Raw genomic sequence first — 55999 nt, forward strand, 5'->3', positions numbered from 1 at the left:
TCTCCGGGAATTCGATGTCGTAGCAGATCAGCAGGCCGACCCTCCAGCCATCCAGTTCGACCACCGGGAAGTGGTCGGGCCCTGGGCTGAACATCGAGCGGTCCAGCTCGCCGAACAGGTGGGTCTTGCGATAGTTGCACAGGTTGCGGCCATGGGCGTCGATCAGTTGCACGCTGTTGTAGATCGCACCATCGTCGGCTCGCTCCGGGTAGCCATAGACGATGGCGATCTGCTGCGCCTGGGCAATCTCCACCACGCGCATCGCCGAAGGGCCGTCAGCGGCCTCGGCCAGGCGTTCCACCTGGTCCAGACCGATGTTGTAGCCGCTGAGGAACATCTCCGGGCACACCAGCAGCTTGGCGCCATGAGCGGCGGCCTGCTGGGCCTGGTGCTGCAGGCGTTCGAGATTGCCGGGCACGTCCAGTGGGCCGGGCGTCCCCTGGAACAGGGCGATGCGCATGGGCTACTCCTTCGCTCAGTCGGCCAGGGCGATCGGTCCGATCTCGTGGAACACATCGCCCGGGCCGGGGTTGTCCGAGTGGGTCTTGCCACCGAAGTGGTTGATGATACCCCACACGGCGTTGAGCGAAGTCTGCACCGCGCCTTCGACCCAGGCCGGGGTCCACGACACGTCGTCGCCGGCGATGAAGATGCCGCGCTGCTCGGCCGGCATGTCGGCCTGCATGAAGTGCGCGTACATGCGCTGGTTGTAGCGGTAGTGGCCCGGCAGCGCGCCCTTGAAGGCGCCGAGGAAGTGCGGGTCGGCCTCCCAGGAAATGGTGATCGGGTCGCCGATGATATGCCCGGCGATATCGGTTTTCGGGTAGATCTTCTTCAGCGCGTCGAGGGCCAGTTGCACACGCTTTTCGGTCGGGTGCGGCAGCATCTTCAGGGCGTCGCTCATCCAGGCGTAGGACAGGCAGATCACCCCGGGCTTGTCGTCGCCGTTGTCGAACAGGTAGGTGCCACGGGTCAGGCGATCGGTGAGGGTCATGCTCATCAGGTCGCGACCGGTTTCCGGGTCCTTGTCCTTCCAGAACGGCCGGTCGACCATGACGAAGGTCTTCGACGACTGCATGTAGCGGGTTCGGTCCAGGGCCATCCACATCTTCTGCGAGAACAACGATTCCTCGCAGTCGATCTGGGTAGTCAGCAACCAGCTCTGGCAGGTGGTGAGCACTGCCGCGTAGTGGCGCACGTCACCGTAGTTGTCGGTGACCGCCAGGCGACCGTCGGCGGCCCGGGCGATACGCTTGACCCCGGCGCGCGGCGCGCCGCCGTGCAAGGTCTTGAGGCTGGTGCCGGCCGGCCAATGGGCGCAACGCTCCGGCACATGGCGCCAGATCCCTTGCGGTACCTGCTCGACGCCACCGACCACCAGGTGCTGGTGATCGTCGCAGTTGGTCATCACCACGCGGAAGATTTCCAGCATCGAGTTGGGGAAGTCCGAGTCCCAGCCACCGGTGCCGAAGCCGACCTGGCCGAATACTTCGCGGTGCTGGAAGCTGAGCTTGGCGAACGAGCGCGAGGTGGCGACGAAATCGTAGAAGGTGCGGTCGTCCCACAGTGGCACCAGCTTGTTCCACAGGTCTTTCAGGCGCGGTACATCGCGGTCGCGGATGGCTTGCTGGATATCGCCGAACTGCGCACCACTTTCCAGGGCGTCGGCCCAGGCGTCGGCCACTTCATGGAACAGTTGCGGCAGGTCGGCGGATTTCTCGGCGTAGTAGGTCTGGCCTTCGAGGTCGATCACCGTGCTGCCCGAGGCGGGTGTCAGCGGGTTGGGGAAGGGCTTGGTCTCCAGGCCGAGCTTGTCGACGTAGTGATAGAACGCCGTGGACGACACCGGGAAACGCATGCCGCCCAGCTCGGCGACGATGCCGTCGGTACCGTTGAATGCTTGCGAGCGCAGCCGACCGCCGAGTTTGGAGGCCTCGTAGACGACGGGCTTGAGGCCTAGCTTCATCAATTCGTAGGCCGCTACCAGCCCGGCGATGCCGCCACCGACAATCGCCACTTCCTCGCCATGCCGCGCCTGGGGAATGCTGCCCAGGCCGGCTGGGTGTTCCAGCCAGTCATCGAAGGCGAAAGGGAAGTCCGGGCCGAAGATGGTGATGGGTTTCTTGCCGTCGGCGGGGTGGCGGTTGTTCTTGTTCATGTAATGACCTTGCCAGGGAGGCTGCGCAGGGGGCGGAGCCTGAGTATAGAAAATGCCTGGTGGCCATTTTATGAAGTGCGCTGTTCGTAATTAAGAGACAGAGTGGCGTCGTTATGTAATTTATTTCGTCGTAATGACTGTCATTGGTTGAGAAATGACGACTCAGTCCAGGGCTGCGAGGTGCTCGACGGTTTCCGGGAATTTCTGCACCAGGCGAATCAGTGCGACGGCCTGGGCGTTGGGCTTGGAGCGCCCTTGCTCCCAATTTTCGAGGGTGCGTGCATTGGTGCGCAGGTAGCTGGCGAAGACGGCGCGCGACATGTTGAGGCGCTGGCGCAACTCGATGAGTTCGTCAGGTGCGAGGGGAGGCAGGGCCTCGAACGCGACCTTGTGCGAGCGCAGGGTCAGTTTGCCGGTACGCGCCTCGGCCAGGGCTTCGAAGCCTTCGGTGAGTTCAGTGAAGATGTTGCGTGGCATTGGTCGTCCTCATCAGGTATTCGCGATCCAGCAATTGTTTCAGTACCTGGCATTGGTGTGGTGTCAGGTCGTCCTGGACGGTCTTTGCGTACAACGTGAAGAGCCAGAACTGCCGCCCGGCGGACCACCAGTGGTGATGATCCGTATGCCGCCGCGCTTGCCTGCGTGGCGCAAGGCATTGGCAAAACGCATCTTCCTGAGGCCGCCGGTTCCCCTGATGACATCGCCGACATGGGGATACAGGAGCAGCAGTTGTTGCAAGGAACGGAAGTCTGCGTCGTCGAGGTACTGGCTGCGGTAGCGCTCGAACGCGGGCAGCTCCACGAATAGTGCGTCCATAGTTTTGTACGTCGTTCGCGTATAGTTTGTGAGGGGGGCTGCGTGTCAAGCAGAGGTGCTGGTATCAGCCTAATCGCCGATGAGAGGTCGGTGCCGGGAGGAGGGTTGCTGGATATGTCTCGGGTTGGCGGGGGTAAGGGAGGACTGGTCGGGTAACGCCCCTGAATACGCAGGATTCGCTAATCATTTCCTACAGTCGAGGGTTTGATCGAGACCTATCCTACGGGGCTTGTCGTTCAGGTCCGACCTTTCCAGGTGGTTCGTCCCGGCTAACCAAGTTGGCCGGTTTCGTACCCTGTGTAAGGCCCACCCTGATCCCGGCGCCAACGGTGCAGGCACTGATGGATGGGTTGCTTGACGCAATGGCGGCCTGAAGCCTGGCGCGGCGGTCAGCCGGGCTGGCCGCGATCGACCTTGCTGCTGAGGATGATCGAAGTGGTGGTTTTCTCCACGCCTTCGAGGCTGCCGATCTGGTCGAGCAACTGGTCCAGTTGTTCCGGCGAGTCGCTGCTCAGCCACGCCACGTAGTCGAACTCGCCACTCACTGCGCACAACTGTTGCACCTGGCCCATCGCGCCCAGGCGGCGGACGATGTCCTTGCCCGAGCGCGGCTGTGCCTTGATTCCGACATAGGCCTGCAAGCCACCGCCGAGCAGGCGTTGGCCCAGGCGTACGCCGTAGCCAGTGATCACCTTGCTCTTTTCCAACCGTGCCAGGCGCGAGTTGACTGTGGTGCGGGCGATACCCAGGTGGCGGGCGAGGGTGGCGACGCTTTCACGGGCGTTGATCTGCAGCAGGGCGATCAGCTTGCGGTCGATTTCGTCGAGGGCGATGGCGCGGGAGTCTGGCATGGTAGGTCTCGGCAGTCGGGCCGCTAGCCTAGCCAGCTCCTGCGGTCCAGGGCAAGACGCGGCGTGGCGGCGCCGGCGCTTGCGTCAGGCTGGAGGTAGCGGATGCGTGCTGATCGGTACGTCCAGCGTTTGGCTGGCTGCCAGGCACCACGCCTGCAGGGCCGAATCGATCGCGAGCTTGTCGCCCAGCTGTTCCAAGGGGATGGCCTTGGCGAAGCAGCGATAACCTGGCTTGTCCTGGTCGTTGATAGCCCCGTCCAGCGGGTAGCTGATGCTCGACCAGACGTCTCGATGCCAGTTGCCGTCTTTTTCGGGGACATCGCAGATGACCACCGACAAAACCAGGATGGTTTGGGTGGCCTCGGCTGGCGCGCCGCTGAACTGGCCAGTGAATTTGTCATATCCCGTGTCGCTGCGGACCCAGGCGCCGAACATCAGGTCGCCCTGACGGTGGTTGTGCCAGGGCTCCGGCTGGTTTTGCGGCGTGCGCAGCCAGAGCACCGAGATGTCGTGGAACGGCAGGTAGCGCAGTCCGCTGGACTTCAGGTTCTCCAGGCCTGCCACCCGTTGTGGCAGCGAGTGGGCGTAGGTCTGGTAATAGTCCTGCGCGCCCAGGCTGTCTCGCAGGTAGGCCAGCAGTTCGAACATGCGTTGCTGGTAATCGGCCAGCAGGCGATAGGCACGACGTACGTCGAGCAGGGCGTTGCCGAGGGGCTCGGTCATTTCAGGCTCCATGCCGCGAAAGCGCCTGGTGGCGTTTCGATGTGAAGGCTGGGCAGGGCATTGAGCCACTGCACCGGATGGGTTTTCAGGTGATGCCAGGCATAGCACCTGGCAAGATCTTCGAGCAGCCGCTGGGCGCCGCTGAATGTGCCTTCAAGGCCATCTTCCAGGGCCTGGAACAGCTCTTGCCAGCTACGACAGATGAGGGTGAACGGTTTGCCTGTGTGGCCCTGGAGTTCGCGGTGAACCTGGTCGAGCAGCCGCCCTTGGCCGCTCTGCGAGGTGTCCTTGAGGCCGCCAAGGGTCAGCAACAGGCTACCGGTCTCCAGCACCCCGGCATGCCAGCCGGCCCTCAGTTCGCGGGCCAGTTGCGCAGGGTCTTGTTGATCGTAGTGGTCGCGGCGCTTGGCTTCGATGAGCAGTGTGCGATTGCCGTCGCTCAACAGCACATCGGGCTCGACCCGGGTGTTGCCTTCGGGCAGGTACCACGAGGGCCAGAAGGTGATGCTCTGCAAGGGGCCAAACGGCTCGCCCAGCAAGGCCTCGAAGACTTTGCAGAAGGGCTCGTCGGGTAGATAGGCCAGGCGTTCGAACAGCGTGGCGGTCAGCACATCTTCGGCGCCTTCGCTGCGCTCGATATCGAGTGCCTGGTTGTGCAGGCCGGTGCCTTTCTTCTTGCCGGCCAAGACCGCATTGAGCATGACGGTTCCTTCGTCTGGAGTCGGTATGCGGGGGATCGTAGCAAAGGCATGGCCAAGTGTCCGCTGCGAGACACTGGAAACGACAAGGCCGCGCAAGCGCGCGGCCTTGTCGGGCTGCAGCAACCTCAGCGAGAGGCGCTGGTTTGCGCAGTGGCGCAGGGTGATTTCAGCCCGGCGGTCATGCTCTCGACGTTGTCGAGCATCTGGTTGCCCTTGTCGACCTTCTGGGCGTTCTCCGCCAACTGCATGCGTTGCTCGTAGGTGGCCGAGGTGCCGTTCATGCTGTTCTTGGTCTCGAGTACCGAGTTGGCGATGCTCAGCAGGCTGCGACCGGTGGAGATCAGGTTGTCGGTGGCGCTGGGTGTGCAGGGCGAGTTGCCGCTGGCCATCGGGCTGGGCTGCCCGCCCTGGTTGTAGCCTCCCGGCGCCACGCAGCCGGCGAGAGTCAGCAATACGGGTGCGATAAGCAGGGCACCAATGCGTCCTTGGATGTTCATGTGACGTTCCCTCGATCACTGGGCTCCGACCCGGTGCCGAAGCGATGGAGGGATTCTAGAAACGGCGCCGTGATGGCGAAATAGAACGGGTGTCCTAAAGGCATTTTGCCGGTGCGCGATGGCGGCGCAGGCGTTGCCGCTAGTCGGTCATTGAGACTGGCTGGCAGGGCAAAAGGTCCATGGGGCGGGACATGTTCTGAAGGAACGCCCGGGCACACTATGACGTTGGTCGCAGTGCCTGGCACGGCAGAGGGCGGTTATCCTAGAAGAATAGGTAGCTAAGCAACATAGAGAGAGCGCCGCCATGCCTTATGTTCTGAGTGTTGCAATGGTCGAGCACGAGGACCGGCACTTCCCCGCGATCAGCGATGCCCTGGCCTTCTACGAGCGCGCAAGGCTCGAGAATGCCCGGTTACGATTTACCGAAAAGCAGACCTTCGTCGACCTGTTCCCGGGCATCACCACGGAAGTGGTCGAGCGGGAACTGGCGAGTGTGTGGGAATGGGCGGCGGATGACCCTTTGCAGGTTCGGCCCAGGCTCAAGCGGCGCTATCTCGTCAAAACCTGATACCTGGCACGCACAAAAAAACCGCGCAATGCGCGGTTTTCAAGTTGGTGGGCCCACACGGACTCGAACCGTGGACCAAAGGATTATGAGTCCTCTGCTCTAACCAACTGAGCTATAGGCCCCCAGTAGGTGCGCCGGATTATAACGAGGGTTTCGATACCGTGCCATCCGAAAGATCCGTTTGTGCTATGCGAAGAAACGTAGCGGCGAACTCCGCTGGCGGCAGCGGCAGGCTGACGATGTAGCCCTGGATCTGCTCACAGCCTTCGGCGGCGAGGAAGCGTTGCTGCGCCTGGTTTTCCACGCCTTCGGCGATGATCGTCAGCTGCATGCTGCGGCCCAGGGCGATGATGGCGCGGGCGATGGCGGCATCGTGGGGATCGTCCGGCAGGCCGCGGATGAACGACTGGTCGATCTTGAGGATATCCAGCGGCAGGCGCTTGAGATAACTGAGCGAGGAGTAGCCGGTGCCGAAGTCGTCAATGGCCAGTTGCACCCCCAGCTGCTTGAGCTGGTGGAGAATGGCCAGGGCTTCTTCGGCCTGGCTCATGATGAAGTTTTCGGTGATCTCCAGCTGCAGGTCGCCAGCCTTGAGCTGGTAGGTGCGCAGCAGTTGTTCGATGCGTTTGGCCAGGTTGGGCTGGCGCAACTGGGCGCCGGCCAGGTTGACCGAGAGCGGGCCGAAGGCGTGGTAGGCCTTCTTCCAGTTGTGCATCTGCCGGCAGGCTTGTTCCAGCACCCAGTCGCCCAGCTGGAGGATGCTGCCGTTCTCTTCGGCGAGGTGGATGAACTGTTCCGGCGGCACTTCGCCGAAGCTGGGATGGGTCCAGCGGATCAGGGCTTCGGCGCCGACCAGGCTTTGGGTCTTGAGGCTGAACTTGGGCTGGTAGCACAGGCTCAGTTCGTTGCGCTCAATGGCCCGGCGCAGCTCGTGCTCCAGGGCGATGCGCTCGCTGGCCTGGGCGGTGAGGTCGCGGGTGTAGGCCTCGACGCGGTTGCGGCCTTTGGCCTTGGAGCGGTACATGGCAGCGTCGGCGTTGCGGATCAGGCTGGCGACATCGGTGCCGTCCTGGGGATAGAGGCTGATGCCGATGCTGGCGCTGGTGAAGAACTCGTGGTCACCGGCCTGGAACGGCGCGTGGAAGCCGGCCAGCAGCTTGTTGGCGATGGCGCTGGCGTCACTGGGCTTGTGCAGGCCCGGCAGCAGGATGATGAACTCGTCGCCGCCCAGGCGGGCCACGGTGTCGACGTCGCGCACCTGCTCCTTGAGACGCTGGGCGATGCCCTTGAGCAGCAGGTCGCCGACCGGGTGGCCGAGGCTGTCGTTGATGTGCTTGAAGCGGTCGAGGTCGAGGAACAGCACCGCGCCCTGGCGGTTGGAGGCTTGGGTGCAGGCGAGGGTGGCCTGCAGGCGATTTTCGAACAGGGCGCGGTTGGGCAGCCCGGTCAGCGGGTCGTGGTGGGCCTGGTAGTCGAGCTTGGCCTGGGCATGCTTGAGGCTGGAGATATCGGCGAAAACGGCGACGAAATGGGTGATTTCGCGGTCGTGGTTGCGTACCGCGCTGATGGTCAGCCAGCCTGGGTAAAGCTCGCCGTTCTTGCGCTTGTTGTAGATCTCGCCCTGCCAGTGCCCTTCGGCGGTGAGCTGGTGCCACATGGCGGCATAGAAGGCGCTGTCGTGCTGGCCGGAGGCGAGCAGGCGTGGTGTCTGGCCGAGCGCTTCGCTTTCGCTGTAGCCGGTGATTTCGCTGAAGGCGCGGTTGACCGCGCTGATGCGTTGCTCGGTATCGGTGATCAGCACGCCCTCGGCGGTGTTCTCGAACACCGTGGCGGCCAGTTGCAGTTTTTCCTGCATCAGGTGGCGTTCGGTGATGTCGCGGGCGATGGTCAGCATGCAGTCGACACCGCCGATCGGCAATGGCCGGGCCGATAGTTCGCAAAGGCGGATCTGGCCGTCGCTGCGGCGAATATGGCAGCTGAAGTCGCGCACGAAACCTTCGCGCTGGAGCTGCTCGACCAGGCGCTGGCGCTCGCCGGGGTCGACCCAGATGCCCAGGTCCAGGGAGGTCTGGTCGACATTCTGGCTGATGTCATAGCCGGTCAGGCGGTAGAAGCCCTCGTTGACCTCCAGCAGCAGGCCATCGCTCTGGCGCGACAGCAGCAGGCCGTCGGGCGAGGCGTGGAAGGCCTTGGCGAACTTCTCTTCGGAGGTCTGCAGCTGCTGCTGGGTTTCCTTGAGCTGGCTGATATCGCGGATCGCCACCACCAGCGCTGGCGTGCTGTCGAGCTCGAAGGTCTCGGCCGACGTCAGGCCGGTGAACAGTTGGCCATTGCTGCGGCGGAAGGTCATTTCCAGGTTGCGGATGCCGCCGCGGTGCAGGCGTTCGAGCAGGGCCGGGCCGGTGCCGGCGACGCCCCAGAGCCCGAGCTCGGTGGCGGTGCGGCCGATGACCTGGGCTGGGCCCAGGCCGATGAGCTCTTCGAAAGCCTCGTTGACTTCGAGCAGGCAACCATCGCTGTGGCGGGCGATGATCAGGATGTCCGGGCATTGCTGGAATACCGAGGCGAACTTCTGTTCCGACAGGCGCAAGGCGGCTTCGGTGTGCTTGGTTTCGCTGATATCGATCATCAGCCCGCGCATCAGTGGCTTGTGGCCGTGCTTGATCATGCTGACGATGTTGCGGACCCACAAGGTATGCCCGTCGGCGCGGATCACCCGGTAGTCCAGGCTGTAGTCGCGCCCGGCGGAGGTCTCGCTGTCGCAGTAGGCCTGGGCCCAGAGTGCGTCCTCGGGGTGCAGGATGCTGCGCCAGAAGCCGGGCCGGAGCCATTCGCCGGTGGGGTAGCCGAGCAGGTCCTCGGCATGGGGCGAGACGTAGCTGTAGCAGAAGTCGTTGGCATCCGCTTCCCAGGCGACCGCCGACAGGCTTTCGATCAGGCCGCGGTAGTGGTACTCACTGCTGCGCAGTTCCTGCTCCAGGGCGATGCGCCGGGAAATCTCCGAGCTCAGCCGACGGTTGATGCGGATCACCACGGCGAGGATGGCCACCAGCAGCAGGACCCCCGGCAGGCCGTACAGCAGCATGTCGCGCCAGAAGGTGCGCTGGTCGACGACGTTGCCCACCCAGCGTTGCTGGATATGGCTGACTTCGCCGCTGCTCATGTCGGCCATGACTTTGTCGAGAATGCCCACCAGTACCTTCTGTTGACGCGGCACGGCCATGGCCAGTTGGTAGCGATAGGGCGTCTCGCCACTGACGTACAAACCGTCGAGCTTGAGCTGGCGCAGGCTCCAGATGCTCGAGGCGAGGTCGCCGACCACGGCGTCCACCTCATCGGTGGCCAATGCCTGAAGGGTCGAGCTGACGTTGGGCATGGCCACCAGGTTGAGGTCGGGGTGGTGGGTGCGCAGCAACTCGTGGGGGGCGTAGTTTTTCACCACCGCGACCTTCAGGCCGTACAGGTCCTGGAGGTTGCGCGGCTGCGCGCCGCCGGAGTGGGCGAGGATGACGATGGGGAAGTCCAGGTAAGGCCGGGTGAAGGCCAGGTAGTTCTGGCGCTCCGGAGTGGACATGATGCCGGGCAGCAGGTCGATGCGATTGTTGCGTGCTTGCTCGAGCACTTCGGTCCAACTGCTGGGCTCGACCGGCGTGAGGGTGATGCCCAGGCGCTCCTGGATCAGGGCGATATAGTCGGCGGCCAGTCCCTGGTAACGGCCCTCCTGGTCGCGGAATTCGAACGGCGGCCATGAAGCGTCGACGCCCAGGCGCAGCTGGGGGTGGGCGCTGAGCCAGGCTTGCTCCTCGTCGGTCAGGGTCAGGGCGCCGGCCGTTGTGTTCCAGGCGAGCAGGATCAGCAACAGGAGGGCCGGCATAAAGGGCATAGCGGCCTCTCGATCAGGTGGACTGATTCGAGTGTAGACGGGCATCCGGGCCGCGGGCCAGGCGCTGGCAGCGACCTTCCGTCACAAAAGAAAAACCCCGGCCAGGGCCGGGGTTGGTCTTTACTCGTCGAGGAACGAGCGCAGGTGCTCGCTTCGCGTCGGGTGGCGCAGCTTGCGCAGCGCCTTGGCTTCGATCTGACGGATCCGCTCGCGGGTCACGTCGAACTGCTTGCCGACTTCCTCGAGGGTGTGGTCGGTGTTCATGTCGATGCCGAAACGCATGCGCAGCACCTTGGCTTCGCGTGCGGTCAGGCCCGAGAGCACGTCACGGGTCGCTTCCTTGAGGCTTTCGACCGTGGCCACGTCGATCGGGGACTGCATGGTGGAGTCCTCGATGAAGTCGCCCAGGTGGGAGTCTTCATCGTCGCCGATCGGCGTTTCCATGGAGATCGGCTCCTTGGCGATCTTCAATACCTTGCGGATCTTGTCCTCAGGCATCTCCATGCGTTCGCCGAGCTCTTCCGGGGTCGGTTCACGGCCCATTTCCTGGAGCATTTGCCGGGAAATACGGTTGAGCTTGTTGATCGTCTCGATCATGTGCACCGGGATACGGATGGTGCGCGCCTGGTCGGCGATCGAGCGGGTGATCGCCTGGCGAATCCACCAGGTGGCGTAGGTCGAGAACTTGTAGCCGCGACGGTATTCGAACTTGTCCACCGCTTTCATCAGACCGATGTTGCCTTCCTGGATCAGATCGAGGAACTGCAGGCCACGGTTGGTGTACTTCTTGGCGATGGAGATCACCAGACGCAGGTTCGCCTCGACCATTTCTTTCTTGGCGCGACGGGCCTTGGCCTCGCCGATGGACATGCGACGGTTGATTTCCTTGATTTCGAGGACGGTCAGGCCGGTCTCGGTCTCGAGGTCGATCAGTTTCTGCTGGCAGGCGACGATCGCGGCGTCTTTCTCACCCAGGGCGGCAGCCCACTTGGTGTTGCGCTTGGCCAGGTCGCCGGACCAGGTCTGGTCGGTCTCGTTGCTCGGGAACAGGCGCAGGAAGTCGGCGCGCGGCATACGCGCATCACGCACGCACAGCTGCATGATGGCGCGTTCTTGCTGGCGCAGACGGTCCAGGGCACCGCGCACGCGCTCGACCAGGGCGTCGAACTGCTTCGGCACCAGCTTGATCGGCATGAACAGGTCGGCCAGGGCTTGCATGGCGCCGATGCTGTCCTTGTGGCTGCGACCGTGCTTCTTCAGCACCTTGAGGGTGTCGACCAGCTGATCCTTGACTGCGCCGAAGCGCTGCGCGGCGACGACCGGGTCCGGACCGCTTTCGGCCTCTTCCTCGTCATCGCTGCTTTCGGCGTTTTCGTCGTCTTCGTCTTCTTCTTCCTTCGCGGCAGCGGCCTTGGCGCCAGGGATCGGCACTTCTTCGGTCGGTGCGGCGATGTTGTCGTCAGGGTCGATGTAACCGCTGAGGACATCGGACAGACGGCCACCTTCGCTGGTGACGCGGTCGTATTCGCCGAGGATGTAGTCGACAGTGCCCGGGAAGTGGGCGATGGCGCCCATGACTTCACGGATGCCTTCCTCGATACGCTTGGCGATTTCGATCTCGCCTTCGCGGGTCAGCAGCTCGACGGTACCCATTTCGCGCATGTACATGCGCACCGGGTCGGTCGTGCGGCCGATATCGGTCTCTACTGCCGCCAACGCTGCGGCGGCTTCTTCGGCTGCGGCTTCGTCGGTGTCGGCTTCCGCCAACAACAGGGCATCCGCATCCGGAGCACTCTCGAATACGTTGATCCCCATGTCGTTGATCATGCGGATGATGTCTTCCACCTGTTCCGGATCTGAAATATCCTCAGGCAGGTGGTCGTTGACCTCCGCGTAAGTCAGGTAGCCCTGCTCACGACCGCGGGTGATCAACTCTTTGATACGAGATTGCTGTTGCGCTTTTCCGGACATAACACCCTATCCACTGAAGGTCTTGGCGGGCAAAAAACAAGCCGAGGATTATACCCGAGCATGGACCTCACGCGCCAGATGAGGTCGGGGTTTGTGCGGGAACATTCCTGCTGAGCAGGGCGAGCAGCTGAGATTTTTCCTCTGCGCTCAACTCGCTTTGACGTGCTTTCCTGAGCAGATGTTCCAGGCTGCGCTCGCGTTGGCGGGCGGACAAGCTAGTTATAGTGTCGAAAAACTGTTGTTCAAGGTTGTCGGCATCGATCAACCATTCCTTTTCGGCCAGGGCGCGCAGCAGGCGGCCCTGTTCGGTCCCGTGCCAGCGTGCGATCAGTTGCATTGAGCTTAGCTTAGGATTCTTCTGCGCGGCTTCGATCAGCGCCACCAGCAACTGGCTGTACAGTTGTTCTTCGTCGGCGAAGTGGCTGGCGTCCTCGACCTTGCCGGCCAGCAACGGGTGATGCAGCAGGGTGCGCAGCGCCGACAGGGTCGGCGGCTCAACCGGCGCCGGTACCCGGGGCGGTGCTTCGCCGCGTTGGCCGTCACGCTGCCAGGGCTTGCCGCCTTTCTTGTCCCAGGGCTTGCCGTCCCACTGCTTCTTGCCGCCGCCCTTGTTCGGTGTCCAGGGGCGTTGCTCTGGTTGATGCGCGGCGTAGTCGGGCTGGTACGCCTGCTCGGCATAGTCCGGCGTGTAGCTGGCCATGGCGTCGTAGTCGTAGCCGGGGTCGTAGTCGGGCACCTGGCTGGGAGCTGGCGCCTGTTGCGCCAGTTGCTCCATCTGCTGCGGGTCGAGGCCGGTGATGTCCTTCAGGCGGTTGCGCATCAACTGGCGCAGGTTGGCGCCCGGCACCTGCTCGATCAGCGGCGCGGCCAGGGTCACCATGTGTGCCTTGCCTTCCAGCGAGCGCGGGTCGGCTTCGTTGCTCAGTTGCTCGAAGAAGTAATCGGCCAACGGCTGGGCGTGCTGGTTGATGCGGGCCTGGAAGGCGTCGGTGCCTTCGGCGCGGACCAGGCTGTCCGGATCCTCGCCCTCGGGCAGGAACAGGAACCGTGCGCGCCGGCCGTCCTGCAGGCTCGACAGGGTCGATTCCAGGGCACGCCAGGCCGCCTTGCGCCCGGCCTGGTCGCCGTCGAAACAGAACAATACGCTGGGTACCACGCGGAACAGGCGCTTGAGGTGCTCCTCGCTGGTGGCCGTGCCGAGGGTCGCCACGGCGTTGCGCAGGCCTTGCTGGGCCAGGGCGATGACGTCCATGTAGCCTTCGACCACGATGACTTCGTCGAGGTTGCGGTTGTGCTTGCGTGCCTCGTACAGGCCGTACAGCTCCTGGCCTTTGTGGAACACCGGGGTTTCCGGCGAGTTCAGGTACTTGGGCTTGTCGTCGCCCAGCACCCGGCCACCGAAAGCGATCACCCGGCCGCGGCTGTCGCGGATGGGGAACATCACCCGGTCGCGGAAGCGGTCGTAACGCTTGCCGCTCTCGGCGTTCTCGATCAGCAGGCCGGCGTCGATCATCACTTTTTGTTGCAGCGTGTCGGCGCCCAGGTGCTTGAGCAGGTTATCCCAGCCCGGCGGGGCGAAGCCCAGGCCGAAGTCGCGGGCGATCTCGCCGGACAGGCCGCGACCCTTGAGGTAGTCCACCGCCGCCTTGCGGGTGGGGTGGCCGCGCAGGGCCTGGCGATAGAACTCGCTGGCCGCTTCGAGCAGCGGGTACAGCGGCGAATCGGTTGGCTGGCGCGGCTTCTGCCCGCGACGGCCTTCCTCGCGCGGCACCTCCATGCCCGCGGCGCGGGCCAGTTCCTCGACGGCCTGGGGGAAATCCAGGTTGTCGTGGTCCATGATGAAACCCAGCGCGTTGCCGCCGGCGCCGCAGCCGAAGCAGTAGTAGAACTGCTTGTCGGGGCTGACGGTGAAGGAGGGGGATTTCTCCTTGTGGAACGGACAGCAGGCGGACAGGTTCTTGCCGGTCTTCTTCAGCTGGACACGCGAACTCACCACGTCGACGATGTCGGTGCGGTTCAGGAGGTCATCGATGAAGCTCTGGGGAATCAGCCCGGCCATGGCAGTCTCGTCATCTGGCAACTGGCAAGTCTAAACGCTTGTGCGCGGGTTTTGGCGTGAGGTGTCGCTAGGAAGAGGTGTTGTGCTCGTCACCAGCCCGCAAGGGGCTCGTCAGAAAGGACGTGCACGCCTGGTCAAAGACCAGTTCTGACGTGTTGTGGCAGGTTGCCCATGGCTTTTGCCGGGGCACCCAAGGCGCATGGCCAAGGGCTTGAAGCGACCACTGCCATCAGCCCGGCACGAAGCCGGGCGGGGCAGAAGCTTTGCGTAGAACGGCTGTATTAGTACAGACGAACGGCGCGGCGCTGTTCGCGCTGAACCTTCTTGGCGTGACGCTTTACAGCGGCAGCGGCTTTGCGCTTGCGCTCGGCGGTCGGCTTCTCGTAAAACTCGCGGCTACGAACTTCAGCCAGTACACCGGCTTTTTCGCAGGAGCGCTTGAAACGACGCAGAGCTACGTCGAAGGGTTCGTTCTCTTTAACTTTGACGGCTGGCATCCAGGGCTACCTTAATTCATTACCGGGGTAGACGTGCTCCTGGCAAAACATAAGGTGTGCTGGAGAACGTCGGTTTTCAAGGGTTGCGGATGTTAACCCTTAGCTGGCCGGAATGCAAAGCCTCTGATCGAAAACCGCTGGTCGGCACAGGGTACGGGGACTATCATGCGCGCCTTCGAATTCAGCCTCGACAAGGCACGGACCCATGCTAGTACTGGGATTGGAAACATCCTGCGACGAAACTGGCGTCGCATTATACGACAGTGAACGCGGTCTGCTGGCCGACGCGCTGTTCAGCCAGATCGACCTGCACCGCGCCTATGGCGGCGTGGTGCCCGAGCTCGCCTCGCGTGATCACGTCAAGCGCATGCTGCCGTTGATCCGCCAGGTGCTGCAGGAGGCCGACTGCGTCGCCACCGAGATCGACGCCATCGCCTACACCGCGGGCCCCGGCCTGGTCGGCGCCTTGCTGGTGGGGGCTTCCTGCGCCCAGGCGCTGGCCTTTGCCTGGGATATCCCGGCGCTCGGCGTGCACCATATGGAAGGCCACTTGCTGGCGCCGATGCTCGAGGAGCAACCACCGCAATTCCCGTTCGTCGCTTTGTTGGTGTCGGGCGGCCACACCCAGTTGGTGCGGGTCGATGGCATCGGTCAATACGAGCTGCTGGGCGAAAGCCTGGACGACGCCGCTGGCGAGGCCTTCGACAAGACCGCCAAGCTGATCGGCCTCAATTACCCCGGTGGCCCCGAGATCGCTCGCCTGGCCGAGCAGGGCACGCCCGGACGCTTCGTCTTCCCGCGGCCGATGTGCGACCGGCCGGGGCTGCAGTTCAGCTTTAGCGGCCTCAAGACCTTTGCCCTGAATACCTGGCAGCAATGCCGCGACGCCGGGGACGACAACGAGCAAACCCGTTGCGACGTGTCGCTGGCGTTCCAGCAGGCGGTGGTGGAGACTCTGACCTTCAAGTGCAAGCGTGCGCTCAAGCAGACCGGCCTCAAGCGCCTAGTCATCGCCGGTGGCGTGAGTGCCAACAAGGCGCTGCGCCTGTCGCTGGAAGAAATGCTGGCGAGCATCAAGGGCAACGTCTATTACGCTCGGCCACGTTTTTGCACCGACAACGGCGCGATGATCGCCTATGCCGGTTGCCAGCGTCTGCTGGCGGGGCAGCGGCAAGACCTGGCGATCAGCGTGCAGCCGCGCTGGCCAATGGAGCAGTTGCCGGCCGTCTGAAACCAGGCCGGGCCCAGGCGGGCGTCATTAGAAATGGCGTTCGCGCCCGGCGAACAGGTCGCGCAGGTTGTTGCGGTGGCGCCAGACGATCAGCAGGGTCAGCACGGTCATCGGCAACAGCGCCTCGGGCTCGCGCCAGGCCAGTAGCGGCAGGGTCAGTGGCGTGGCGATCAGTGCCGCCAGCGAGCTGGTGCGGGTGAGGTAGAACGTCAGCAGCCAGGCACCGATGGCCAGCAGCGCGGCCGGGAAGTACAGGGCCATGAGCATGCCGGCGGCCGTGGCCACGCCCTTGCCGCCCTGGAAGCGGAAGTAGATCGGGAACAGGTGGCCGAGCACCGCGCAGACGCCAACCCAGGCCTGCTCTTGCTGGTCAAGGCCGGCCAGGCGTGCCAGCAGCACGGGCAACATGCCCTTGCACAGGTCGCCGAGCAGCGTCAGGATCGCCAGTTTGCGGCCGGCCAGGCGTAGCATGTTGGTCGCGCCGGCATTGCCGGAACCGCTGGAGCGCGGGTCGGGGCTGCCGCTGAGGCGGCTCAGGACGATGGCGAAGGACAGAGAGCCGAGCAGGTAGGCAAGCAGCGCCAGTGACCAAAACATGCTAACTATTCCGGGCGAGGACGCCCTGATTCTAACGGCGCCCGTCGCCCTTGTCGTGCTGTGGAGAGAAGTGCTTGGACAGAGTGTTCATCGAAGGCCTGGAAGTCGATACCGTCATCGGTGCCTATGACTGGGAGCGGGATATTCGCCAGTGCCTGCGCCTGGACCTGAGTTTCGCCTGGGACAACCGTCCTGCCGCCGCCGGTGACGACCTGTCGCTGGCGCTGGACTATGCCAGTGTGTCGGCACGGGTCCAGGCATTCGCCGAGCAGGCGCGCTTCGAGCTGGTCGAGACCTTCGCCGAGCGCCTGGTCGCGGTGCTGATGGCCGAGTTCAACATCCCCTGGGTACGCCTGAAATTGACCAAGCCGGGCGCGGTACCGGCCGCCCGCGGTGGTGTCGGCGTGGAGATCGAGCGCGGATGTCTCTGAGCACGGTTTACCTCGGGCTGGGCAGCAACATTGATCGCCAGCGGCACCTGTGCGCCGGCCTCGATGCGCTGGCTGGAATCCTGACGGGCATGCAGTGTTCGGCGGTGTTCGAGAGCCAGGCGGTGGGGATCAAGAGCGGTCCCTTCTACAATCTGGTGGTGCGCGGCCAGACCGAGCTGCCGCTGCTGGAGTTCGACCGCAAGCTCAAGTTCATCGAGGCCGACAATGGCCGCTACGCGCCGGATCGCAAGGGTTTGCCCTTGGATATCGACGTGCTGATGTACGACGACCTGCTGGGCACTTTCAATGGTTTGGTGCTGCCCCGCGCGGAGATCCTGAAGAACGCCTTCGTGCTCTGGCCATTGTCGCTGCTGGCACCGGAGCTGGTGCATCCGGGGGCGGGCAAGGCCATGGCGCAGCTGTGGAAAGAGGCCAGCATCGACCAGGTGCTGGCACCGGTGCCGTTCGAATGGCAAGGGCGACAGCTGACCCCAATCTGATCGGGCATATCTTCGGTACTGATGGCCCTTTTGCGGGCAAGCCCGCTCCCACAGGGGCATGCATGGCTGTGGGAGCGGGCTTGCCCGCGAATGGACCTGCCGTCATCGATTCCTGTAGGCCATCAGTGCTTTCAAGCGTTCGGCCTTGAGCGCTTCGCCCAGCGCCTGGCCACTCAACCCACTATCCATCAATGGCTTGACGTCTACCGCCCGGGCTGTGGTTGCCGCGCCTCGCAGATATTCTGCCTGTGGATAACCCTGGTCCTCCGGCAAGGCGCCCATCCTGCATGTTTCGATGAATTCCTCGAAGCGTTGCGGGCGTCGATACACATCGAACTTCTGCAGCATTTCCAGCAGCTCGGCAGGCGCCAGTTCCAGTGCCTGGTCGGCTCGGTCGGCCCATTCACCGATCAGCACGGCCAGTTCCTGGCATTCACGCGGGGCCTTGAAGCGCTGATTGATTGCCTTGATCGCAGCCGACGCCAGGCCGCGTAGCAAGCACGCCCAGCGCACCGCCAGGGATTGCTGGTGTTGCGCAGCTTGATGCAGCGTGATCAGCGAGTCGCTGTTGTGCATCAGCTCCGGCATTAGTTCTTGCAGTGCGCCGCAACTGTGCAGCACCTGGATGAACACCTGTGGCTCGCTCTCCAGCAATGCCCGTTCGATTTCCTTCCAGCTGCGCTCGGCTGTCAGCGCCTGCAATTCGCCTGACTCAGCGATCTGCCGCATCAGCTTCAGGGTGTCGTCAGCGACGCGAAAGCCCAGGGGCGCGTAGCGGGCCGCAAAGCGGGCAACACGCAGCACGCGCAGGGGATCTTCGGCGAACGCCGGGGAAACATGACGCAGGATGCGTGCATCCAGGTCCTGCTTGCCGTGGTAGGGGTCATACAGTGTGCCCTGTTCGTCCTCGGCCATGGCGTTGATGGTCAGGTCGCGGCGGATCAGGTCTTCCTCGAGGGTGACCTCAGGGCTGGCATGGAAGGTGAACCCGCCGTAACCGCGCCCGCTCTTGCGCTCGGTACGGGCCAGGGCATATTCCTCGCCGGTTTTCGGGTGGATGAACACCGGGAAGTCGGCGCCCACCGGGCGAAAGCCCTGGGCCTGCATCTGTTCGACCGTGGCGCCGACCACCAGCCAATCGATATCGCTGACCGGACGACCGAGCAAGCGGTCGCGCACGGCGCCGCCAACTTTGTAGATCTGCATGTGAAACCTCCATTACTGGCCACAGGATACCCTGTCGCCGGTAATGGAGGTGGCTGGCTAGAGGTGGTGTACCACGGCCAGGTCCATGCGCCCGTAGTCGCCGGCCTCGCCATGTTCGCCGCGGGGCGGCATGTGGTGGGTCTTCATCACCTGGTCGCCTTGTACGGTTTCCAGGTGGATGTCGAAGCCCCACAGGCGGTGCAGGTGCTTGAGCACCTCTTCGGTGGAGTCGCCCAGGGGCTTGCGGTTGTGTTGCTGGTGGCGCAGGGTCAGTGAGCGATCGCCGCGGCGGTCGATGCTCCAGATCTGCACATTGGGTTCGCGGTTGCCAAGGTTGTACTGCGCGGCCAGTTGCTCGCGGATGGTGCGGTAGCCGTCTTCGTCATGGATCGCCGGTACCAGCAGGTCGTCGCGCTGGTCGTCGTCGAGGATGCTGAACAGCTTGAGGTCGCGCATCACCTTGGGTGACAGGTACTGCAGGATGAAGCTTTCGTCCTTGAAGCTGCTCATGGCGAACTTGATGGTCGACAGCCAGTCGCTGCCGGCGATGTCGGGGAACCAGCGGCGGTCTTCTTCGGTGGGGTTCTCGCACATGCGCCGGATGTCGGTGTACATGGCGAAGCCCAGGGCATAGGGGTTGATGCCGCTGTAGTAGGGGCTGTCGAAACCTGGCTGGAACACCACGCTGGTGTGCGACTGCAGGAACTCCATCATGAAGCCTTCGGTGATCAGGCCTTCGTCGTACAGGTCGTTCATCAGGGTGTAGTGCCAGAACGTCGCCCAGCCTTCGTTCATCACCTGGGTCTGGCGCTGTGGATAGAAATACTGGGCGATCTTGCGCACGATGCGCACCACCTCGCGTTGCCAGGGCTCCAGCAACGGCGCGTGTTTTTCGATGAAGTAGAGGATGTTTTCCTGGGGTTCGGCGGGGAAACGCGCATCGTCCCGCTCGCCGGCTTTTTCCGAGCCCTTGGGGATGGTGCGCCACAGGTCGTTGATCTGCTTTTGCAGGTGCTCTTCGCGTTCTTTCTGCCGGCGCCGCTCTTCCTCGGCGGAAATCGGGTAGGGGCGTTTGTAGCGGTCCACGCCATAGTTCATCAGGGCGTGGCAGGAGTCGATCAGGTCCTCGACCGCATCGATGCCGTGGCGCTCCTCGCATTGGGCGATGTACTGCTTGGCGAACACCAGGTAGTCGATGATCGAACTGGCGTCGGTCCAGGTGCGGAACAGGTAGTTGCCCTTGAAGAAACTGTTATGGCCGTAGCAGGCGTGGGCAATCACCAGTGCCTGCATGCACATGGTGTTCTCTTCCATCAGGTAGGCGATGCACGGATCGGAGTTGATCACGATCTCGTAGGCCAGGCCCATCTGCCCGCGGCTGTAGGATTTTTCGGTGCTGAGGAACTGCTTGCCATAGGACCAGTGGTGATAGCCCAGCGGCATGCCCACCGAGGCGTAGGCGTCCATCATCTGCTCGGCGGTGATCACTTCGATCTGGTTGGGGTAGGTGTCCAGGGCGTAGCGCGCGGCCAGGCGGCTGATCTCGCGGTCGTAGGTCTGGATCAGCTCGAAGGTCCACTCGGAGCCCGTGGAAATGGGTTGGCGTCGCTGTTCTCTGGCGGTCATGTGGCTAACCTGCGCTGGAAGAGTTCACGGAAGACCGGGTAGATATCGCCGGCCGATACCAACTGTTGCTGGGCGAAAGTGTCGGGGTAGGCTTCGCCGATACGTTCGTATTCGTACCAGAGCGCCTGGTGTTCGCGTGGGGTGATCTCGACATAAGTGTAGTACTGCACGTGCGGCATGATCTGGTTGGCCAGGATGTCGCGGCAGATCGGCGAGTCGTCGTTCCAGTTGTCGCCGTCGGAGGCCTGGGCGGCATAGATGTTCCAGTCGCTGGCCGGATAGCGCTCGGCCATGACCTCCTGCATCAGCTTGAGGGCACTGGAGACGATGGTGCCGCCGGTCTCGCGGGAGTAGAAGAATTCTTCCTCGTCGACTTCGCGCGCGCTGGTGTGGTGGCGGATGAATACCACCTCGATGCGGTCGTAGTTCCGCTTGAGGAACAGGTACAGCAGGATGAAGAAGCGCTTGGCGATGTCCTTGGTAGCCTGGGTCATCGAGCCGGACACGTCCATCAGGCAGAACATCACCGCCTTGGAGCTGGGGTTGGGCTGCTTGACCAGCAGGTTGTACTTGAGGTCGAAGGTGTCGAGGAACGGCAGGCGGTTGATTCGCGCCTTGAGGCGTTCGATCTCGGCCTCGGTGTCCTGGATATCGGTGAAGTTGTCGGGTTCTTCGACCTTCAGCCGGGCCAGTTCCTTCTGCGCCTCGCGCAGCAGCGCGCGGCTGCTGCCGGTCAGGGCGATGCGCCGGGCGTGGGCCGAGCGCAAGGTGCGGACGATGTTGATGCGCGAGGGGTTGCCTTCGTTGGCGATACCGGCCCGCACGGTCTTGAAGGTGTCGGCGCCGGTCAGGTGGCGCTTGACCAGGTTGGGCAGCTCCAGGTCCTCGAACATGAATTCGAGGAACTCCTCCTGGGTGATCTGGAACACGAAATCGTCCATGCCCTCGCCGGAATTGCCGGCCTTGCCACGACCTCCGCCTCCGCCACCACCTTGGGGGCGGGCGATGTGTTCGCCGGCGGTGAACTCCTTGTTGCCGGGGTGGACGATGGTCTGCTTGCCGCCGCGACCGTGGTGCAGCACCGGTTCGTCGATGTCGCGTCCCGGGATGCTGATCTGCTCGCCATGTTCCATGTCCATGATGGAGCGGCGGCTCACGGCCTCTTCGACGGCCTTCTTGATGTGTTCACGGTAACGCCGCAGGAAGCGCTGGCGATTGACCGTGCTCTTGTTCTTGCCGTTCAGGCGTCGGTCGATTACGTAGCTCATGGTTCCTCCGGTGACTGGATGCAGCTGCAAGCCTCAAGCTGCAAGAAAGAGCAGCCACCGCTGCTGCAAGCCGCAGCGCCGACCTTGACGACGGCGCTGGACAGCTTGCAGCTTGCGGCTTGACGCTTGCCGCTTTATTGCGATTTCCTGACCCGCAGGTACCATTCCGACAACAGGCGCACCTGCTTGTCGGTGTAGCCACGCTCCACCATCCGGGTAACGAAGTCGTTGTGCTTCTGCTGATCCTCCTTGCTGGCCTTGGCGTTGAAGCTGATGACTGGCAGCAGGTCCTCGGTGTTGGAGAACATTTTCTTCTCGATCACCACCCGCAGCTTCTCGTAGCTGAGCCAGCTGGGGTTCTTGCCATTGTTGTTGGCCCGGGCGCGCAGCACGAAGTTGACGATCTCGTTGCGGAAGTCCTTCGGATTGCTGATGCCGGCCGGCTTCTCGATCTTCTCCAGCTCTTCGTTGAGGGCGATGCGGTTGAGGATTTCGCCGGTTTCCGGGTCGCGATATTCCTGGTCCTGGATCCAGAAGTCGGCGTACAGCACATAGCGGTCGAAGATGTTCTGCCCGTATTCGCTGTAGGACTCCAGGTAGGCGGTCTGGATTTCCTTGCCGATGAACTCGATGTAGCGCGGGGCCAGGTATTCCTTCAGGTAGCGCAGGTAGCGTTCGCGTACTTCGGCCGGGAATTGCTCCTGCTCGATCTGCTGTTCCAGCACATACAGCAGGTGTACCGGGTTGGCCGCCACCTCATGCGGGTCGAAGTTGAACACCTTGGAGAGGATCTTGAAGGCGAAGCGGGTCGACAGGCCGTTCATGCCTTCGTCGACGCCGGCGGAATCGCGGTATTCCTGGATCGACTTGGCCTTGGGGTCGGTGTCCTTGAGGTTTTCGCCGTCATAGACGCGCATCTTCGAGTAGATATTGGAGTTTTCCGGCTCCTTGAGGCGCGAGAGCACGGTGAACTGGGCCAGCATCTTCAAGGTGTCGGGCGCGCAGTGCGCCTTGGCCAGCGAACTGTTGATCAGCAGCTTGTCGTAGATCTTGATCTCGTCGCTGACGCGCAGGCAGTACGGCACCTTGACGATGTAGATCCGGTCGATGAACGCCTCGTTGTTCTTGTTGTTGCGGAAGGTGTGCCACTCCGATTCGTTGGAGTGGGCCAGCAGGATCCCGGAGTAGGGGATCGCGCCAAGGCCTTCGGTACTGTTGTAGTTGCCTTCCTGGGTGGCGGTGAGCAACGGGTGCAGGACCTTGATCGGCGCCTTGAACATCTCGACGAATTCCATCAGGCCCTGGTTGGCCCGGCACAGCGCGCCCGAATAGCTGTAGGCGTCGGCGTCGTTCTGCGGGAATTCCTCGAGCTTGCGGATATCCACCTTGCCCACCAGGGCCGAGATATCCTGGTTGTTCTCGTCGCCCGGCTCGGTCTTGGCGATGGCGATCTGGTTGAGGATCGAGGGGTAGAGCTTGACCACCTTGAACTTGCTGATGTCGCCGCCGAACTCCTGCAGGCGCTTGGTGGCCCAGGGCGACATGATGGTGTTGAGGTAGCGGCGGGAGATGCCGTATTCCTCTTCAAGGATCGCGCCGTCCTCGGTGGCGTTGAACAGCCCCAGGGGCGACTCGAAGACCGGCGAGCCCTTGATGGCGTAGAACGGCACCTTCTCCATCAGCTGCTTGAGCTTTTCGGCCAGCGACGACTTGCCGCCGCCCACCGGGCCCAGCAGGTAGAGGATCTGTTTCTTCTCTTCCAGGCCTTGGGCGGCATGGCGGAAGTACGAGACGATCTGGTCGATGCACTCTTCCATCCCGTGGAAGTCGGCAAAGGCCGGGTAGCGGCGAATCACCTTGTTGGAGAAGATCCGCGACAGCCGGGAGTTGGTGGAGGTGTCGATCAGCTCTGGTTCACCGATGGCCAGCAACAGCCGCTCGGCCGCCGAGGCGTAGGCGCTGCGATCCTCTTTGCACAGCTCGAGGTACTCCTGCAGCGAAAGTTCTTCCTGGCGGGTGGACTCGAAACGTTGTTGGAAGTGGCTAAAAATGCTCATGACGTCACCTCGCTCGATACGTGGAGACGACGCCGGATCAGTCAGCTGATGCTGGCATGCAACCGGGTTCGCCGATTGCTGTATACCCCCCAGAACACCCTTGAACGCTACCGATGACCCGCACGCCGGTGTACCGGCTCTCCCCTTTTTTGGATGGCCTGGGCTTAAGGATAGTTGGTTCTGGGCAAGGTCAAGGGCGGGGAGCGGAGAACAGGCCTACGACCGTTCGTCAGGTCGGGCGCAAGCCCGCACGGAGCGCGGGCTGCAGGAAAAATGAAAAAAATTATTCAGCGCTGCCCTGGGCGGTTTCCGCCGGGTAGGTGTTGCGCCACAGTTCGAAGCCACCATCGATGCTGTAGACGTTGGAGAAGCCCTGGCCGACCAGGTAGGCCGCGGCGCTCTGGCTGGAATTGCCGTGGTAGCAAACCACCAGTGTAGGCGCGTCGAGGTCGGCGTTGCGGATGAAATCGGCCACCGAGTGGTTATCCAGATGAGTGGCACCGGTGATGTGTCCGGCGGCATAGGCTTGCGGGTCGCGGATGTCGACCACGACCGCGCCTTCGGCGCGCAGGGCCAAGGCCTGCTCGGGGGAGATGCGCTTGAATTCGCTCATGGGGCGGTTCCTTCAGGGCTGATCGTTGGGTGCGGCCGGGGGCGCCGGCAGGCGAGGGGTGCCCTCGCGGGTGCAGTCGCAGCGGTGGTACTCGCCACTGTCGACGTTGTAGAGGGTCATGGCTCCGCCCCAGACGCAACCGGTGTCCAGGGCGATCACGCCCGGCGCGTCGACGCGGCCTTCGAGGGCGGCCCAGTGGCCGAAAATGATCTTCACGTGCCGTGAGCGGCGATCCGGGTGGTCGAACCAGGGCTTGTAGCCCTTGGGCGCGGTGTCCAGCCCTTCCTTGCTCTTGAGGTCGAGCTTGCCGGCGGCGGTGCAGAAGCGCATGCGGGTGAAGTAGTTGGTGATCACCCGCAGGCGGTCGACGCCGGCCAGGTCCTTGCTCCACTTGTTCGGCTCGTTGCCGTACATGCCGTCCAGGTACAGCTTGAGGCGACCGTCGTCGCGCAGCACCTGCTCGACTTCGGCGGCCAGCTCCAGCGCCCTGCCCAGGGTCCATTGCGGTGGAATGCCGGCATGGACCATGGCGATCCCGCGTTGCTCGTCGTAGTGCAGCAGCTTCTGCTGGCGTAGCCAGTCGAACAACGGGTCGGCGTCCGGGGCTTCGATGATCTCGCGCAGGGTGTCGCTTTTCTTCAGGCGTTCGACGTTATGCCAGGCCGCCAGCAGGTGCAGGTCGTGGTTGCCCAGCACGCAGACCAGCGACTCGCGCATCGCGTAGAGGTAGCGCAGGGTTTCGAGGGACTCGGGGCCGCGGTTGACCAGGTCGCCCACCAGCCACAAGCGATCGACCGCAGGGTTGAAGCGCACTCGCTCGAGCAGGCACTTGAGCGGTTGCAGGCAACCTTGCAGGTCACCGACGGCATAAGTGGCCATCAGTGCAGGGCCCCAGGCACGGCCAGGCGGAACGGCGCGATCTGCGCATCGAAACGTTGGCCGTCTTCGGCGAACATCTGGTAACTGCCCTGCATGGTGCCGACACGGGTGCTGATCACCGCGCCGCTGCTGTAGGTGTGGCTCTGGCCGGGATCGATCGACGGCTGCTGGCCGATGACCCCGGCGCCGCGCACTTCCTCGACTTCGCCGTCACCGTTGGTGATCAGCCAGTGACGGGACATCAGCTTGGCCTTGAGCGTGCCGTTGTTCTGCACGGTAATGGTGTAGGCGAAGGCGAAACGGCTGCTTTCGGGGTCGGATTGTTCTTTGAGGTAGCGGGTCACGACGCTGACGTCGATCTGATAGCGGGGGTCGGACATGCAAGGGCCTTGGGCGAACTGACGCAATAACGCAGTCTAGGCCATTGAGAGGGGGGAGGGCCAGCGGGGTGGGGCTTGAGATCTTGGTTATCAGTACCGACCTCTTCGCGGGTAAACCCGCCCCCACAGGAATCGCACGCGGTCACTGTGGGAGCGGGCTTGCCCGCGAAGAGGCCGATGCAGGAGGAATCAGGCTTGCTGATCAGCCAACTGGTCAGCCAGGCGCACGAAGGCGGCCAGGTCCAACTGCTCGGGGCGCAGGCTGCCGTCGACGCCGGCGGCTTCGATGGCGGCGCTGTCGAGCAGGCCTTTGAGGGTATTGCGCAGGGTCTTGCGGCGCTGGTTGAAGGCTTCGCGCACCACGTGCTCCAGGAGCTTGGGATTCTTCGCTGGATGCGGCAGCACTTCGTGCGGCACCAGGCGCACGATCGCCGAGTCGACTTTCGGCGGCGGGTTGAACGCGCCTGGGCCGACATTGAACAGGTGTTCCACGCGGCAGTGGTACTGGACCATGATCGACAGGCGGCCCCAGTCGCCGCCGCCTGGGCCGGCCGCCATGCGCTCGACCACTTCCTTTTGCAGCATGAAGTGCATGTCGCGGATCAGCCCGGCGTGATCGAGCAGGTGGAAGATCAGCGGGGTGGAGATGTTGTAGGGCAGGTTGCCCACGACTTTCAGGCTGCGCGGCGGAACGCCCAGCTGGTTGAAGTCGAACTTCAGGGCATCGCCCTGGTGCAGGCGGAAGTTGTCACGCCCGGCGAACTTGTGCTGCAGGATCGGCACCAGGTCCTTGTCCAGCTCGACCACGTCCAGTTGCGCGCCGCTGCCCAGCAAGCCCTCGGTGAGGGCGCCCTGGCCAGGGCCGATTTCCAGCAGGTGTTCGCCGGCCTTGGCGTTGATCGCCCGCAGGATGCGGTCGATGATTCCGGCGTCGTGCAGGAAGTTCTGGCCGAAGCGCTTGCGCGCCCGGTGTTGGTAGTGCTCGGTCATGGTCGGTTCTCGGCCATCTGGTAGGCGGTTTCCAGGGCGACGCGCAGGCTGCCGGTATCGACCTTGCCGCTGCCGGCCAGGTCCAGGGCGGTGCCATGGTCGACCGAGGTGCGGATGATCGGCAGGCCCAGCGTCACGTTGACCGCGGCGCCGAAGCCCTTGTACTTGAGCACGGGCAGGCCTTGGTCGTGGTACATCGCCAGCACCGCGTCGCAGTGCTCCAGATATTTGGGGGTAAACAGGGTATCGGCTGGCAACGGACCGCGCAGGTCCATGCCTTCGGCGCGCAGGCGCGCCAGAGTGGGCTCGATGATGTCGATTTCTTCGCGGCCCAGGTGGCCGCCTTCTCCGGCATGCGGGTTGAGGCCGCAGACCAGGATGCGTGGGGCGCTGATGCCGAACTTGTCGCGCATGTCCGCATGCAGGATGCGGGTCACGCGCTCCAGGCGTTCGCCAGTGATGGCATCGGCAATGTCGCGCAGGGGCAGGTGGGTAGTCACCAGGGCCACGCGCAGGCCTCGGGTCGCCAGCATCATGACCACTTGCGTGGTGTGTGTCAGCTCGGCGAGGAATTCGGTGTGGCCGGAGAAGGCGATACCGCTTTCGTTGATCACGCCCTTGTGCACCGGGGCGGTGATCATGCCGGCGAAATCACCGGCAAGGCAGCCTTGGCCTGCGCGGGTGAGCGTTTCCAGGACGAATGCGGCGTTGGCCTTGTCCAACTGCCCGGCTGCCACCGGCGCGGCCAGGGGCGTGTCCCAGACATACAGGCTGCCGGCGGCGGCGGGCTGGTCGGGGAAGTGGCCTGGGCTGACCGGCAGCAGGGTAACGGCCAGCCCCAGCTGCGCGGCCCGCTCGGCGAGCAGGTCACGGCTGGTGATGGCGATCAGGGGGTGGGGCTGGGTCTCGGCGGCGAGCAGCAGGCACAGGTCGGGGCCTATGCCGGCCGGCTCGCCGGGCGTGACGGCGAAACGCAGGGGTTTCACTGGGCGGCCTGGTCGGCGCCAGGCAGCTTGATCTCGACGTAGGCTTCGTCACGGATCTGGCGCAGCCAGGTCTGCAGCTCTTCGTCGTACTTGCGGTTGCGCAGCACGTTCATTGCCTGCTGTTCGCGGGCCTTGTCGGTGCTGTCGGTGGCGCGGCGGCCCAGCACTTCCAGCACGTGCCAGCCGTACTGGGTACGGAACGGACGGGTCACTTCGCCTTGCTGGGCGTTGGCCATCTGCTCGCGGAACTCAGGCACCAGGCTGTTCGGGTCGACCCAGTTGAGGTCGCCGCCGTTGAGCGCCGAACCTGGATCTTCCGAGAAGCTCTTCGCCAGTTCGCCGAAGTCTTCGCCGCTCTTGATGCGGTCGTAGAGGCGCTCGGCCAGTTGCTCGGTGGCGGCGTCGCTGCGGATTTCGCTTGGTTTGATCAGGATATGGCGTACATGCACCTCGTCGCGCAGCACGCTCTCGCTGCCACCGCGCTTCTCCTCGAGCTTGAGGATGATGAAGCCGTTGGGGATGCGGATTGGCTGGGTGATATCGCCCACGGCCATGCTGCCGAGCATCTTGGCGAAATCAGGTGGCAGTTGACCGGCATTACGCCAGCCCATCTCGCCGCCTTCCAGGGCGTTCTCGCTGCGCGAGCGGGCGATGGCCATCTGGCCGAAGTCCGCGCCTTGCTTGAGCTGCTGGTAGACATCGCCGACCTGGCGCGCGGCGGCCTGGATAGCCTCCGAGTTGGCGCCTTCCGGGGTGGGGATGAGGATGTTGGCCAGACGGTACTCTTCCGACATCTGCATCTTGCCCATGTCCGAGTTGAGGTAGTTCTTCACTTCCTGCTCGGATACCTGGATGCGCTCGGCCACGCGGCGCTGGCGCACGCGGCTGATGATCATCTCGCGCTTGATCTGCTCGCGGGCGTCGTCGTACGACAGGCCATCGTGGGCCAGCGCCGCGCGGAACTGCTCCGGCGACATGCCATTGCGCTGGGCGATGGTGCCGACTGCCTGGTTGAGATCCTCGTCGGTGATGCGGATGCCCGAGCGTTCGCCGATCTGCAGTTGCAGGTTCTCGACGATCAGGCGCTCCAGCACCTGCTGCTCCAGCGCGCCGGCCGGCGGCACGCCACCGCCACGCTTGGCGATGGTCTGCTGCACTTCGCGCACGCGCTGGTCGAGCTGGCTCTGCATGACCACGTCGTTGTCGACGATGGCCACCACGCGGTCAAGGGGTTGCGGGGCGGCATGCGCCGCGCCGCTCAGCAATACGGCGCCCAGCATCAGCGGGCGCAGACGATCAATAAGCTTGGTCTTCACGTGTACGGTAACCTTGAATGCCTTTGTCCAGGAACGACTCGACCTTGTTGCCCATTACACCACCCAGGCCTTTCAGGACGATCTGCAGGAAGACGCCGTGGTCGCCCTTCTCGTTCTGTGGGGTGGCCTGGCTGAAGTCGTCGTAGTCCATCCAGTAGCGGTTGATCAGGCGCAGCTTCCAGCAGCAGTTGTCATACTCGAAACCGCCCATTGCCTCGAGGGTGCGGTTGCGGTTGTAGTCGTGCTGCCAGCGGGCGATGACGCTCCATTGCGGCACGATCGGCCAGATGACCGAGAAATCGTGCTGCTGGATCTTGTAGTAGTCCTTGATGTAGTTCGGGCTACCAGGGGTGCCATAGTCGCCACCGCCGACTTTCCAGGTACCGGTCTGGGTGTCGTAGGTGATCAGGTCGTTGCGGTAGCGATAACCGAGGTTGACGATCTTGTTCGGATTGTCTTCAGGCTGGTAGTGGAACATTGCGCTGCCCGAACGGGTGCTGCGGCTGTCCGGATCCCAGTTGAAGTCCGAGTTGAAGCGCCAGTCGCGGTTGAAGGCGTATTCGTATTCCAGGGCGTACGGCGAGACATCCGCCTGGGTGTCCTTGCGGGTGCGGTAGTCGATACCCGGCAGCTGGACCTTGCGGTCCTTGAAGTAGTACGCCTGGCCAATGCTGAAGCGTTGGCGCTGGAAGCCGTTGTCCTCGATCCAGCGGTTGGTCACGCCGAGCGACAGCTTGTTCTCGTCGCCGATCCGGTCGATGCCGCTGAAGCGGTTGTCGCGGAACAGCGAGGAATAGTTGAAGGTGCTTTCCGAGGTGTCGAACAGCGGAATGTCCTTCTGGTCCTTGTACGGGACATAGAGGTAGAACAGGCGCGGCTCGAGGGTCTGGCGGTAGTTGGTACCGAACAGCTGGGTATTGCGGTCGAAGTACAGGCCGCTGTCGACGCTGAAGATTGGGATGTCGCGGCTTTGCGAACTGCTGTAGCTACCGTAACCAGGACGCTGCGACTGGAGGGCGGCCTGGGCCTTGCCCTGGCTGTCGAGGTCGAGGTCATAGTTGGTGTAGACATACTTCAGCTTCGGCATGATGTAGCCGTAGCTGGCTAGCATAGGCAAACTGATTGCCGGCGCCGCGTTCAGGCGGGTGCCGTTGGCGCGGGCGATACCGGAAACGTTCTCGTCCAGGCGACGACCGGGCAGGCCTGCGGTGATATCCGGGAGGCCGTCCTTGTCCCTGACGAAGTCGTTCTTCAGGTCACGATCGAAGCGCACGGCCTCGGTTTCGTAAGACAGGTCGAAGCCGCCGGGGTGGAACGGCAGCATGCCGGCCAGCGTAATCTGCGGCAACCGGTCATACGGCGTGATCTGCGAAATGGTCGCCATCTCGTAGGCGTGCAGATTCAACCGCGCGGTGTAGCTGTCGCCGCGGTAGGTGAGCGCGCCCTGCTGGTTGATGACGTCACGGCTTTCGACACCGATCTGGTCCGACTCCAGGTCCTGGAAGTAGAACGGGTCGCTGATGTCGGTGTAGTCCACCTCGGTCATCAGGCGCTCGTCCAGGCCGCCCTTGTGCTGCCAGTTGACCATCCAGCGTTCTTTCTTGTAGTCCGTCTGCAGCTTGCGGTCGTCGTCCTGGTCGCTCAGGTAGGAACCGCCGAACTGGCCTTCGCTGGACTTGGTCAGGTAGCGGAACTCGCCTTCCATGAGCATGCCGCGCTTGGCCATGTAGCGCGGGTACAAGGTGGCGTCGTAGTTCGGCGCCAGGTTGAAGTAGTACGGCGTGACCAGCATGAAGCCGGTATCGCTGCTGGTGCCGAACGAAGGCGGCAGGAAGCCGGACTGGCGACGGTCGTCGATCGGGAAGTAGATGTACGGGGTGTACAGGACCGGGAAGTCCTTGACCCGCAGGGTGACGTTGGTCGCGGTACCGAAGCCGGTGGCCGGGTTCAGGGTGATGTTGTTGCCCTTGAGCTGCCACGCGTTGCTGCCCGGCTCACAGGTGGTATAGGTACCGTCCTTGAGGCGGATGATGGCGTTCTCGGCACGCTTGGCGTACAGCGCGTTACCGCGGATGTGCGACTTGTGCATCACGTATTCGGCGTTGTCGACCCGGGCTTCGCCGGTGTCGAGCTGGATCTGCGCCTCGTCGCCAACCACCAGGCTGCCGTTGTCGCGGATCCTGACGTTGCCCTTGAGCTCGCCACGGTTCTCGGCCTGGTACAGGTTGGCCTCGTCGGCCTCGGCCTGCATGCTGCCCTGGCGCATGACCACGTCACCGGCGAGGGTAGCGATCTGCTGCTCCTGCTGGTACTTGGAGACCTTGGCGTTGATGTAGGTCGGCGACTCGTCCTTGGGCGTGGAGTCGTTCATGCCCGGGCGGGTCGGCTCGATATAGGCGCCACCGCAGTACGGGCCGGTCTCGGCCAGCTGTGCGGCGGTGAGCTTGTCGCGCGGGACCCAGTCCAGGTGGCTGTAATCCTCGCTGCGCGACTTCAGGCCGCGGCCTTTGGCCTCGGTGACCAGCATCGGCTTGTCGGCTTCAGCCGCGACCGCCTCGCCCGAGGCGTCGGTGCCCGAGCTGGCAGCGGCGGCGCCCGGGTGTACCGGGCGCGGAGGCAGGTTGGCTGCGGTCTTGGGCTTGCAGTCCCAACCACCGGAGGCGGACACTTGGCAGTCGAACTGCTCGGCCGCAACCACGTACGATGTGGCCAGAGGTTGCATGGCCAGCAGGCCGCCAGTTACCAGCAATGGAAACTTTCTACGAAACGCGGGGGAATTCAATGCCATCTTATTAGTCCGGGCTTCCTGCGTGCCATCTGCCCGCGTGTGGGGGCCGCACGCCTCTCGATGGTCTGAAAAAGATGCTGGATAATAAAGCATGACCCGCTTGACGGCTAGGGCCGTCGGAGACCCTTGTAATGCCCGATCACGATGTACGCCTGCAACAACTGACCGCCTGGCTCGCCGGGCAACTGCACAACCTGTTCCGCAGCAACGCCTGGGGTGAAGTGCCCGCAGGCAGCCTGACCGCCGCCAGCAGCGACGCCAGCTTCCGCCGTTACTTCCGCTGGGAAGGCGCCGGCCACAGCTTCGTGATCATGGATGCTCCCCCGCCCCAGGAGAACTGCCGCCCGTTCGTCGATATCGACCACTTGCTGGCCACGGCGGGGGTAAACGTGCCGGTTATCCATGCCCAGGAGCTGGAGCGTGGCTTCCTGTTGCTGGGCGATCTGGGGCGCCAGACATACCTGGACATCATTGACCAGGACAACGCCGACGGCCTGTTCGCTGATGCGATCGACGCCTTGCTGGCGTTCCAGCGCCTGCCGATGGACGCCGTACTGCCCAGCTATGACAACGCGCTGTTGCGTCGCGAAGTCGAGCTGTTCCCCGAATGGTACGTTGGCCGCGAACTGGGCCTGGCCTTCAGCGAGGCCCAGCAGGCGAGCTGGCAGCGGGTCAGCCAACTGCTGATCGACAGCGCCCTGGCCCAGCCCAAGGTGCTGGTGCACCGCGACTACATGCCGCGCAACCTGATGCAAAGCACACCCAACCCGGGCGTGCTGGATTTCCAGGATGCCGTCTATGGCCCGGTCACCTACGATATCACCTGCCTGTTCAAGGACGCCTTCCTCAGCTGGCCTCAACCGCGCGTCGAAGGCTGGCTGCGCGATTACTGGGACAAGGCCCGTGCCGCCGGCATCCCGGTGCAGCCGGCGTTCGAGGATTTCCACCGCGCCAGCGACCTGATGGGCGTACAGCGCCACCTCAAGGTCATCGGTATCTTCGCCCGTATCTGCCATCGCGACGGCAAGCCGCGTTACCTTGCCGATGTGCCGCGTTTCTTTGCCTATATAGATGAAGTGATCGCGCGTCGTCCCGAACTGATTGAGCTGGGGCAGCTGATTGCCGAGCTCAAGGGCGAGGCGCGCTCATGAAGGCGATGATCCTGGCGGCGGGCAAGGGCGAGCGCATGCGCCCATTGACCCTGACGACACCCAAGCCGCTGGTGCCAGCGGCCGGCAAGCCGTTGATCGAATACCACCTCGAAGCGCTGGCGCGTGCCGGCATCACCGAGGTGGTGATCAACCATGCCTGGCTTGGCCAGCAGATCGAGGACCACTTGGGTGATGGCAGCCGTTTCGGCCTGAGCATTCGCTACTCGCCGGAAGGCGAGCCGCTGGAAACCGGTGGCGGCATCTTCAAGGCATTGCCATTGCTGGGCGATGCGCCGTTCCTGCTGGTCAATGGTGACGTCTGGAGCGACTACGACTTCGCCGGCCTGAACGCCCCGCTGCAGGGTTTGGCGCATCTGGTGCTGGTGGACAACCCAGGGCATCACGGCCGGGGCGACTTTCGCCTGGCCGACGGCCAGGTCAGCGATGGCGACGAGGCCCCGGGAACGCTGACCTTCAGCGGCATCTCGGTGCTGCACCCGGCCCTGTTCGAGGGTTGCCAGCCTGGCGCCTTCAAGCTGGCACCCTTGTTGCGCCGGGCCATGGCCGAGGGGAAAGTGAGCGGCGAGCACTACCAGGGCCACTGGATCGATGTCGGTACCCTGGAACGCCTGGCCGATGTCGAGCGCCTGCTCGGCGAGCGCGTCTGACATGTGGTGGCCGAGCACAGTGATCGGTGCCGGCGCCGGTTTCGCCGTGGCCAGCATTCCTGGGGCATTGCTCGGGGCGTTGCTGGGCCAGGCCATGGATCGGCGCCTGCGCCTGCAGGGATGGGACGATGTGCGCGAGCGCTTGGGTGGGCGCGCGGCGCTGCGTGATGACGAGCTGTTGTTCGTGTTGCTCGGGCGGCTGGCCAAGAGCGATGGCCGGGTGGCCGAGGGGCATATCCAGCAGGCGCGCCAGGAAATGACCCGCCTGGCCCTCAGCGAGCCGGCGCGGTTGCGGGCGATTGCCGCGTTCAACCGTGGCAAGGCCGGCAAGGATCGACTGGGGCAGCACCTGCGCCGGATCAAGCAACAGCCGCATGCCGCCGAGGGCACCTTGCGCGCCTGCTGGCGCATGGTCTGGGCCGATGGCAAGGCTGGGCGCCAGGAGCGCGACCTGTTGCTGGGCTGGGGCCAGCAGTTGGGGCTGAGCCGCCAGCAGGTGCAGGCGCTGGCGTTGGAATACGAGCCACGCCGGTCGGCGCTCGACGGTGGCGTGATGACCTACGCGGCGGCGCTGCGCTTGTTGGGAGTCGAGCCGGATACCGAGGCGGACCAGGTCAAGCAGGCCTATCGGCGCCTGCTCAGCCGGCATCACCCGGACAAACTGGTGGGCAGCGGCGCCAGCGAGGCGAGGGTGCGTGAGGCGACCGAACTCACCCGTGAGCTGCACCAGGCCTTTGCCCTGATCCGCAAAAGGCGCGGGCTTTGAGCTGATCGCGGCGCCGAATCGCAGGAGGTCGCCCTGGGGGCTGTCATCCCTGTGGGAGCGGGCTTGCCCGCGAAGCTGGCGCCTATGGTTTGTGCTGTGTCACTCGTCCTTGGGCGTCAGCCAACCGCGTACCCGGCGCAGCAACTGCTCCTGCTCCGCCGCCTTGTTGCCCGGCATGGCAATCAACGCCAGCTGCCGGTACTGGCTGTCCTTCTGCCGCTTGCTGGCCTGCAGGCGTTGCTCGGCGGCCAGGCGGTCCGGGGTGCGGGTGGCGTAGTAGAAGTCGGCGGTCGGCACTTTCAAGGTCGGCGTCAGGCTGAGCAGGTCGTGCTCCACCCGTGCCGGGGTCTGGGCGGCGACCATCACCAGTTTCTGTACCTGGGGCGGTTGTTTCTCGCTGAGGTAGCGCGCGGCCCAATAGGCGCCGCTGCCGTTGCCGAGCATGACGATGCTGCGCGCCTTCTGCTGCTGGGCATAGGCCACGGCGGCGTCGAGGCGGGCGAAGATACGCTCGGCATCTTCCTCGCGGGTGTGCTCGTCGGCCTCGACCGCGTCGGTGCTGTCGGCGGCATCCGCCTCGGGCGCGGTGGCCTGGGCGACGTTGGCGTTGGCATCGGCCGGGGTGTCCTTGGCCGGGGCGGACTCACCCTGGTCCTTTGCCGCGGCGGGCGCGGGTTTGTCCGCCGCCCGAGCCTGCGGTCGTTCGGCCAGCAGATCGGGCATGCTCAGGCTCAGGGTGCTCCAGCCGACATCGGGAAAGCCGCGACGCAGCGGGCCCACGGTGGTGGGCCAGTCGGCATTCTCACCGGCGCCCGGGACGATGATCACCGCGCCCTTGGGGTCACTGTCGTTGGCGGGCTTCCACAGCGCCAGGAAGTTTTCGCCATTGGCCTGCAGCGTCTGTTGCTCGGCCTTGGGCACCTGGCGTTCGAGGGCCAGGGCATCGTCCTGGCTGCGCTCGAGCAGCGGCGCGCGCGGCGTGGGGGCGGGGGTGGCCGCTTCGGTGGCGGTTGGCGCGGGCTCGGCATCGGCGGCCTGAGCGCCGAGCGGCAGGGCTGCGGCCAGGCAGCACATTGCCAGCGTCGTGCGATAAAGTGTGAACATCGATCAATCCAAGGCCAGAATCATACCGGCAGCCTAATGGTATTTGCCCGCGACGGCCACGCCAGGCGGCCATCATTGCCAAGACGAGCGTAGAGATGAAGCGAGTGCGTTGCCTGTGGGTTATCGGCTGGTTGTGTCTGCCCTTGATCGCCTTGGCGCGGCCTGAGCCGTCGCCCGCGCTGGTGCTGGAGCCGGCGCAGCAGCAATGGCTGGATGAACACCGCGAAATGCGGGTCGGCCTGGTGCTGCAGGCACCTTATGCACAGTTCGATCGCCGCTTGCAGCAGTTCTACGGGGCCAACGTGGAGCTGGTCGGCGCCATTGCCCAGGCGTTGCAGCTCGATCTGACCTGGCGCGGCTTCCCTGACCAGGCCGCCCTGGAGCATGCCTTGCAGGCCGGAGAGATCGATTTCGCCCCCGGGCTGACACAGACCCCGGCCAGCCTGCGCCTATGGCTGTTCAGCGATCCGTACATGCGGATTCCGCAGTTGGTGGTGGGTGCGCGCAGCGGTGCCGTGGCGGTAGAGCTGGAGAAACTCGCGGCCAGCGAACGGGTGGCGGTGCGCATGCCCGGGCCCCTGGCGGATTACTTGCGCGGCAACTATGCCAACCTCAACTTGCAAGGCGTGCCCAACGAGCGTGAGGCATTGCAGCTGGTGCTGGGTGGCCAGGCCAGCTTCGCCGTGCTGGACGAGGCGCAGCTCAGCCGGTTGTCCCGCGAAAGCGAGTTTGCCGATCTGGCGGTGGTGGGCGACATCGGTTTGCCGCAGCTGTTGCGGGTCGGCTCGCGGCGCGACTGGCCGATGCTGGCCGAGGTGCTCGAACGTGCCCTGCAAGCCATGCCGGCCAAGACCCTTGAGCAGTTGCACCAGCGCTGGCTGCAGCCCAAATACCCGCGCTTTTCGGAGTCGGCGGGTTTCTGGCAGAACCTGGCCTTGCTGTTTGGCCTGCTGCTGCTGTGTGCCCTGGCCACCCTGGTGTGGCAACGCCGGCAACAGCGCGCCCTGGAGCGGGCCTTGCTGGCCGCGCGGGAAAGCCTGGTGGCACGCCAGGTGCGTGAGGAAGCCCTGCGCCTGAGCCAGTTCTCCCTCGACCAGAGCACGCTGGGCATCCTCTGGGTCAACTGGGACAGCCATGTGCGCTACGCCAACCATGCCGTCGAGGGCATGCTCGGTTTTGCCGAGGGGGCGTTGCTGGAGCGACCGCTGGCGGATATCGAACCCAACCTGAGCATGGACCGCTGGCTGGAGCTGTGGCGGCGGGCGCGGGCCGGGGAGGGCGGCGACCAGCAGTTCGAGACCCAGTGCCGGCGCGCCGATGGCAGCGCGTTGCCGGTGGAGCTGTCGTTGTCGTTCCTGCGTTTTCGTGATGCCGAGTACCTGGTGGTGTTCGTCGCCGACATCACCGAGCGGCGTCGCGCGTTGGCGGCGTTGCGCGAGAGCGAGGCGCGGCTCAAGGGCATCGCCGGCAATGTGCCGGGCCTGGTGTTTCGCCTGGAGCGCGACCCGGCCGAAGGCGATCCGGAGTTCCCCTATATCAGTGAGGGCAGCACGGCGTTGGTCGGCTACACCCCCGCCGAGATCCAGCACCCGGACATGGGCCTGCGCAACCTGGTCCACCCCGAGGATCGCGCCGACTACCACCGGGTCCAGGACCTGGCCCTGGCCGGCGACCGCGACTGGTCCTGGCAGGGCCGCATCCTGACCCGCGATGGTATCGGGCGTTGGGCCGACATCAAGGCCACCACCCGCCGCCTGGCCGATGGGCGCATGGTCTGGGACGGCGTGGTCTGGGACATCACCCAGGGCAAGCAGGCCGAGTTGGCCCTGGCCGCGTCGCAGGAGCAACTGCGCGAGTTGTCGGCGCACCTGGAGAGCGTGCGCGAGGAAGAAAAAGCCCGTATCGCCCGGGAAGTGCATGACGAGCTCGGGCAGATGCTGACGGTGCTCAAGCTGGAGGTGTCGATGTGCGAGCTGGCCTACGCCGAGCTGGATCCAGGGCTCAATGAGCGCCTGGCCAGCATGAAGCGCCTGATCGCCCAGCTGTTCCAACTGGTGCGCGATGTCGCCACCGCCCTGCGCCCGCCGATTCTCGACGCCGGCATCGCTTCGGCGATCGAATGGCAGGGCCGGCGTTTCGAGGCGCGCACGCAGATCCCTTGCTTGGTGCAGGTGCCGGACAACCTGCCATCCTTGAGCGATGCCAAGGCCACTGGCCTGTTCCGCATCCTCCAGGAGGCGCTGACCAACGTCATGCGCCATGCCAAGGCGCATACCGTGCAGATCATCCTGGAGCACGAACAGCAGATGTTGCGCATGACGGTCATCGACGACGGCGCCGGTTTCGCCGTCGATGCGGCGCGGCCCACTTCGTTCGGGCTGGTCGGGGTGCGCGAGCGGGTACTGATGCTCGGGGGCAGCATGAGCCTCGACAGCGAGCCGGGCGAAGGCACCAGCCTGAGCGTGGCGATTCCTTTGCAATAGGAGGCAAGACCGTGATTCGAGTGCTGGTGGCCGAAGACCACACCATCGTCCGTGAAGGCATCAAGCAATTGATCGGCCTGGCCAGGGACATGCAGGTGGTGGGCGAGGCGGGCAATGGCGAGCAGGTGCTGGAGACCTTGCGTCATACCCCTTGCGAAGTGGTGCTGCTGGATATCTCCATGCCTGGGGTGAGCGGCCTGGAGGCGATCCCGCGGATCCGTGCACTGAACAACCCACCAGCGATCCTCATGCTGTCGATGCACGACGAGGCGCAGATGGCCGCCCGCGCGCTGAAGGCCGGCGCCGCGGGGTACGCGACCAAGGACAGCGACCCGGCGCTGTTGCTCACCGCCATCCGTCGGGTGGCCGGCGGCGGGCGCTACATCGACCCGGCGCTGGCCGACCGCATGGTGTTCGAGGTCGGCCTGACCGAGACCCGGCCATTGCACACCTTGCTGTCCGAGCGGGAGTTCTCGGTGTTCGAGCGCCTGGCCCAGGGCGCCAACGTCAACGACATCGCCCAGCAGCTGGCGCTGTCGAGCAAGACCATCAGCACCCACAAGGCGCGCTTGATGCAGAAGCTCAAGGTCAACTCGTTGGCCGAGCTGGTGAAGTACGCCATGGAGCACAAGCTGGTGTGAGTGTTCTGGTTGCGACAGATAGAGCTGCGGCCTGGCACATATCCCTGTGGGAGCGGGTTTACCCGCGAATGGGTCTGGCCTGGTGATCTCGGCGGCTGCACCGGCCTCTTCGCGGGTAAACCCGCTCCCACAGCCTCGGCATGGACCCTGATTGGCATTCCAATCCCGCCATCCTTGTAGGGCGATCCCTACGGCAACTCTTCCATCCGGATGATGGCATTCTCTCGCCACCCCCGATTTGCCGGGGCTCGCGCCTCTTCTACGCTTGGCCTACGCAGTCATTCCAACAAGAAGGTGCAGGGCATGAGCGAGGCGAAGTCGAACGAGACGCTGGTCAGCTTCCGAGGTGTGCAGAAGAGCTACGACGGCGAATCGCTGATCGTCAAGGACCTCAACCTGGACATCCGCAAGGGCGAGTTCCTTACCCTGCTCGGCCCATCCGGCTCAGGCAAGACCACCAGCCTGATGATGCTCGCCGGCTTCGAAACGCCCACCGCCGGCGAGATCCAGTTAGCCGGCCGCTCGATCAACAACGTGCCGCCGCACAAACGTGACATCGGCATGGTGTTCCAGAACTACGCGCTGTTCCCGCACATGACCGTGGCCGAGAACCTGGCCTTCCCGCTGAGCGTGCGCAACCTGAGCAAGACCGACATCAGCGAGCGGGTCAAGCGGGTGCTCAACATGGTCCAGCTCGACGCGTTCGCCAAGCGCTACCCCGGCCAGTTGTCCGGCGGCCAGCAGCAGCGCGTGGCCCTGGCCCGGGCGCTGGTATTCGAGCCGCAACTGGTGCTGATGGACGAGCCGCTGGGGGCGCTGGACAAGCAACTGCGCGAACACATGCAGATGGAGATCAAGCACATCCACCAGCGCCTGGGCGTGACCGTGGTGTATGTGACCCACGACCAGGGCGAGGCGCTGACCATGTCCGACCGGGTGGCGGTGTTCCACCAGGGCGAAATCCAGCAGATCGCCGACCCACGCACCCTCTACGAAGAGCCCTGCAACACCTTCGTCGCCAACTTCATCGGCGAGAACAACCGCATCAACGGCACCTTGCTGGCCAGCGATGGCCAGCGTTGCCAGGTGCAACTGGCCCGCGGCGAGCGGGTCGAGGCGCTGGCGGTAAACGTCGGCCAGGCCGGCGAGCCGGTGACCCTGTCGATCCGCCCCGAACGTGTGCGCCTCAACGGCCACAGCGAGCGCTGCGTCAATCGGTTCTCGGGCCGGGTGGCCGAGTTCATCTACCTGGGCGACCACGTGCGGGTGCGCCTGGAGGTCTGCGGCAAGTCCGACTTCTTCGTCAAGCAGCCGATTGCCGAGCTCGACCCGGCCCTGGCCGTGGGCGATGTGGTACCGCTGGGCTGGGAGGTGGAGCACGCCCGCGCGCTCGATCCGATTGCCGAAGCCCATTGATGGTTTGCTTCACCAACCCTGAACCGTGGAGAGAATAATAATGCGCAAGCAGTTGAAACTGACCGCCCTGGCCCTTGGCCTGTTCGCCGCCGGGCAGACCCTGGCCGCGGACCTGACGGTGGTGTCGTTCGGTGGCGCCAACAAGGCGGCCCAGGTCAAGGCGTTCTACGAGCCGTGGGAAAAGGCCGGCAAGGGCAAGATCGTCGCCGGGGAGTACAACGGTGAGATGGCCAAGGTCAAGGCCATGGTCGACACCAACAGCGTGTCGTGGAACCTGGTGGAGGTGGAGTCGCCGGAGTTGGCCCGGGGTTGTGACGAAGGCATGTTCGAAGAGCTCGACCCGGCCCTGTTCGGCAACGAGAGCGACTACGTGAAAGGGGCTATCCAGCCTTGCGGCGTGGGCTTCTTTGTCTGGTCGACCGTGCTGGCCTATAACGCCGACAAGCTGAAAACCGCGCCCTCCAGCTGGGCCGATTTCTGGGACACCAAGAAATTCCCGGGCAAGCGCGGCCTGCGCAAGGGCGCCAAGTACACCCTCGAGTTCGCCCTGATGGCCGACGGTGTCGCGCCCAAGGACGTCTATTCGGTGCTGGGCACCAAGGAAGGCCAGGACCGCGCCTTCAAGAAACTCGACGAGCTCAAGCCGAGCATCCAGTGGTGGGAAGCTGGCGCCCAGCCGCCGCAGTACCTGGCCTCGGGGGATGTGGTCATGAGCTCGGCCTACAACGGCCGGATCGCCGCGGTGCAGAAAGAAAGCAACCTCAAGGTGGTATGGAACGGCGGCATCTACGACTTCGACGCCTGGGCCATCCCTAAAGGTGCCAAGGATGTGGAAGAGGCGAAGAAATTCATCGCCTACACCGTGCAGCCTGAACAGCAGAAGACCTACTCCGAGAACATCGCCTACGGCCCGGCCAATTCCAAGGCCGTGCCGCTGCTGGCCGAGGCGGTGAAGAAGGACATGCCGACCACGCCTGAGAACATCGCCAACCAGGTGCAGATCGATGTGGCGTTCTGGGCCGACAACAGCGAGCAGCTGGAGCAACGCTTCAACGCCTGGGCGGCGAAGAAGTAACCCTGTAGGAGCGGCCTTGTGTCGCGAAGGGGCGCGTAGCGGCCCCCGGCATCTTGCGCACACGGTTGAGATCTCGGGGCCGCTTCGCGGCCCTTTCGCGGCACGAGGCCGCTCCTACAGAGTCCGCGCCAAACCAGTAGGTAAGGTGCGGCCTGATAGTCCCCCCTGTTTTCCTGGAGTTCGCCATGGCCATTGCAGTGCCCCTCAAAGAAGGCGCAGGTCCAAGCCTCAAGCAGCGCCTCAAGCATGCCGAGCGGGTCAACCGCTGGAAGGCCCAGGCGTTGATCGCGCCGCTGGCGCTGTTCCTCCTGCTGGTGTTCCTGGTGCCGATCGCGGCGCTGCTGTACAAGAGCGTCGGCAACCCCGAAGTGGTCGCCGGCCTGCCACGCACCGTCCAGGCCGTGGCGCAGTGGGACGGCAAGAGCCTGCCCGGCGAAGCGGTGTACCAGGCGCTGAGCCAGGACCTGGCCGAATCGCGCAAGAACCAGACCCTGGGCGATCTGTCCAAGCGCCTGAACATGGAGCTGGCCGGCTACCGCAGCCTGCTGGCCAAGACTGCGCGGGCGTTGCCGTTCAAGGCCGAGCCTGCGTCGTACAAGGATGCCCTGCAAGCACTGGACGAGCGCTGGGGCGACCCGGCCTACTGGCAGGCGATCCGCCGTAACACCAGCACGGTCACCTCCTTCTACCTGCTGGCCTCGGTCGACCATCGCATCGATGACCTCGGCGAGCTGGCCAAGGCCACCCCGGACCAGGCCATCTATTTGGATATCTTCGCCCGAACCCTGTGGATGGGCGTGGTCATCACCGCGATCTGCCTGGTGCTGGCCTACCCGCTGGCTTACCTGCTGGCCAACCTGCCGACTCGGCAGAGCAACCTGTTGATGATCCTGGTGCTACTGCCGTTCTGGACCTCGATCCTGGTGCGGGTGGCGGCGTGGATCGTGCTGCTGCAATCCGGTGGCCTGATCAACAGCGCGTTGCTGGCCATCGGCGTCATCGACCAGCCGCTGGAGCTGGTGTTCAACCGTACCGGCGTGTACATCTCGATGGTGCACATCCTGCTGCCGTTCATGATCCTGCCGCTGTACAGCGTGATGAAGGGCATCTCGCCCAGCTACATGCGCGCGGCGATTTCCCTCGGCTGCCATCCGTTCGCCAGCTTCTGGCGGGTGTATTTCCCGCAGACCTACGCCGGTGTAGGCGCCGGCTGTCTGTTGGTGTTCATCCTGGCCATCGGCTACTACATCACCCCGGCGCTGCTGGGCAGCCCCAACGACCAGATGGTCAGCTACTTCGTCGCCTTCTACACCAACACCAGCATCAACTGGGGCATGGCCACCGCGCTGGGCGGGTTGTTGCTGCTGGCGACCGTGCTGCTGTACCTGATCTATAGCTGGCTGGTCGGCGCCAGCCGCCTGCGCCTGAGCTGAGGAGCCTTGTCATGCTGAGCCCTTATATGTCGCCCGTTGAGCGGGTGTGGTTCTACAGCTTGCGGATCCTCTGCGGCTTGATCTTGCTGTTCCTGGTGCTGCCGGTGCTGGTGATCATCCCGCTGTCGTTCAACAGCGGTAGTTTCCTGGTGTATCCGCTGCAGGGCTTTTCGCTGCACTGGTACCAGGATTTCTTCAACTCGGCCGAATGGATGCGCGCCCTGAAGAACAGCATCATCGTCGCCCCGGCGGCCACGCTGCTGGCCATGGTGTTCGGCACACTGGCGGCGATCGGCCTCACCCGTGGCGACTTCCCCGGCAAGTCGCTGGTGATGGCGCTGGTTATTTCGCCGATGGTGGTGCCGGTGGTGATCATCGGCGTGGCCAGCTACCTGTTCTTCGCCCCGCTGGGCATGGGCAATAGCTTCACCTCGTTGATCCTGGTGCATGCGGTGCTGGGCGTGCCGTTCGTCATCATCACCGTGTCGGCGACCTTGCAGGGGTTCAACTACAATCTGGTGCGAGCGGCGGCCAGCCTGGGCGCTTCGCCGCTGTTGACCTTCCGTCGGGTGACCTTGCCGCTGATTGCGCCCGGCGTGATCTCTGGGGCGTTGTTCGCCTTCGCCACGTCGTTCGACGAGGTGGTGGTGACCCTGTTCCTCGCCGGGCCTGAGCAAGCCACTCTGCCACGGCAGATGTTCAGCGGGATTCGCGAGAACCTCAGCCCGACCATCGCGGCGGCGGCGACCTTGCTGATTGCCTTCTCGGTGATCCTGCTGCTGACCCTGGAGTGGCTGCGTGGGCGTAGCGAGAAGCTGAGGACCCAGCAGCCGGCTTGATCTTCTAAGGTTTGTGCCGGCCTCTTCGCGGGTAAACCCGCTCCCACAGAGTTTGTGCAGTTTCTGTGGGAGCGGGTTTACCCGCAAGGAGGCCGGCAGCGGATTGATACCAATCAGCCCCGATCCGTTTCCCTGAGTTACAATGCGCGCCACCGTGATTCTGCCCAACAGGTGCGCCATGCAGCCCTACGCTATTGCCCCCTCCATTCTGTCCGCCGATTTCGCCCGCCTGGGCGAGGACGTCGACAAGGTCCTGGCCGCCGGGGCCGACATCGTCCATTTCGATGTCATGGACAACCACTACGTACCCAACCTGACCATCGGCCCGATGGTCTGCAGCGCCCTGCGCAAGTACGGCGTGACCGCGCCGATCGACGTGCACCTGATGGTCAGCCCGGTCGACCGCATCATCGGCGACTTCATCGAGGCTGGCGCCACCTACATCACCTTCCACCCGGAAGCCACGCAGCATATCGACCGTTCGCTGCAGCTGATCAAGGACGGTGGCTGCAAGGCCGGCCTGGTGTTCAACCCGGCCACCAGCCTGGATGCGCTGAAGTACGTGATGGACAAGATCGACATGGTCCTGCTGATGAGCGTCAACCCAGGCTTCGGCGGGCAGAAGTTCATCCCCGGCACCCTCGACAAGCTGCGTGAAGCCCGCGCCCTGATCGACGCCAGCGGTCGCGATATCCGCCTGGAAATCGACGGCGGCGTCAACGTCGGCAATATCCGCGAGATCGCCGCTGCCGGTGCCGACACCTTCGTCGCCGGCTCGGCGATCTTCAACACCCCGGACTACAAGCAGGTCATCGACAAGATGCGTGCCGAACTGGCGCTGGCCCGCGCATGAGCGGCTTCGAGCAGCTGTTCCCGGGGACGCTGCCCAGGCTGGTGATGTTCGATCTGGATGGCACCCTGATCGACTCGGTACCCGACCTGGCTGCTGCCGTCGACCGCATGCTGCTCGAACTCGGGCGTCCGCCCGCAGGGCTCGAGGCGGTACGCCACTGGGTCGGCAACGGCGCCGAGGTGCTGGTGCGCCGCGCGCTGGCCGGCGGCCTCGAGCACCAGGCTGTCGAGGCCGAACTGGCCGAACGCGCGCTGACGCTGTTCATGGAGGCCTATGCCGAAAGCCATGAGCTGACCGTGGTCTATCCCGGCGTGCGCGACACCCTGCGCTGGCTGCGCAAGCAGGGGGTGGAGATGGCGCTGATCACCAACAAGCCTGAACGCTTCGTCGCCCCCTTGCTCGACCAGATGAAGATCGGTCGCTACTTCCGCTGGATCATCGGTGGCGACACCTTGCCACAGAAAAAGCCCGACCCGGCCGCCCTGCTGTTCGTCATGAAGATGGCTGGTGTCGAGCCGCGGCAGGCGCTGTTCATCGGCGATTCGCGCAGCGATGTGCTGGCCGCCAAGGCCGCCGGAGTGCAGTGCGTGGGCCTGAGCTATGGCTACAACCATGGCCGCCCCATCGACGAGGAATCGCCCAGCCTGGTGCTCGGCGACCTGCGCCTGCTGCTGCCCGGTTGCGTCGTCACCGACACTGGGATAACGTTGGCAGACCTTCAAGCCCCGCACAGCAGAGACAACAACGTGGCGGTTACCGGCAAACTCTGGATGAAAGTCATCAAGGCCCTGGCCCGTTGGCGCTGGCGCGCCTGACTCCTGCCCACCGGCGCCCGCCGGTACATCCGTTTGCCCGACTCCATTGCTGCTTGCTCCGAGGCTACCCATGATCCGCGAAGAATTCCTGCGCCTGGCCACTGCCGGCTACAACCGCATTCCCCTGGCCTGCGAAACCCTGGCCGACTTCGACACGCCGCTGTCGATCTACCTGAAGCTGGCCGACCAACCCAACTCCTACCTGCTCGAGTCTGTGCAGGGTGGCGAGAAGTGGGGCCGCTATTCGATGATCGGCCTGCCGTCGCGCACCGTGCTGCGCGTGCACGGCTACCACGTCAGCATCTTGCAGGATGGCGTCGAGGTGGAAAGTCACGACGTCGAGGATCCGCTGGCCTTCGTCGAGGCGTTCAAGGATCGCTACAAGGTCGCCGACATTCCTGGCTTGCCACGTTTCAACGGTGGCCTGGTGGGCTATTTCGGCTACGACTGCGTGCGCTATGTGGAAAAACGCCTGGGTGCCAGCCCCAACCCGGATCCACTGGGGGTGCCGGATATCCTGCTGATGGTCTCCGATGCCGTGGTGGTGTTCGACAACCTGGCGGGCAAGATGCACGCCATCGTGCTGGTCGACCCGGCCGAGGCGCAGGCCTTCGAGCAAGGGCAGGCCCGCCTTCAGGGGCTGCTGGACACCCTGCGCCAGCCGATCACCCCACGCCCTGGCCTGGACCTGAGCGGGCCGATGGCCGCCGAGCCGGAGTTCCGCTCCAGCTACACACAAGTCGACTACGAGAATGCCGTGGGCCGGATCAAGGAGTACATCCTCGCCGGCGACTGCATGCAGGTCGTGCCGTCGCAGCGCATGTCCATCGATTTCAAGGCCGCGCCCATCGACCTGTACCGCGCCCTGCGCTGTTTCAACCCGACGCCGTACATGTACTTCTTCAACTTTGGCGACTTCCATGTGGTCGGCAGTTCGCCGGAGGTACTGGTACGGGTCGAGGACAACCTGGTCACTGTGCGCCCGATCGCCGGCACCCGCCCGCGTGGCGCTACCGAAGAGGCCGATCGCGCGCTGGAAGACGACCTGTTGTCGGACGACAAGGAAATCGCCGAGCACCTGATGCTCATCGACCTGGGCCGCAACGACGTGGGCCGGGTGTCGTCCACTGGCAGCGTGCGGCTGACCGAGAAGATGGTGATCGAGCGTTACTCCAACGTCATGCACATCGTGTCCAACGTCACCGGCCAGTTGCGTGAAGGCCTGACGGCGATGGACGCGCTGCGGGCGATCCTGCCGGCCGGGACCTTGTCCGGGGCGCCGAAGATTCGCGCAATGGAGATCATCGACGAACTGGAGCCGGTCAAGCGTGGCGTCTACGGCGGCGCAGTGGGCTATTTCGCCTGGAACGGCAACATGGATACCGCCATCGCCATCCGCACTGCGGTGATCAAGGACGGTGAGCTGCATGTACAGGCCGGCGGCGGTATCGTCGCCGACTCGGTGCCGGCGCTGGAGTGGGAAGAAACCATCAACAAGCGCCGGGCGATGTTCCGTGCGGTGGCGCTGGCCGAGCAGACCACCACCCAGTAATTCACTGGTTTCTGGGGCTGCTTCGCAGCCCATTCGCGGCACGAGGCCGCTCCTACAGAGCAGCATGCGATCTTCTGTAGGAGCGGCCCCAGTGGTCTAGAAGTCGACGCTGACCCCCAGGCTCAGCCCCTGCTGGGTCAACTCATCACTCTTGCGCCAGTTGTAATTCCCCCGCAGGGTCAACCCCGCCACCAGTTCATGACTCACCCCCAGGCTGGCGCGGGTCAGGTTGCTGTGCGGTGTGTAGCCGGTCAGGGTGAAATCGTTTGCTGGCAGGCTGGCCAGATGCAGGGTCAGGTCCTGCTGGTCATCCTCGAACTCATGCTCCCGGGCCACCTCGGCAAACAACCGGGTGCCGGGCAACACCTGCACGCTGCCTTGCAGGCCCACGCCCAGGCGCCGCGACTTGCGCTCCTGGTCGTCGAAGCCGAGCGCCGTCGAGCGGTTGCTCTTCTCGTCGTAGCCATCGACCTTGACCCGCGCATAATCGCCGCTGATGAACGGTGCCAATTGCCAGGTGCTGCTTTCGGCGGCCAGGTTGTAGCCCAGGCGGGTACTGATGGCCCAGGCCTCGCCATCGGTATCGCCTTTCTCGCTACGTTCATTCACGCCCAGGGCGAAGGTGCGCTTGAGGTCGCGGTAGTCCAGGTGCCCGGCGGTCAGCGCCGCATCGGCCCACCAGCGGTCCTGGCGGAATTGGGCGAAGGCACTGGCCAGGTAACTGTCGAGCTTGTAGTCCGAGTCGTGCTGGCCGGCCTCGAGCTTCTGCCGGTAGACCCCGGCGGCCAGGCCCAGGCGCCAGGCGTCATCCACTCGGTAGCTGCCGCCGAGGGTCAGGTTATAGCCGTGCCCGTCACCGCTGGCGGCACTGCGTTGGCTGCCGAAGTCCAGGTCCTGGCCGCCGCTGGCGACGAACGCCTGCCATTGGCCAACGGCCTGCCAGGGTGTCTGCCATTGATTGCGCAGTTCGTCCTGGTGGGCGCGGATACTGGCGTGGGCGATTTCGGGTAGCAGCGTCAGTTCCCACGGCGCAGCCAGGATCGAATAGCCGTAGTCGGCAATCAGTTGCTGGCCGGCGATGGTCGGGTGCACCGAGTCGTTGAACAGCAGTCGGGTCGGATCAGGGCTGGTGCCGTTCGCGCCATAGACCGGGTTGCCCACGCAGCCATCGCCGCTGTAGCAGGTGCCGACCAGGTTCTGGTCGCTGGCCAGGCCGAACTGGCTGGGGCTGCTCAGGGCTTCGCGCAGTAACAGGGGCACGTTAAGGGGAATGATCTCGGCGTCGATCTTGCCCAGTTGGCTGACCAGCGACTGATTGAACACGCTGGACAGTTGCGACAAGGGCCCTTGCTGGGGCGTGCCGCTGAAATTCGGCGTCTGGCCCAGGTCCGGTAACAGCCAGACCATGATGTAGCGCGCGCCGCCCTGCTGCAGCGCCTGAGCGCTGGCCGCCAGACGTGCGCCGGCCGCTGCGGCATCGGCGGGGCTGTTGACCAGGCCCTGGAGGAAGTCGTTACCGCCGCCGGTCAGGTAGTAGAGCGCGTTGGGGTCGGCGCGCAAGCCGTTGGCCAGGTAGCCGTCGCGCTCGCGCAGGACCGTACCGGCACCGGGGCGCCCCGGAGGGATGGCGGCTTTAGAAGTGTCGGTGATCGAGTCGAGAATCTGCTGCGTGGTATAGCCACCCACCGCCCAGTTGTTGCCGTCGGGGATACCCTGCAGCTGGTTGGTCAGCGAGGTGGATGGGCCCAGGGCCGTTCCGGAGAAACCCAGCTTGGCGCCAAGGATCATCGGTGAAACCGGCGCATAGTTGCCATTGGCGTCGCGGTTGGTGAAACGCATGCCTGGCGTGCCGCCGGTCAGGTCGGGAAATTGCCCGGCGTCGCTGAGGCTGTCACCGAAGACGATCAGCGACGAATAGGGCGAGGGGCTGGCCATGGCCTGGCTGCAGGCAAGGGCGAGAATACCGAGGGCGGAACGCAGGAAGGGTGCCGTGCGCATGCATGAATGTCCTTTTCGTTGTTTTTATCGAATCAAGCCGCATGACCATAGCAAATCGCCGCGCGTGGCCTGCGGTTGCATTCGTTTCCCCGTGTTTACCGGCATATTGCGCCCGCCGCGCCGGTAGGCTACTGTGCCGGAACGTATGAACGAGACCTACCCCGTGTTGATCGTCAGCAAACTCTTGATGCGCGTTATCAAGGCCCACGCCCGTTGGCGTTGGCGCGCCTGACTTTATCTCCTGCCGGCCAGCCCGGCCCGCTCCCGTTTGCCTTCCTGATCGCTTGATCCACCGCTCACTGCGGGACTGCCTGCACCCATGCCGGCAGGGAAGGCTCGAATCAAAAAGTCAGTATCCAAGAGGTTCGTTCCAGATGTTACTGATGATCGACAACTACGACTCCTTCACCTACAACGTGGTGCAGTACCTTGGCGAGCTGGGTGCCGAGGTCAAGGTCATTCGCAACGACGAAATGACCATTGCCCAGATCGAAGCCCTGAACCCCGAGCGCATCGTCGTCTCCCCAGGCCCCTGCACCCCGAGCGAAGCCGGTGTGTCCATCGAGGCCATCCTGCACTTTGCCGGCAAGCTGCCGATCCTGGGCGTGTGCCTGGGTCACCAGTCCATCGGCCAGGCCTACGGTGGTGAGGTGGTGCGCGCGCGCCAGGTGATGCACGGCAAGACCAGCCCGGTGTACCACCGCGACCTGGGCGTGTTCGCCGGCTTGAACAACCCGCTTACCGTGACGCGCTACCACTCGCTGGTGGTCAAGCGCGACACCCTGCCCGACTGTCTGGAAGTCACCGCCTGGACCGCCCATGAAGATGGCTCGGTCGACGAAATCATGGGCCTGCGTCATAAAACCCTGAACGTCGAGGGGGTACAGTTCCACCCCGAGTCCATCCTCACCGAGCAGGGTCACGAGCTGTTCGCCAACTTCCTCAAGCAGACCGGCGGACGCCGTTAAGGAGCGATCATGGAGATCAAGACCGCATTGAGCCGCATCGTCGGCCACCTGGACCTGAGCACCGAGGAAATGCGCGACGTCATGCGCCAGATCATGACCGGCCAATGCAGCGAGGCGCAGATCGGCGCCTTCCTGATGGGCATGCGCATGAAGAGCGAGAGCATCGACGAGATCGTCGGCGCGGTGTCGGTAATGCGTGAGCTGGCCGACAAGGTCGAGCTCAAGACCCTCGACGGCGTGGTCGATATCGTCGGTACCGGCGGCGACGGCGCCAACATTTTCAACGTGTCCACAGCCTCGGCGTTCGTCATCGCCGCGGCCGGTTGCACCGTGGCCAAGCACGGCAACCGCGCGGTGTCCGGCAAGAGCGGCAGCGCCGACCTGCTGGAAGCCGCCGGTATCTACCTGAACCTGACCCCGGTGCAGGTCGCCCGCTGCATCGACAGCCTGGGTATCGGCTTCATGTTCGCCCAGACCCACCACAGTGCCATGAAGCACGCCGCCGGCCCGCGTCGCGAGCTGGGGTTGCGTACCCTGTTCAACATGCTGGGCCCGCTTACGAATCCGGCCGGTGTGAAGCATCAGGTGGTCGGGGTGTTCACCCAGGCCCTGTGCCGCCCCTTGGCCGAAGTGCTGCAGCGCCTGGGCAGCAAGCATGTGCTGGTGGTGCATTCGAAGGACGGCCTGGACGAGTTCAGCCTGGCCGCGCCGACCTTCGTCGCGGAACTGAAGAATGACCAGATCACCGAGTACTGGGTCGAGCCCGAAGACCTCGGCATGAAGAGCCAGAGCCTGCACGGCCTGGCGGTCGAGAACCCGCAGGCATCGTTGGAATTGATCCGCGACGCACTGGGCCGGCGCAAGACCGAGAACGGCCAGAAGGCCGCCGAGATGATCGTGCTCAACGCCGGCGCCGCGCTTTATGCCGCCGATCACGCCATGACCCTGGCCCAGGGCGTGGAACTGGCCCACGATGTGCTGCACACCGGGCTGGCCTGGGAAAAACTGCAGGAGCTGGGCGCTTTTACCGCGGTATTCAAGGTGGAGAACGAAGCATGAGCGTGCCGACCGTGCTGGAAAGAATCATCGCCCGCAAGTTCCAGGAAGTGGCCGAGCGCAGCGCGCGCGTCAGCCTTGGCGAACTGGAGCGTCTGGCCAAGGCCGCCGATGCGCCGCGTGGATTTGCCAATGCGCTGATCGAGCAGGCCAAGCGCAAGAAGCCGGCGGTCATCGCTGAAATCAAGAAGGCCTCGCCGAGCAAGGGCGTGATCCGCGAAAACTTCGTACCGGCGGATATCGCCGTCAGTTACGAAAAGGGCGGGGCGACCTGCCTGTCGGTACTCACCGACGTGGACTACTTCCAGGGTGCCGACATCTACTTGCAGCAGGCCCGCGCCGCGGTGTCGCTGCCGGTGATCCGCAAGGACTTCATGGTCGATCCGTACCAGATCGTCGAGGCCCGCGCCCTGGGGGCCGACTGCGTGCTGTTGATCGTCTCGGCGCTGGACGACGTGAAGATGGCCGAGCTGGCGGCCACCGCCAAGGACGTTGGCCTCGATGTGCTGGTCGAAGTGCATGACGGCGATGAGCTGGAGCGCGCCTTGAAGACCCTCGACACACCGTTGGTCGGGGTCAACAACCGCAACCTGCACACCTTCGAGGTCAGCCTCGAGACTACCCTTGACCTGCTACCGCGCATTCCGCGCGATCGCTTGGCCATCACCGAGAGCGGCATCCTCAACCGTGCCGATGTCGAGCTGATGGAAATCAACGAGGTCTACTCGTTCCTGGTAGGCGAAGCGTTTATGCGCGCCGAGCAGCCGGGGTTGGAGCTGCAGCGGTTGTTCTTCCCCGAACAGGTGAAGAAGACCGTTCAGCAACTGGACTGATTTAAACGAAGCCGGCTTATTGCCGGCTTTTTTGTATGCTGGCGCCGGCCCTTTCGCGGGTAAACCCGCTCCCACAGATTCTGCACACTCCTTGAGGGCAGCAGAAATTCTGTGGGAGCGGGTTTACCCGCGAAGAGGCCCGAAAAAACAATATCGAAGGTGGATCAATGACCGATCAACCCCTGGCCCTAACCGTCGAGCAGGGCCTGCACGCCGAACAGGAGCTGCTGGCCGCCGTCTGCCGTGGCGAGCGCGAGGCCGGCGTGCTGTTCTGGCGCCCGACCGACCACGCCCTGGTCATGCCGCGGCGCATGAGCCGGCTGGACAATTTCGAGGCCGCCTGCGCCGAACTGGCCATCGCTGGCTGGCCGGTGCTGCTGCGTGAGACCGGGGGCGAACCGGTGCCACAGTCCCATGCCACGGTGAACATCGCCCTGGTGTACGTGGCGCCCCGCAGCGAAGGTGACCATGGCCGCATTGAAAACGCCTACGAACGGCTGTGCCTGCCACTGTGCGATGTCTTGCGCGAGTGGGGCGGTGTGGCCTCGGTGGGGGAGATCGATGGCGCGTTCTGCGATGGTCGCTACAACGTCAACCTCAACGGCCGCAAACTGGTCGGCACGGCCCAGCGCTGGCGCCAGGGCCTGGGCGGCAAGCGCCCGGTGGTGCTGGTGCATGGCGCGCTGCTGCTGGACAACGAGCGCGAGTCGATGGTCGCCGCGGTCAACCGGTTCAACGAGTGCTGCGAACTCGAGCAGCGCTGCCGTGCCGACAGCCACATTGCCCTGCATGAAGTGACCCCGGCAGTACCCTGGTTCGAACGCTTGAGCCAGGCGTATGCCGAGGTGATCGCGGCGTTGCCGAAGGACTAACGGGTGCCGTAGACCACCATGGTCTTGCCCTTCACCTGCACCAGGCTGCGCTCCTCGAGGTCCTTGAGGACGCGGCCGACCATTTCCCGCGAACAGCCGACGATGCGCCCGATCTCCTGGCGGGTGATCTTGATCTGCATGCCGTCGGGATGGGTCATGGCGTCGGGCTGCTTGCACAGGTCGAGCAGGCAGCGGGCGACACGCCCGGTGACATCGAAGAACGCCAGGTCACCGACCTTGCGCGTGGTGTTGCGCAGGCGCTGGGCCATCTGGCTGCCCAGGGCGTAGAGGATTTCCGGATCTTGCCGTGCCAGCTCGCGAAACTTGTCGTAGCTGATCTCGGCTACTTCGCATTCGCTCTTGGCGCGCACCCAGGCACTGCGTTGCTGTTCCTGGCCAGCCGGTTCGAACAGGCCCAGCTCGCCGAAGAAGTCGCCGCTGTTGAGGTAGGCGATGATCATTTCGTGACCGTCGTCGTCCTCGATCAGGATGGTCACCGAGCCCTTGACGATGAACGACAGCGTTTCGGCCCGGTCACCGGCGCAGATGATGCTGCTTTTGGCGGCATAGCGACGGCGTTGGCAGTGGGCCAGCAGCTTGTCGATGTTCTTGATCTTGGGTGGCAGGGCTGAGGAGACCATCACGAAATCCTGTTCGATGCGACGCATTGGCTTTTTATATAGATCGTCTGGCGGCAAGCGCCAGTCATTTGGCGCCAGCTTATCAGACACTTCACCCTGCATCGGCACAAAAGCTCCACGGCTTGAGCTTTTCCGACGGCGTCGCAAGGTCTAAGCTGACACCCTTTTACGTATTTGGGAGTCCGGATAGATGAAGGCACGCATCCAGTGGGCCGGTGAAGCGATGTTCCTCGGCGAGTCGGGGAGCGGCCATGTCGTGGTCATGGACGGCCCGCCCGAAGCCGGAGGCCGCAACCTCGGTGTGCGCCCGATGGAAATGCTGCTGCTGGGCCTGGGCGGTTGCAGCAGTTTCGATGTGGTAAGCATTCTGAAGAAGTCGCGCCAGGCGGTGGAAAGCTGCGAAGCCTTCCTCGAGGCCGAGCGTGCCAGTGAAGACCCGAAGGTGTTCACCAAGATCCACATGAACTTCGTGGTCAAAGGACGCGGGCTGAAAGAGGCCCAGGTCAAGCGCGCGGTGGAACTGTCGGCCGAGAAGTACTGTTCGGCGTCGATCATGCTCGAGCGTGCCGGTGTGGAGATCACCCACGGCTACGAGATCGTCGAACTGGGCTGAGTCCTGCGGGCGCCTGTTTGTCAGGCGCCTTGCTCGAACCATCGTTCTGTCGCGACCAGCATGGAGAGCCCGGGCAGCAGTGCAAGCATCAGCCAAGGCGTATTCACGCCGAGCAGCAACAGTATCTCGGTGCCGCTCCAGGTGCTGCCGAAGCACTCGGCAAACAGCAGGCACTGCAGCCAAGCGTTCAGCATGCCAATCAGGACGAAGGTGGCGATGATGTTCCTTCGTTTCTTGGCAAGGGCGCCGATCAGTAGGAACAGCAGCAGCCCAGGCACGGTGAGCAAAACAAGCTCTACAGTGCTGTTGCTGTTGGGGTCGACGAGTTCGGGCAGGGCCAGGCTGAAGTCGGCATCCCGGATGCCTGCGCTCATCAGGCAGATGAACAGATAAGCGCCCAGCACCAGTCCCGGGGCTTGCAGCAGCCGTCGCATGATCAGCTGCATGTTCAGCGGTGCAGGGCTGGCAGCCAATCCCGCAGGCTGGCAGGTATTCTTGCGCGAAGGCGCTCGCTCAAGGCTTCGCGGTTTTTCTGGTACAGCACGCCCAGGCCAATGACGCCCAGGCCGATTACCGTCAGTACCACTGGGAACAGCAGCGAGTCGGCGAACACTTCGTACGACAGGTAGCCGAGATAAGCCGCCACCCCCATCGCCCCGAACACCATGAACACCGGCCGACGCAGCAGCACGGCCAGGCCCATCAGCCCCAGGTTGATCAGGCAGTACAGGAACTTGCCCCACTCGCTGCCGCTGTCGAGCAAGGTCAGCCCGCCCCAGAACGCCGCCAGCCCGGCGAGATAGCCCCAGAAGGCATAGTCACGCTCGGTGCGTCCGTCGATCACGACGAATACCAGCAGCAGGCCCAGGCCGAACCACAGCGACACCGTGCGGCGTTGCTCCCAGCTGAACAGCTCACCGTAGAACCATTCACTCAGATCCATGGACATGAACCAGAGTGCCACGGCGATCGGCATGACGATGAAGGGGAAGGGGACGAGCCGCAGCATCAGCAGGCCGGCAAGTACCGTCGCCGCTTCCATCGCCAGCCAACCGCCCTGCACGTAGGTGTAGTACTGGTGATAGTCACCCTGGGCATCATCCAGCGGCCACCAGCCGGCCAATCGCTCGATGGCGAATACCGCCAGCGGCACGATGCTCACCGCCACGGCGGCCAGCACCCCGGCGGCGATAGGTTGGCCGCGGCGCTGCAAAGACAGGGCGAACAGAGTGATGCCGCCGATATAGACCAGGGCGATGGTCAGCAGCGCGCCGTCGCCGAGGGTCATCCAGGCTTCGGTGAGCAGCCAGCCCATGGCGCCCATGATCAGCAGCGCCCCGAAGTAGAAGGCGACATGGGCCAGTTGGAAGCTGCCGCCGCTTTGCGGTTGGCGGCGCAGGAAGTCCAGCAGGGCCTGGTCCTGGCCGGGCTGCAGGATGCCTGCGCCTACGGCGCGTGCCAGGTCCCTGGCGTCGAAGCGTTCCATCGGGTGTACCTCAGATGCGGTAGGTGCTCTTGGTCATGACCTTGGCCAGCAGGCTCATGCCAAAGCGCACTGGTGCCGGGAAGCGATAACCACCGGCCTCGAGGGCGGATTCGGCATGATGCTCCTCGTCGACGCGCATCTGTTCGAGAATCGCCCGGGACTTGCCGTCGCTTTCAGGGATCTGCTCCAGATGTTCGTCCAGGTGCTTGCACACCTGATGCTCAGTGGCCGCGACGAAACCCAGGCTGACCTTGTCGCTGACCAGGCCGGCGAGGGCGCCGATGCCGAACGACATGCCATAGAACAGGGGATTGAGCACGCTGGGGTGGCTGTTGAGTTGGCGGATGCGTTGTTCGCACCAGGCCAGGTGGTCGATTTCTTCTTCTGCCGCATGCTCCATGGCCTTGCGCACCTGGGGCAGCTTGGCGGTCAGGGCCTGGCCTTGGTACAGCGCCTGGGCGCAGACTTCGCCGGTATGGTTGATGCGCATCAGGCCGGCGACATGGCGGGCCTGTTGCTCGTCTAACTCGGCGTCCGGCTGGACGATGGCCGGCGAGGGGCGGGCGGGTTGGCCGCTGAAGGGCAGCAAGGTGCGCATGGCGGTATCGGCCTGCAGCAACAAGCGGTCGAGCGGCGAGTAGTGACGTTCGGTAGCCATCGGGCACCTCCGCTGAAGTGATGCCCGACAGTCTACCTCAATCGCCCGGGTGGAGCTTGCCTTGGGTCAGCCCGGCGGCCAGTTCATCTGACGCTGGCCAAGCACGTGCATGTGGATGTGGTAGACGGTCTGGCCGCCTTTCGGATTGCAGTTCATGACCACGCGGAAGCCTTCCTCGCAGCCCTGCTCGACGGCCAGGCGCTGGGCGGTGAACAGGATGTGGCCAGCCAGGGCCTTGTCCTCTTCGGTCAGGTCGTTGAGGGTAGCAATGTGTTTTTTGGGGATGACCAGGAAATGGACCGGCGCCGCGGGGGCGATGTCCTTGAACGCGAGGATTTGCTCGTCTTCGTAGATGATATCCGCCGGGATTTCCCGGTTGATGATTTTGAGGAATAGATCGTCCACAGCACGTGCTCCATGGTGAGTGTCGGGGCTGAGTGTACTGAGCCCGCCGTCGCTCGCCCAGTGCCTATTCCATGCCCTGGG

At 64.2% G+C, this 55999-nt stretch carries 53 protein-coding genes and 1 tRNA gene (2 of these 54 running past the window's edge); 21 read left to right on the forward strand and 33 right to left on the reverse strand.

The features are described from left to right. The 8 genes from HU772_RS02035 to HU772_RS02070 form a co-directional block, all read right to left on the reverse strand. Positions 1 to 460: the 5' portion of a carbon-nitrogen hydrolase family protein gene (locus HU772_RS02035; protein WP_186653378.1), read on the reverse strand. The gene continues 323 nt to the left of window position 1, outside the view; the window shows 460 of its 783 coding nt (coding positions 1–460); its start codon is at positions 458 to 460; its stop codon lies beyond the left edge, outside the window. A 15-nt stretch (positions 461 to 475) separates the two neighbouring features. Continuing rightward, positions 476 to 2158: a flavin monoamine oxidase family protein gene (locus HU772_RS02040; RefSeq protein ID WP_186653375.1), complete on the reverse strand. Its 1683-nt coding sequence runs from the start codon at positions 2156 to 2158 to the stop codon at positions 476 to 478. A 162-nt stretch (positions 2159 to 2320) separates the two neighbouring features. Beyond that, the gene (locus tag HU772_RS02045; protein ID WP_186653372.1) at positions 2321 to 2635 is read right to left on the reverse strand and encodes a helix-turn-helix domain-containing protein; all 315 of its coding nucleotides are present in this window, start codon (positions 2633 to 2635) and stop codon (positions 2321 to 2323) included. Positions 2636 to 2698: 63 nt separating this feature from the next. Next, positions 2699 to 2974, reverse strand: coding sequence for a hypothetical protein (locus HU772_RS02050; protein ID WP_437182414.1), 276 nt, complete (start codon positions 2972 to 2974; stop codon positions 2699 to 2701). A gap of 389 nt (positions 2975 to 3363) precedes the next feature. Beyond that, on the reverse strand, positions 3364 to 3825 hold the full coding sequence (locus HU772_RS02055; RefSeq protein ID WP_134689823.1) for an Lrp/AsnC family transcriptional regulator: 462 nt from the start codon (positions 3823 to 3825) through the stop codon (positions 3364 to 3366). Positions 3826 to 3909: 84 nt separating this feature from the next. Further along, positions 3910 to 4548, reverse strand: a complete 639-nt coding sequence (locus HU772_RS02060) for a PM0109 family protein (RefSeq protein WP_186653369.1) — start codon at positions 4546 to 4548, stop codon at positions 3910 to 3912. Next, complete coding sequence (locus HU772_RS02065; RefSeq protein ID WP_186653367.1) at positions 4545 to 5249, reverse strand: F-box domain-containing protein; 705 nt, start codon at positions 5247 to 5249, stop codon at positions 4545 to 4547. The genes HU772_RS02060 and HU772_RS02065 overlap by 4 nt, the downstream gene beginning before the upstream one ends. Before the next feature lie 125 nt (positions 5250 to 5374). Then, positions 5375 to 5746, reverse strand: coding sequence for a hypothetical protein (locus HU772_RS02070; protein WP_186653365.1), 372 nt, complete (start codon positions 5744 to 5746; stop codon positions 5375 to 5377). A 304-nt stretch (positions 5747 to 6050) separates the two neighbouring features. Here HU772_RS02070 and HU772_RS02075 point away from each other — a divergent pair, with 304 nt between their 5' ends. Beyond that, positions 6051 to 6314 carry a hypothetical protein gene (locus tag HU772_RS02075; protein WP_186653362.1) on the forward strand — a complete coding sequence of 88 codons (264 nt, stop codon included), beginning with the start codon at positions 6051 to 6053 and terminating at the stop codon, positions 6312 to 6314. 45 nt (positions 6315 to 6359) lie between these two features. On the opposite strand, the gene HU772_RS02080 is transcribed toward HU772_RS02075, so the two are convergent. The 5 genes from HU772_RS02080 to rpsU form a co-directional block, all read right to left on the reverse strand. Beyond that, positions 6360 to 6436 (reverse strand) — tRNA-Ile (locus tag HU772_RS02080). Positions 6437 to 6453: 17 nt separating this feature from the next. After that, positions 6454 to 10197 carry a bifunctional diguanylate cyclase/phosphodiesterase gene (locus tag HU772_RS02085; RefSeq protein ID WP_186653360.1) on the reverse strand — a complete coding sequence of 1248 codons (3744 nt, stop codon included), beginning with the start codon at positions 10195 to 10197 and terminating at the stop codon, positions 6454 to 6456. A gap of 120 nt (positions 10198 to 10317) precedes the next feature. Continuing rightward, the gene (rpoD, locus tag HU772_RS02090; RefSeq protein ID WP_186653357.1) at positions 10318 to 12168 is read right to left on the reverse strand and encodes an RNA polymerase sigma factor RpoD; all 1851 of its coding nucleotides are present in this window, start codon (positions 12166 to 12168) and stop codon (positions 10318 to 10320) included. A 67-nt stretch (positions 12169 to 12235) separates the two neighbouring features. After that, positions 12236 to 14227: a DNA primase gene (dnaG, locus tag HU772_RS02095; RefSeq protein WP_186653355.1), complete on the reverse strand. Its 1992-nt coding sequence runs from the start codon at positions 14225 to 14227 to the stop codon at positions 12236 to 12238. 281 nt (positions 14228 to 14508) lie between these two features. Continuing rightward, positions 14509 to 14724, reverse strand: coding sequence for a 30S ribosomal protein S21 (rpsU, locus tag HU772_RS02100; protein WP_003255575.1), 216 nt, complete (start codon positions 14722 to 14724; stop codon positions 14509 to 14511). A gap of 205 nt (positions 14725 to 14929) precedes the next feature. On the opposite strand from rpsU, the gene tsaD reads away from it, so the two are divergent. Further along, positions 14930 to 15955 carry a tRNA (adenosine(37)-N6)-threonylcarbamoyltransferase complex transferase subunit TsaD gene (gene tsaD / locus HU772_RS02105; RefSeq protein WP_186653353.1) on the forward strand — a complete coding sequence of 342 codons (1026 nt, stop codon included), beginning with the start codon at positions 14930 to 14932 and terminating at the stop codon, positions 15953 to 15955. A 27-nt stretch (positions 15956 to 15982) separates the two neighbouring features. Here tsaD and plsY read toward each other — a convergent pair whose 3' ends face one another. Beyond that, positions 15983 to 16552, reverse strand: a complete 570-nt coding sequence (gene plsY / locus HU772_RS02110) for a glycerol-3-phosphate 1-O-acyltransferase PlsY (RefSeq protein ID WP_186653337.1) — start codon at positions 16550 to 16552, stop codon at positions 15983 to 15985. Positions 16553 to 16626: 74 nt separating this feature from the next. Between plsY and folB the strand changes: the two genes are divergently transcribed. Beyond that, positions 16627 to 16983: a dihydroneopterin aldolase gene (gene folB / locus HU772_RS02115; protein WP_110994292.1), complete on the forward strand. Its 357-nt coding sequence runs from the start codon at positions 16627 to 16629 to the stop codon at positions 16981 to 16983. After that, entirely contained in the window at positions 16974 to 17483 is a 510-nt protein-coding gene (gene folK, locus HU772_RS02120; protein ID WP_186653335.1) for a 2-amino-4-hydroxy-6-hydroxymethyldihydropteridine diphosphokinase, read from the forward strand. Before folB ends, folK begins: the two co-directional genes overlap by 10 nt. 102 nt (positions 17484 to 17585) lie before the next feature. On the opposite strand, the gene HU772_RS02125 is transcribed toward folK, so the two are convergent. From HU772_RS02125 to HU772_RS02175, 11 genes are all read right to left on the reverse strand, one after another. Then, positions 17586 to 18689, reverse strand: coding sequence for a multifunctional CCA addition/repair protein (locus tag HU772_RS02125; protein WP_186653333.1), 1104 nt, complete (start codon positions 18687 to 18689; stop codon positions 17586 to 17588). A gap of 57 nt (positions 18690 to 18746) precedes the next feature. Beyond that, the gene (locus HU772_RS02130; protein WP_186653321.1) at positions 18747 to 20315 is read right to left on the reverse strand and encodes a SpoVR family protein; all 1569 of its coding nucleotides are present in this window, start codon (positions 20313 to 20315) and stop codon (positions 18747 to 18749) included. Further along, on the reverse strand, positions 20312 to 21583 hold the full coding sequence (locus HU772_RS02135) for a YeaH/YhbH family protein (RefSeq protein ID WP_186653318.1): 1272 nt from the start codon (positions 21581 to 21583) through the stop codon (positions 20312 to 20314). The genes HU772_RS02130 and HU772_RS02135 overlap by 4 nt, the downstream gene beginning before the upstream one ends. A gap of 134 nt (positions 21584 to 21717) precedes the next feature. Then, positions 21718 to 23640: a PrkA family serine protein kinase gene (locus HU772_RS02140; protein ID WP_186653315.1), complete on the reverse strand. Its 1923-nt coding sequence runs from the start codon at positions 23638 to 23640 to the stop codon at positions 21718 to 21720. Positions 23641 to 23923: 283 nt separating this feature from the next. Next, the gene (gene glpE / locus HU772_RS02145) at positions 23924 to 24253 is read right to left on the reverse strand and encodes a thiosulfate sulfurtransferase GlpE (protein WP_186653312.1); all 330 of its coding nucleotides are present in this window, start codon (positions 24251 to 24253) and stop codon (positions 23924 to 23926) included. 12 nt (positions 24254 to 24265) lie between these two features. Beyond that, positions 24266 to 25132, reverse strand: coding sequence for a symmetrical bis(5'-nucleosyl)-tetraphosphatase (locus tag HU772_RS02150; protein ID WP_186653303.1), 867 nt, complete (start codon positions 25130 to 25132; stop codon positions 24266 to 24268). After that, complete coding sequence (gene apaG, locus HU772_RS02155) at positions 25132 to 25512, reverse strand: Co2+/Mg2+ efflux facilitator ApaG/CorD (protein WP_186653300.1); 381 nt, start codon at positions 25510 to 25512, stop codon at positions 25132 to 25134. Before apaG ends, HU772_RS02150 begins: the two co-directional genes overlap by 1 nt. 189 nt (positions 25513 to 25701) lie before the next feature. Beyond that, a complete protein-coding gene (rsmA, locus tag HU772_RS02160; protein WP_186653290.1) occupies positions 25702 to 26502 on the reverse strand; it encodes a 16S rRNA (adenine(1518)-N(6)/adenine(1519)-N(6))-dimethyltransferase RsmA in 801 nt (266 codons plus the stop codon). Then, positions 26499 to 27488, reverse strand: a complete 990-nt coding sequence (gene pdxA / locus HU772_RS02165) for a 4-hydroxythreonine-4-phosphate dehydrogenase PdxA (RefSeq protein WP_186653288.1) — start codon at positions 27486 to 27488, stop codon at positions 26499 to 26501. The genes rsmA and pdxA overlap by 4 nt, the downstream gene beginning before the upstream one ends. Then, complete coding sequence (gene surA / locus HU772_RS02170) at positions 27485 to 28804, reverse strand: peptidylprolyl isomerase SurA (RefSeq protein ID WP_186653286.1); 1320 nt, start codon at positions 28802 to 28804, stop codon at positions 27485 to 27487. Before surA ends, pdxA begins: the two co-directional genes overlap by 4 nt. After that, positions 28785 to 31592: an LPS-assembly protein LptD gene (locus HU772_RS02175; RefSeq protein WP_186653283.1), complete on the reverse strand. Its 2808-nt coding sequence runs from the start codon at positions 31590 to 31592 to the stop codon at positions 28785 to 28787. The genes surA and HU772_RS02175 overlap by 20 nt, the downstream gene beginning before the upstream one ends. Before the next feature lie 131 nt (positions 31593 to 31723). Between HU772_RS02175 and HU772_RS02180 the strand changes: the two genes are divergently transcribed. From HU772_RS02180 to HU772_RS02190, 3 genes are read left to right on the forward strand one after another with little or no spacing between them, the layout of a single operon-like run. Continuing rightward, positions 31724 to 32743: an aminoglycoside phosphotransferase family protein gene (locus HU772_RS02180; protein ID WP_186653280.1), complete on the forward strand. Its 1020-nt coding sequence runs from the start codon at positions 31724 to 31726 to the stop codon at positions 32741 to 32743. After that, on the forward strand, positions 32740 to 33411 hold the full coding sequence (murU, locus tag HU772_RS02185) for an N-acetylmuramate alpha-1-phosphate uridylyltransferase MurU (RefSeq protein WP_186653274.1): 672 nt from the start codon (positions 32740 to 32742) through the stop codon (positions 33409 to 33411). The genes HU772_RS02180 and murU overlap by 4 nt, the downstream gene beginning before the upstream one ends. Before the next feature lies 1 nt (position 33412). Next, complete coding sequence (locus tag HU772_RS02190; RefSeq protein WP_186654149.1) at positions 33413 to 34177, forward strand: TerB family tellurite resistance protein; 765 nt, start codon at positions 33413 to 33415, stop codon at positions 34175 to 34177. 99 nt (positions 34178 to 34276) lie between these two features. On the opposite strand, the gene HU772_RS02195 is transcribed toward HU772_RS02190, so the two are convergent. After that, entirely contained in the window at positions 34277 to 35281 is a 1005-nt protein-coding gene (locus HU772_RS02195) for an alpha/beta hydrolase family protein (RefSeq protein ID WP_186653264.1), read from the reverse strand. 95 nt (positions 35282 to 35376) lie between these two features. Between HU772_RS02195 and HU772_RS02200 the strand changes: the two genes are divergently transcribed. The 9 genes from HU772_RS02200 (at position 35377) to trpE (ending at position 46388) form a co-directional block, all read left to right on the forward strand. Further along, the gene (locus tag HU772_RS02200; RefSeq protein WP_186653261.1) at positions 35377 to 37764 is read left to right on the forward strand and encodes a PAS domain-containing sensor histidine kinase; all 2388 of its coding nucleotides are present in this window, start codon (positions 35377 to 35379) and stop codon (positions 37762 to 37764) included. A gap of 11 nt (positions 37765 to 37775) precedes the next feature. Continuing rightward, positions 37776 to 38405 (forward strand): response regulator, encoded by a 630-nt coding sequence (locus HU772_RS02205; protein ID WP_186653259.1) that lies wholly within the window; start codon positions 37776 to 37778, stop codon positions 38403 to 38405. A gap of 303 nt (positions 38406 to 38708) precedes the next feature. After that, the gene (locus HU772_RS02210; RefSeq protein WP_186653256.1) at positions 38709 to 39821 is read left to right on the forward strand and encodes an ABC transporter ATP-binding protein; all 1113 of its coding nucleotides are present in this window, start codon (positions 38709 to 38711) and stop codon (positions 39819 to 39821) included. Between the two features lie 40 nt (positions 39822 to 39861). After that, on the forward strand, positions 39862 to 40896 hold the full coding sequence (locus HU772_RS02215) for an ABC transporter substrate-binding protein (RefSeq protein WP_186653253.1): 1035 nt from the start codon (positions 39862 to 39864) through the stop codon (positions 40894 to 40896). Between the two features lie 185 nt (positions 40897 to 41081). Further along, the gene (locus HU772_RS02220; protein ID WP_186653250.1) at positions 41082 to 42329 is read left to right on the forward strand and encodes an ABC transporter permease; all 1248 of its coding nucleotides are present in this window, start codon (positions 41082 to 41084) and stop codon (positions 42327 to 42329) included. Positions 42330 to 42340: 11 nt separating this feature from the next. Then, complete coding sequence (locus HU772_RS02225) at positions 42341 to 43168, forward strand: ABC transporter permease (RefSeq protein ID WP_186653248.1); 828 nt, start codon at positions 42341 to 42343, stop codon at positions 43166 to 43168. A gap of 178 nt (positions 43169 to 43346) precedes the next feature. Next, the gene (gene rpe / locus HU772_RS02230; RefSeq protein ID WP_186653245.1) at positions 43347 to 44021 is read left to right on the forward strand and encodes a ribulose-phosphate 3-epimerase; all 675 of its coding nucleotides are present in this window, start codon (positions 43347 to 43349) and stop codon (positions 44019 to 44021) included. After that, the gene (locus tag HU772_RS02235; protein WP_186653242.1) at positions 44018 to 44836 is read left to right on the forward strand and encodes a phosphoglycolate phosphatase; all 819 of its coding nucleotides are present in this window, start codon (positions 44018 to 44020) and stop codon (positions 44834 to 44836) included. The genes rpe and HU772_RS02235 overlap by 4 nt, the downstream gene beginning before the upstream one ends. Positions 44837 to 44906: 70 nt before the next feature. Continuing rightward, a complete protein-coding gene (gene trpE / locus HU772_RS02240; protein ID WP_186653241.1) occupies positions 44907 to 46388 on the forward strand; it encodes an anthranilate synthase component I in 1482 nt (493 codons plus the stop codon). Between the two features lie 96 nt (positions 46389 to 46484). Here the strand turns inward: trpE and estP are convergent, their stop codons facing one another. Continuing rightward, on the reverse strand, positions 46485 to 48386 hold the full coding sequence (gene estP, locus HU772_RS02245) for an esterase EstP (protein WP_186653237.1): 1902 nt from the start codon (positions 48384 to 48386) through the stop codon (positions 46485 to 46487). A 374-nt stretch (positions 48387 to 48760) separates the two neighbouring features. Between estP and HU772_RS02250 the strand changes: the two genes are divergently transcribed. The 4 genes from HU772_RS02250 to HU772_RS02265 all read left to right on the forward strand — a co-directional run bounded on the left by HU772_RS02250 (position 48761) and on the right by HU772_RS02265 (position 52115). Further along, positions 48761 to 49354, forward strand: a complete 594-nt coding sequence (locus HU772_RS02250) for an aminodeoxychorismate/anthranilate synthase component II (protein ID WP_186653224.1) — start codon at positions 48761 to 48763, stop codon at positions 49352 to 49354. A gap of 9 nt (positions 49355 to 49363) precedes the next feature. Then, a complete protein-coding gene (gene trpD / locus HU772_RS02255; protein WP_186653222.1) occupies positions 49364 to 50413 on the forward strand; it encodes an anthranilate phosphoribosyltransferase in 1050 nt (349 codons plus the stop codon). Continuing rightward, positions 50410 to 51243 carry an indole-3-glycerol phosphate synthase TrpC gene (trpC, locus tag HU772_RS02260; RefSeq protein WP_186653220.1) on the forward strand — a complete coding sequence of 278 codons (834 nt, stop codon included), beginning with the start codon at positions 50410 to 50412 and terminating at the stop codon, positions 51241 to 51243. Before trpD ends, trpC begins: the two co-directional genes overlap by 4 nt. A gap of 167 nt (positions 51244 to 51410) precedes the next feature. Beyond that, complete coding sequence (locus tag HU772_RS02265) at positions 51411 to 52115, forward strand: lipoate--protein ligase family protein (RefSeq protein WP_186653218.1); 705 nt, start codon at positions 51411 to 51413, stop codon at positions 52113 to 52115. On the opposite strand, the gene crp is transcribed toward HU772_RS02265, so the two are convergent. After that, entirely contained in the window at positions 52112 to 52756 is a 645-nt protein-coding gene (crp, locus tag HU772_RS02270) for a cAMP-activated global transcriptional regulator CRP (protein WP_134689785.1), read from the reverse strand. The genes HU772_RS02265 and crp overlap by 4 nt on opposite strands. Before the next feature lie 190 nt (positions 52757 to 52946). Between crp and HU772_RS02275 the strand changes: the two genes are divergently transcribed. Next, a complete protein-coding gene (locus tag HU772_RS02275; protein ID WP_004376171.1) occupies positions 52947 to 53369 on the forward strand; it encodes an OsmC family protein in 423 nt (140 codons plus the stop codon). A gap of 20 nt (positions 53370 to 53389) precedes the next feature. On the opposite strand, the gene HU772_RS02280 is transcribed toward HU772_RS02275, so the two are convergent. From HU772_RS02280 to HU772_RS02300, 5 genes are all read right to left on the reverse strand, one after another. Further along, positions 53390 to 53815, reverse strand: a complete 426-nt coding sequence (locus tag HU772_RS02280; RefSeq protein ID WP_225923091.1) for a hypothetical protein — start codon at positions 53813 to 53815, stop codon at positions 53390 to 53392. Between the two features lie 2 nt (positions 53816 to 53817). Then, on the reverse strand, positions 53818 to 54855 hold the full coding sequence (locus HU772_RS02285) for a DUF2157 domain-containing protein (protein ID WP_186653216.1): 1038 nt from the start codon (positions 54853 to 54855) through the stop codon (positions 53818 to 53820). Positions 54856 to 54865: 10 nt separating this feature from the next. After that, positions 54866 to 55513, reverse strand: a complete 648-nt coding sequence (gene coq7 / locus HU772_RS02290; RefSeq protein ID WP_134689782.1) for a 2-polyprenyl-3-methyl-6-methoxy-1,4-benzoquinone monooxygenase — start codon at positions 55511 to 55513, stop codon at positions 54866 to 54868. 66 nt (positions 55514 to 55579) lie between these two features. Further along, on the reverse strand, positions 55580 to 55918 hold the full coding sequence (locus tag HU772_RS02295; protein WP_186653214.1) for a histidine triad nucleotide-binding protein: 339 nt from the start codon (positions 55916 to 55918) through the stop codon (positions 55580 to 55582). A gap of 64 nt (positions 55919 to 55982) precedes the next feature. Then, positions 55983 to 55999: the 3' end of an SDR family NAD(P)-dependent oxidoreductase gene (locus HU772_RS02300; RefSeq protein WP_186653211.1), read on the reverse strand. It continues 766 nt past the right edge of the window; only the last 17 of its 783 coding nucleotides appear in the window; the start codon falls outside the window, past its right edge — the gene reads right to left on this strand; its stop codon occupies positions 55983 to 55985.

The organism is Pseudomonas xantholysinigenes (genome assembly GCF_014268885.2).
Taxonomy (GTDB): domain Bacteria; phylum Pseudomonadota; class Gammaproteobacteria; order Pseudomonadales; family Pseudomonadaceae; genus Aquipseudomonas; species Aquipseudomonas xantholysinigenes.

Coding starts and splice junctions, on each gene's coding strand:
- HU772_RS02175 (WP_186653283.1), bottom strand. CDS start 31,592: ATGGCATTGAATTCCCCCGCGTTTCGTAGAAAGTTTCCATTGCTGGTA.
- HU772_RS02055 (WP_134689823.1), bottom strand. CDS start 3,825: ATGCCAGACTCCCGCGCCATCGCCCTCGACGAAATCGACCGCAAGCTG.
- HU772_RS02275 (WP_004376171.1), top strand. CDS start 52,947: ATGAAGGCACGCATCCAGTGGGCCGGTGAAGCGATGTTCCTCGGCGAG.
- HU772_RS02250 (WP_186653224.1), top strand. CDS start 48,761: ATGTTACTGATGATCGACAACTACGACTCCTTCACCTACAACGTGGTG.
- tsaD (WP_186653353.1), top strand. CDS start 14,930: ATGCTAGTACTGGGATTGGAAACATCCTGCGACGAAACTGGCGTCGCA.
- HU772_RS02130 (WP_186653321.1), bottom strand. CDS start 20,315: ATGACCGCCAGAGAACAGCGACGCCAACCCATTTCCACGGGCTCCGAG.
- HU772_RS02195 (WP_186653264.1), bottom strand. CDS start 35,281: ATGTTCACACTTTATCGCACGACGCTGGCAATGTGCTGCCTGGCCGCA.
- apaG (WP_186653300.1), bottom strand. CDS start 25,512: ATGTCCGACCCCCGCTATCAGATCGACGTCAGCGTCGTGACCCGCTAC.
- HU772_RS02180 (WP_186653280.1), top strand. CDS start 31,724: ATGCCCGATCACGATGTACGCCTGCAACAACTGACCGCCTGGCTCGCC.
- HU772_RS02085 (WP_186653360.1), bottom strand. CDS start 10,197: ATGCCCTTTATGCCGGCCCTCCTGTTGCTGATCCTGCTCGCCTGGAAC.
- HU772_RS02280 (WP_225923091.1), bottom strand. CDS start 53,815: ATGCAGCTGATCATGCGACGGCTGCTGCAAGCCCCGGGACTGGTGCTG.
- rpsU (WP_003255575.1), bottom strand. CDS start 14,724: ATGCCAGCCGTCAAAGTTAAAGAGAACGAACCCTTCGACGTAGCTCTG.
- rsmA (WP_186653290.1), bottom strand. CDS start 26,502: ATGACCGAGCACTACCAACACCGGGCGCGCAAGCGCTTCGGCCAGAAC.
- folK (WP_186653335.1), top strand. CDS start 16,974: ATGTCTCTGAGCACGGTTTACCTCGGGCTGGGCAGCAACATTGATCGC.
- HU772_RS02285 (WP_186653216.1), bottom strand. CDS start 54,855: ATGGAACGCTTCGACGCCAGGGACCTGGCACGCGCCGTAGGCGCAGGC.
- HU772_RS02125 (WP_186653333.1), bottom strand. CDS start 18,689: ATGCAGATCTACAAAGTTGGCGGCGCCGTGCGCGACCGCTTGCTCGGT.
- rpe (WP_186653245.1), top strand. CDS start 43,347: ATGCAGCCCTACGCTATTGCCCCCTCCATTCTGTCCGCCGATTTCGCC.
- HU772_RS02135 (WP_186653318.1), bottom strand. CDS start 21,583: ATGAGCTACGTAATCGACCGACGCCTGAACGGCAAGAACAAGAGCACG.
- trpD (WP_186653222.1), top strand. CDS start 49,364: ATGGAGATCAAGACCGCATTGAGCCGCATCGTCGGCCACCTGGACCTG.
- glpE (WP_186653312.1), bottom strand. CDS start 24,253: ATGAGCGAATTCAAGCGCATCTCCCCCGAGCAGGCCTTGGCCCTGCGC.
- HU772_RS02265 (WP_186653218.1), top strand. CDS start 51,411: ATGACCGATCAACCCCTGGCCCTAACCGTCGAGCAGGGCCTGCACGCC.
- HU772_RS02070 (WP_186653365.1), bottom strand. CDS start 5,746: ATGAACATCCAAGGACGCATTGGTGCCCTGCTTATCGCACCCGTATTG.
- HU772_RS02190 (WP_186654149.1), top strand. CDS start 33,413: ATGTGGTGGCCGAGCACAGTGATCGGTGCCGGCGCCGGTTTCGCCGTG.
- rpoD (WP_186653357.1), bottom strand. CDS start 12,168: ATGTCCGGAAAAGCGCAACAGCAATCTCGTATCAAAGAGTTGATCACC.
- trpC (WP_186653220.1), top strand. CDS start 50,410: ATGAGCGTGCCGACCGTGCTGGAAAGAATCATCGCCCGCAAGTTCCAG.
- HU772_RS02220 (WP_186653250.1), top strand. CDS start 41,082: ATGGCCATTGCAGTGCCCCTCAAAGAAGGCGCAGGTCCAAGCCTCAAG.
- HU772_RS02040 (WP_186653375.1), bottom strand. CDS start 2,158: ATGAACAAGAACAACCGCCACCCCGCCGACGGCAAGAAACCCATCACC.
- plsY (WP_186653337.1), bottom strand. CDS start 16,552: ATGTTTTGGTCACTGGCGCTGCTTGCCTACCTGCTCGGCTCTCTGTCC.
- estP (WP_186653237.1), bottom strand. CDS start 48,386: ATGCGCACGGCACCCTTCCTGCGTTCCGCCCTCGGTATTCTCGCCCTT.
- HU772_RS02210 (WP_186653256.1), top strand. CDS start 38,709: ATGAGCGAGGCGAAGTCGAACGAGACGCTGGTCAGCTTCCGAGGTGTG.
- HU772_RS02050 (WP_437182414.1), bottom strand. CDS start 2,974: ATGGACGCACTATTCGTGGAGCTGCCCGCGTTCGAGCGCTACCGCAGC.
- HU772_RS02225 (WP_186653248.1), top strand. CDS start 42,341: ATGCTGAGCCCTTATATGTCGCCCGTTGAGCGGGTGTGGTTCTACAGC.
- crp (WP_134689785.1), bottom strand. CDS start 52,756: ATGGTCTCCTCAGCCCTGCCACCCAAGATCAAGAACATCGACAAGCTG.
- HU772_RS02150 (WP_186653303.1), bottom strand. CDS start 25,132: ATGGCCACTTATGCCGTCGGTGACCTGCAAGGTTGCCTGCAACCGCTC.
- murU (WP_186653274.1), top strand. CDS start 32,740: ATGAAGGCGATGATCCTGGCGGCGGGCAAGGGCGAGCGCATGCGCCCA.
- HU772_RS02140 (WP_186653315.1), bottom strand. CDS start 23,640: ATGAGCATTTTTAGCCACTTCCAACAACGTTTCGAGTCCACCCGCCAG.
- HU772_RS02235 (WP_186653242.1), top strand. CDS start 44,018: ATGAGCGGCTTCGAGCAGCTGTTCCCGGGGACGCTGCCCAGGCTGGTG.
- dnaG (WP_186653355.1), bottom strand. CDS start 14,227: ATGGCCGGGCTGATTCCCCAGAGCTTCATCGATGACCTCCTGAACCGC.
- coq7 (WP_134689782.1), bottom strand. CDS start 55,513: ATGGCTACCGAACGTCACTACTCGCCGCTCGACCGCTTGTTGCTGCAG.
- trpE (WP_186653241.1), top strand. CDS start 44,907: ATGATCCGCGAAGAATTCCTGCGCCTGGCCACTGCCGGCTACAACCGC.
- HU772_RS02060 (WP_186653369.1), bottom strand. CDS start 4,548: ATGACCGAGCCCCTCGGCAACGCCCTGCTCGACGTACGTCGTGCCTAT.
- HU772_RS02200 (WP_186653261.1), top strand. CDS start 35,377: ATGAAGCGAGTGCGTTGCCTGTGGGTTATCGGCTGGTTGTGTCTGCCC.
- HU772_RS02075 (WP_186653362.1), top strand. CDS start 6,051: ATGCCTTATGTTCTGAGTGTTGCAATGGTCGAGCACGAGGACCGGCAC.
- HU772_RS02065 (WP_186653367.1), bottom strand. CDS start 5,249: ATGCTCAATGCGGTCTTGGCCGGCAAGAAGAAAGGCACCGGCCTGCAC.
- HU772_RS02045 (WP_186653372.1), bottom strand. CDS start 2,635: ATGCCACGCAACATCTTCACTGAACTCACCGAAGGCTTCGAAGCCCTG.
- HU772_RS02215 (WP_186653253.1), top strand. CDS start 39,862: ATGCGCAAGCAGTTGAAACTGACCGCCCTGGCCCTTGGCCTGTTCGCC.